The sequence below is a fragment of the Empedobacter sp. UBA3475 genome, assembly GCF_002378465.1.
Classification (GTDB): domain Bacteria; phylum Bacteroidota; class Bacteroidia; order Flavobacteriales; family Weeksellaceae; genus Empedobacter; species Empedobacter falsenii_B.
In genome coordinates this window covers 115,343-173,013 of record NZ_DFRA01000002.1, presented here as the reverse complement: position 1 = coordinate 173,013, position 57,671 = coordinate 115,343, and the positions used below count along the sequence as shown (strand labels likewise).

General features: G+C 31.2%; 64 protein-coding genes, 1 tRNA gene and 1 riboswitch (2 of these 66 running past the window's edge). Of the genes, 43 read left to right on the top strand and 22 right to left on the bottom strand.

The window, feature by feature from the left end; genetic code table 11:
- The 22 genes from nadA to B3I31_RS01115 form a co-directional block, all read left to right on the top strand.
- On the top strand, window positions 1-841 hold the 3' portion of the coding sequence (gene nadA / locus B3I31_RS01220) for a quinolinate synthase NadA (RefSeq protein ID WP_286495703.1). It extends 164 nt beyond the left edge of the window; 841 of the gene's 1,005 nt are visible here — the last part of the coding sequence; its start codon lies beyond the left edge, outside the window; its stop codon occupies window positions 839-841.
- Window positions 841-2,406, top strand: coding sequence for an L-aspartate oxidase (gene nadB / locus B3I31_RS01215; protein WP_291047823.1), 1,566 nt, complete (start codon window positions 841-843; stop codon window positions 2,404-2,406). The genes nadA and nadB overlap by 1 nt, the downstream gene beginning before the upstream one ends.
- Complete coding sequence (locus tag B3I31_RS01210) at window positions 2,406-3,296, top strand: hypothetical protein (protein WP_291053071.1); 891 nt, start codon at window positions 2,406-2,408, stop codon at window positions 3,294-3,296. Before nadB ends, B3I31_RS01210 begins: the two co-directional genes overlap by 1 nt.
- A complete protein-coding gene (nadC, locus tag B3I31_RS01205; protein WP_291047819.1) occupies window positions 3,296-4,159 on the top strand; it encodes a carboxylating nicotinate-nucleotide diphosphorylase in 864 nt (287 codons plus the stop codon). Before B3I31_RS01210 ends, nadC begins: the two co-directional genes overlap by 1 nt.
- A gap of 465 nt (window positions 4,160-4,624) precedes the next feature.
- Window positions 4,625-7,141, top strand: coding sequence for a TonB-dependent receptor (locus B3I31_RS01200; RefSeq protein WP_291047817.1), 2,517 nt, complete (start codon window positions 4,625-4,627; stop codon window positions 7,139-7,141).
- An 81-nt stretch (window positions 7,142-7,222) separates the two neighbouring features.
- Window positions 7,223-8,179, top strand: a complete 957-nt coding sequence (locus B3I31_RS01195; RefSeq protein ID WP_291087375.1) for a S66 peptidase family protein — start codon at window positions 7,223-7,225, stop codon at window positions 8,177-8,179.
- Entirely contained in the window at window positions 8,166-8,801 is a 636-nt protein-coding gene (gene upp / locus B3I31_RS01190; RefSeq protein ID WP_286495694.1) for a uracil phosphoribosyltransferase, read from the top strand. The genes B3I31_RS01195 and upp overlap by 14 nt, the downstream gene beginning before the upstream one ends.
- A 9-nt stretch (window positions 8,802-8,810) precedes the next feature.
- On the top strand, window positions 8,811-9,176 hold the full coding sequence (locus B3I31_RS01185; protein WP_286495693.1) for a YraN family protein: 366 nt from the start codon (window positions 8,811-8,813) through the stop codon (window positions 9,174-9,176).
- A 9-nt stretch (window positions 9,177-9,185) separates the two neighbouring features.
- Window positions 9,186-9,857 carry a DedA family protein gene (locus B3I31_RS01180; protein ID WP_180905395.1) on the top strand — a complete coding sequence of 224 codons (672 nt, stop codon included), beginning with the start codon at window positions 9,186-9,188 and terminating at the stop codon, window positions 9,855-9,857.
- A gap of 50 nt (window positions 9,858-9,907) precedes the next feature.
- Window positions 9,908-10,546, top strand: a complete 639-nt coding sequence (locus B3I31_RS01175; protein WP_286495692.1) for a VTT domain-containing protein — start codon at window positions 9,908-9,910, stop codon at window positions 10,544-10,546.
- Between the two features lie 3 nt (window positions 10,547-10,549).
- Window positions 10,550-11,152, top strand: a complete 603-nt coding sequence (locus B3I31_RS01170; protein ID WP_114998695.1) for a hypothetical protein — start codon at window positions 10,550-10,552, stop codon at window positions 11,150-11,152.
- A gap of 48 nt (window positions 11,153-11,200) precedes the next feature.
- The gene (locus B3I31_RS01165; RefSeq protein ID WP_286495691.1) at window positions 11,201-11,722 is read left to right on the top strand and encodes a DUF4833 domain-containing protein; all 522 of its coding nucleotides are present in this window, start codon (window positions 11,201-11,203) and stop codon (window positions 11,720-11,722) included.
- 46 nt (window positions 11,723-11,768) lie between these two features.
- Window positions 11,769-12,893 (top strand): GNAT family N-acetyltransferase, encoded by a 1,125-nt coding sequence (locus B3I31_RS01160; RefSeq protein ID WP_286495690.1) that lies wholly within the window; start codon window positions 11,769-11,771, stop codon window positions 12,891-12,893.
- Between the two features lie 650 nt (window positions 12,894-13,543).
- Entirely contained in the window at window positions 13,544-14,851 is a 1,308-nt protein-coding gene (locus B3I31_RS01155) for a tyrosine-type recombinase/integrase (protein WP_291071871.1), read from the top strand.
- Window positions 14,852-14,854: 3 nt separating this feature from the next.
- Entirely contained in the window at window positions 14,855-15,676 is an 822-nt protein-coding gene (locus B3I31_RS01150; protein ID WP_291071873.1) for a hypothetical protein, read from the top strand.
- A 77-nt stretch (window positions 15,677-15,753) separates the two neighbouring features.
- Entirely contained in the window at window positions 15,754-16,029 is a 276-nt protein-coding gene (locus B3I31_RS01145) for a helix-turn-helix domain-containing protein (RefSeq protein WP_291071874.1), read from the top strand.
- Between the two features lie 2 nt (window positions 16,030-16,031).
- Complete coding sequence (locus B3I31_RS01140; RefSeq protein ID WP_291071876.1) at window positions 16,032-16,535, top strand: hypothetical protein; 504 nt, start codon at window positions 16,032-16,034, stop codon at window positions 16,533-16,535.
- Window positions 16,528-17,757: a hypothetical protein gene (locus B3I31_RS01135; protein WP_291071878.1), complete on the top strand. Its 1,230-nt coding sequence runs from the start codon at window positions 16,528-16,530 to the stop codon at window positions 17,755-17,757. The genes B3I31_RS01140 and B3I31_RS01135 overlap by 8 nt, the downstream gene beginning before the upstream one ends.
- A 2-nt stretch (window positions 17,758-17,759) precedes the next feature.
- On the top strand, window positions 17,760-18,107 hold the full coding sequence (locus B3I31_RS01130) for a hypothetical protein (RefSeq protein ID WP_291071880.1): 348 nt from the start codon (window positions 17,760-17,762) through the stop codon (window positions 18,105-18,107).
- A gap of 42 nt (window positions 18,108-18,149) precedes the next feature.
- A complete protein-coding gene (locus B3I31_RS01125) occupies window positions 18,150-18,533 on the top strand; it encodes a hypothetical protein (RefSeq protein WP_291071882.1) in 384 nt (127 codons plus the stop codon).
- 142 nt (window positions 18,534-18,675) lie between these two features.
- Window positions 18,676-19,020: a hypothetical protein gene (locus B3I31_RS01120; RefSeq protein ID WP_291071884.1), complete on the top strand. Its 345-nt coding sequence runs from the start codon at window positions 18,676-18,678 to the stop codon at window positions 19,018-19,020.
- Between the two features lie 3 nt (window positions 19,021-19,023).
- Window positions 19,024-19,308 carry a hypothetical protein gene (locus tag B3I31_RS01115; protein ID WP_291071886.1) on the top strand — a complete coding sequence of 95 codons (285 nt, stop codon included), beginning with the start codon at window positions 19,024-19,026 and terminating at the stop codon, window positions 19,306-19,308.
- 479 nt (window positions 19,309-19,787) lie between these two features.
- On the opposite strand, the gene B3I31_RS01110 is transcribed toward B3I31_RS01115, so the two are convergent.
- Window positions 19,788-19,869 (bottom strand) — tRNA-Leu (locus tag B3I31_RS01110).
- Window positions 19,870-19,986: 117 nt separating this feature from the next.
- Here B3I31_RS01110 and B3I31_RS01105 point away from each other — a divergent pair.
- Together B3I31_RS01105 and aat are read left to right on the top strand one after the other, a co-directional pair.
- Window positions 19,987-20,358: a DUF3127 domain-containing protein gene (locus B3I31_RS01105; protein WP_019976879.1), complete on the top strand. Its 372-nt coding sequence runs from the start codon at window positions 19,987-19,989 to the stop codon at window positions 20,356-20,358.
- 82 nt (window positions 20,359-20,440) lie between these two features.
- Entirely contained in the window at window positions 20,441-21,073 is a 633-nt protein-coding gene (gene aat, locus B3I31_RS01100; protein WP_286495163.1) for a leucyl/phenylalanyl-tRNA--protein transferase, read from the top strand.
- Window positions 21,074-21,126: 53 nt separating this feature from the next.
- Here the strand turns inward: aat and B3I31_RS01095 are convergent, their stop codons facing one another.
- The 3 genes from B3I31_RS01095 to B3I31_RS01085 all read right to left on the bottom strand — a co-directional run bounded on the left by B3I31_RS01095 (window position 21,127) and on the right by B3I31_RS01085 (window position 23,413).
- Entirely contained in the window at window positions 21,127-21,897 is a 771-nt protein-coding gene (locus tag B3I31_RS01095) for a DUF3108 domain-containing protein (RefSeq protein ID WP_286495162.1), read from the bottom strand.
- Window positions 21,898-22,006: 109 nt separating this feature from the next.
- On the bottom strand, window positions 22,007-22,297 hold the full coding sequence (locus B3I31_RS01090; RefSeq protein WP_114998704.1) for a NifU family protein: 291 nt from the start codon (window positions 22,295-22,297) through the stop codon (window positions 22,007-22,009).
- A gap of 15 nt (window positions 22,298-22,312) precedes the next feature.
- On the bottom strand, window positions 22,313-23,413 hold the full coding sequence (locus B3I31_RS01085; RefSeq protein WP_114998705.1) for an Mrp/NBP35 family ATP-binding protein: 1,101 nt from the start codon (window positions 23,411-23,413) through the stop codon (window positions 22,313-22,315).
- Window positions 23,414-23,547: 134 nt separating this feature from the next.
- On the opposite strand from B3I31_RS01085, the gene B3I31_RS01080 reads away from it, so the two are divergent.
- Both B3I31_RS01080 and B3I31_RS01075 read left to right on the top strand, forming a co-directional pair.
- Window positions 23,548-24,009, top strand: a complete 462-nt coding sequence (locus B3I31_RS01080; protein WP_038336414.1) for a DinB family protein — start codon at window positions 23,548-23,550, stop codon at window positions 24,007-24,009.
- A gap of 32 nt (window positions 24,010-24,041) precedes the next feature.
- Complete coding sequence (locus tag B3I31_RS01075; RefSeq protein WP_171622578.1) at window positions 24,042-24,539, top strand: GNAT family N-acetyltransferase; 498 nt, start codon at window positions 24,042-24,044, stop codon at window positions 24,537-24,539.
- 50 nt (window positions 24,540-24,589) lie between these two features.
- Here B3I31_RS01075 and B3I31_RS01070 read toward each other — a convergent pair whose 3' ends face one another.
- Together B3I31_RS01070 and B3I31_RS01065 are read right to left on the bottom strand one after the other, a co-directional pair.
- Window positions 24,590-25,411 carry an alpha/beta hydrolase gene (locus B3I31_RS01070; RefSeq protein WP_291060483.1) on the bottom strand — a complete coding sequence of 274 codons (822 nt, stop codon included), beginning with the start codon at window positions 25,409-25,411 and terminating at the stop codon, window positions 24,590-24,592.
- 110 nt (window positions 25,412-25,521) lie between these two features.
- A complete protein-coding gene (locus B3I31_RS01065) occupies window positions 25,522-26,094 on the bottom strand; it encodes a nitroreductase family protein (protein ID WP_219033807.1) in 573 nt (190 codons plus the stop codon).
- Between the two features lie 72 nt (window positions 26,095-26,166).
- On the opposite strand from B3I31_RS01065, the gene B3I31_RS01060 reads away from it, so the two are divergent.
- The 5 genes from B3I31_RS01060 to B3I31_RS01040 all read left to right on the top strand — a co-directional run bounded on the left by B3I31_RS01060 (window position 26,167) and on the right by B3I31_RS01040 (window position 32,446).
- Entirely contained in the window at window positions 26,167-26,928 is a 762-nt protein-coding gene (locus tag B3I31_RS01060) for a hypothetical protein (protein ID WP_291060486.1), read from the top strand.
- A 15-nt stretch (window positions 26,929-26,943) separates the two neighbouring features.
- Window positions 26,944-27,903, top strand: a complete 960-nt coding sequence (locus B3I31_RS01055) for an aminodeoxychorismate synthase component I (RefSeq protein WP_291060488.1) — start codon at window positions 26,944-26,946, stop codon at window positions 27,901-27,903.
- Window positions 27,887-28,486, top strand: a complete 600-nt coding sequence (locus tag B3I31_RS01050; protein ID WP_291071890.1) for an aminotransferase class IV — start codon at window positions 27,887-27,889, stop codon at window positions 28,484-28,486. Before B3I31_RS01055 ends, B3I31_RS01050 begins: the two co-directional genes overlap by 17 nt.
- Before the next feature lie 58 nt (window positions 28,487-28,544).
- A riboswitch (SAM riboswitch) is annotated at window positions 28,545-28,648 on the top strand.
- Between the two features lie 53 nt (window positions 28,649-28,701).
- Window positions 28,702-31,089 carry a TonB-dependent receptor plug domain-containing protein gene (locus B3I31_RS01045; RefSeq protein WP_291060490.1) on the top strand — a complete coding sequence of 796 codons (2,388 nt, stop codon included), beginning with the start codon at window positions 28,702-28,704 and terminating at the stop codon, window positions 31,087-31,089.
- A gap of 70 nt (window positions 31,090-31,159) precedes the next feature.
- Window positions 31,160-32,446, top strand: coding sequence for an APC family permease (locus B3I31_RS01040; RefSeq protein ID WP_291071894.1), 1,287 nt, complete (start codon window positions 31,160-31,162; stop codon window positions 32,444-32,446).
- A 38-nt stretch (window positions 32,447-32,484) separates the two neighbouring features.
- On the opposite strand, the gene B3I31_RS01035 is transcribed toward B3I31_RS01040, so the two are convergent.
- The 3 genes from B3I31_RS01035 to B3I31_RS01025 form a co-directional block, all read right to left on the bottom strand.
- Window positions 32,485-34,491: a flavohemoglobin expression-modulating QEGLA motif protein gene (locus tag B3I31_RS01035; protein WP_221855628.1), complete on the bottom strand. Its 2,007-nt coding sequence runs from the start codon at window positions 34,489-34,491 to the stop codon at window positions 32,485-32,487.
- On the bottom strand, window positions 34,488-35,468 hold the full coding sequence (gshB, locus tag B3I31_RS01030; protein WP_291060495.1) for a glutathione synthase: 981 nt from the start codon (window positions 35,466-35,468) through the stop codon (window positions 34,488-34,490). Before gshB ends, B3I31_RS01035 begins: the two co-directional genes overlap by 4 nt.
- A 184-nt stretch (window positions 35,469-35,652) precedes the next feature.
- A complete protein-coding gene (locus B3I31_RS01025) occupies window positions 35,653-36,168 on the bottom strand; it encodes a TlpA family protein disulfide reductase (RefSeq protein WP_221855624.1) in 516 nt (171 codons plus the stop codon).
- Window positions 36,169-36,280: 112 nt separating this feature from the next.
- Between B3I31_RS01025 and pth the strand changes: the two genes are divergently transcribed.
- The 3 genes from pth to B3I31_RS01010 are packed head-to-tail and all read left to right on the top strand — an operon-like array spanning window position 36,281 to window position 37,480.
- Window positions 36,281-36,847 carry an aminoacyl-tRNA hydrolase gene (gene pth, locus B3I31_RS01020; RefSeq protein ID WP_038336392.1) on the top strand — a complete coding sequence of 189 codons (567 nt, stop codon included), beginning with the start codon at window positions 36,281-36,283 and terminating at the stop codon, window positions 36,845-36,847.
- Window positions 36,837-37,250, top strand: coding sequence for a rhodanese-like domain-containing protein (locus B3I31_RS01015; RefSeq protein WP_291053088.1), 414 nt, complete (start codon window positions 36,837-36,839; stop codon window positions 37,248-37,250). Before pth ends, B3I31_RS01015 begins: the two co-directional genes overlap by 11 nt.
- A complete protein-coding gene (locus B3I31_RS01010; protein ID WP_038336390.1) occupies window positions 37,250-37,480 on the top strand; it encodes a DUF3820 family protein in 231 nt (76 codons plus the stop codon). The genes B3I31_RS01015 and B3I31_RS01010 overlap by 1 nt, the downstream gene beginning before the upstream one ends.
- On the opposite strand, the gene B3I31_RS01005 is transcribed toward B3I31_RS01010, so the two are convergent.
- The 6 genes from B3I31_RS01005 to B3I31_RS00980 form a co-directional block, all read right to left on the bottom strand.
- Window positions 37,477-37,917: a GNAT family N-acetyltransferase gene (locus B3I31_RS01005; RefSeq protein WP_286495147.1), complete on the bottom strand. Its 441-nt coding sequence runs from the start codon at window positions 37,915-37,917 to the stop codon at window positions 37,477-37,479. The genes B3I31_RS01010 and B3I31_RS01005 overlap by 4 nt on opposite strands.
- Window positions 37,892-38,395, bottom strand: coding sequence for a hypothetical protein (locus B3I31_RS01000; RefSeq protein ID WP_291077323.1), 504 nt, complete (start codon window positions 38,393-38,395; stop codon window positions 37,892-37,894). The genes B3I31_RS01005 and B3I31_RS01000 overlap by 26 nt, the downstream gene beginning before the upstream one ends.
- Before the next feature lie 63 nt (window positions 38,396-38,458).
- Window positions 38,459-39,025, bottom strand: a complete 567-nt coding sequence (nadD, locus tag B3I31_RS00995) for a nicotinate (nicotinamide) nucleotide adenylyltransferase (RefSeq protein WP_286495146.1) — start codon at window positions 39,023-39,025, stop codon at window positions 38,459-38,461.
- 75 nt (window positions 39,026-39,100) lie between these two features.
- Window positions 39,101-39,685, bottom strand: a complete 585-nt coding sequence (locus B3I31_RS00990; RefSeq protein WP_038336384.1) for a Maf family nucleotide pyrophosphatase — start codon at window positions 39,683-39,685, stop codon at window positions 39,101-39,103.
- Between the two features lie 11 nt (window positions 39,686-39,696).
- Window positions 39,697-40,221: a KdsC family phosphatase gene (locus B3I31_RS00985; RefSeq protein ID WP_114998734.1), complete on the bottom strand. Its 525-nt coding sequence runs from the start codon at window positions 40,219-40,221 to the stop codon at window positions 39,697-39,699.
- Window positions 40,218-40,982: a Rossmann-like and DUF2520 domain-containing protein gene (locus tag B3I31_RS00980; RefSeq protein WP_114998736.1), complete on the bottom strand. Its 765-nt coding sequence runs from the start codon at window positions 40,980-40,982 to the stop codon at window positions 40,218-40,220. Before B3I31_RS00980 ends, B3I31_RS00985 begins: the two co-directional genes overlap by 4 nt.
- Window positions 40,983-41,282: 300 nt before the next feature.
- Here B3I31_RS00980 and B3I31_RS00975 point away from each other — a divergent pair, with 300 nt between their 5' ends.
- Window positions 41,283-43,691: a TonB-dependent receptor gene (locus tag B3I31_RS00975; protein ID WP_280049370.1), complete on the top strand. Its 2,409-nt coding sequence runs from the start codon at window positions 41,283-41,285 to the stop codon at window positions 43,689-43,691.
- 99 nt (window positions 43,692-43,790) lie between these two features.
- Here B3I31_RS00975 and B3I31_RS00970 read toward each other — a convergent pair whose 3' ends face one another.
- The 4 genes from B3I31_RS00970 to B3I31_RS00955 form a co-directional block, all read right to left on the bottom strand.
- Window positions 43,791-44,960, bottom strand: coding sequence for a dicarboxylate/amino acid:cation symporter (locus B3I31_RS00970; RefSeq protein WP_286495141.1), 1,170 nt, complete (start codon window positions 44,958-44,960; stop codon window positions 43,791-43,793).
- Window positions 44,961-45,075: 115 nt separating this feature from the next.
- Window positions 45,076-46,923, bottom strand: coding sequence for a LysM peptidoglycan-binding domain-containing protein (locus B3I31_RS00965; RefSeq protein ID WP_114998740.1), 1,848 nt, complete (start codon window positions 46,921-46,923; stop codon window positions 45,076-45,078).
- Window positions 46,924-46,965: 42 nt separating this feature from the next.
- Window positions 46,966-48,564 (bottom strand): bacillithiol biosynthesis cysteine-adding enzyme BshC, encoded by a 1,599-nt coding sequence (bshC, locus tag B3I31_RS00960; RefSeq protein WP_114998742.1) that lies wholly within the window; start codon window positions 48,562-48,564, stop codon window positions 46,966-46,968.
- A complete protein-coding gene (locus B3I31_RS00955) occupies window positions 48,565-49,419 on the bottom strand; it encodes a glycerophosphodiester phosphodiesterase family protein (RefSeq protein WP_291060499.1) in 855 nt (284 codons plus the stop codon).
- 132 nt (window positions 49,420-49,551) lie between these two features.
- On the opposite strand from B3I31_RS00955, the gene B3I31_RS00950 reads away from it, so the two are divergent.
- Both B3I31_RS00950 and B3I31_RS00945 read left to right on the top strand, forming a co-directional pair.
- Window positions 49,552-49,986 (top strand): hypothetical protein, encoded by a 435-nt coding sequence (locus tag B3I31_RS00950; protein WP_038336372.1) that lies wholly within the window; start codon window positions 49,552-49,554, stop codon window positions 49,984-49,986.
- Window positions 49,987-50,105: 119 nt separating this feature from the next.
- Window positions 50,106-51,080 carry a hypothetical protein gene (locus B3I31_RS00945; protein WP_280035376.1) on the top strand — a complete coding sequence of 325 codons (975 nt, stop codon included), beginning with the start codon at window positions 50,106-50,108 and terminating at the stop codon, window positions 51,078-51,080.
- 59 nt (window positions 51,081-51,139) lie between these two features.
- On the opposite strand, the gene B3I31_RS00940 is transcribed toward B3I31_RS00945, so the two are convergent.
- A complete protein-coding gene (locus B3I31_RS00940) occupies window positions 51,140-52,234 on the bottom strand; it encodes a mannose-1-phosphate guanylyltransferase (protein WP_286495130.1) in 1,095 nt (364 codons plus the stop codon).
- A 9-nt stretch (window positions 52,235-52,243) separates the two neighbouring features.
- Window positions 52,244-52,834 (bottom strand): SprT-like domain-containing protein, encoded by a 591-nt coding sequence (locus B3I31_RS00935; RefSeq protein ID WP_180905771.1) that lies wholly within the window; start codon window positions 52,832-52,834, stop codon window positions 52,244-52,246.
- A gap of 53 nt (window positions 52,835-52,887) precedes the next feature.
- Between B3I31_RS00935 and B3I31_RS00930 the strand changes: the two genes are divergently transcribed.
- The 6 genes from B3I31_RS00930 (at window position 52,888) to B3I31_RS00905 (ending at window position 57,193) form a co-directional block, all read left to right on the top strand.
- Window positions 52,888-53,634: an MlaE family ABC transporter permease gene (locus B3I31_RS00930; RefSeq protein WP_171622564.1), complete on the top strand. Its 747-nt coding sequence runs from the start codon at window positions 52,888-52,890 to the stop codon at window positions 53,632-53,634.
- The gene (locus B3I31_RS00925; RefSeq protein WP_114998788.1) at window positions 53,634-54,401 is read left to right on the top strand and encodes an ABC transporter ATP-binding protein; all 768 of its coding nucleotides are present in this window, start codon (window positions 53,634-53,636) and stop codon (window positions 54,399-54,401) included. The genes B3I31_RS00930 and B3I31_RS00925 overlap by 1 nt, the downstream gene beginning before the upstream one ends.
- Window positions 54,402-54,425: 24 nt before the next feature.
- Window positions 54,426-55,028: a porin family protein gene (locus tag B3I31_RS00920; protein WP_291060502.1), complete on the top strand. Its 603-nt coding sequence runs from the start codon at window positions 54,426-54,428 to the stop codon at window positions 55,026-55,028.
- Between the two features lie 74 nt (window positions 55,029-55,102).
- Window positions 55,103-55,810 (top strand): tetratricopeptide repeat protein, encoded by a 708-nt coding sequence (locus B3I31_RS00915; protein ID WP_291060505.1) that lies wholly within the window; start codon window positions 55,103-55,105, stop codon window positions 55,808-55,810.
- A gap of 114 nt (window positions 55,811-55,924) precedes the next feature.
- Window positions 55,925-56,422 (top strand): 6,7-dimethyl-8-ribityllumazine synthase, encoded by a 498-nt coding sequence (gene ribH / locus B3I31_RS00910; protein ID WP_125349547.1) that lies wholly within the window; start codon window positions 55,925-55,927, stop codon window positions 56,420-56,422.
- A gap of 30 nt (window positions 56,423-56,452) precedes the next feature.
- Window positions 56,453-57,193, top strand: a complete 741-nt coding sequence (locus B3I31_RS00905) for an acyl-[acyl-carrier-protein] thioesterase (protein ID WP_291060507.1) — start codon at window positions 56,453-56,455, stop codon at window positions 57,191-57,193.
- Window positions 57,194-57,286: 93 nt separating this feature from the next.
- Here the strand turns inward: B3I31_RS00905 and B3I31_RS00900 are convergent, their stop codons facing one another.
- Window positions 57,287-57,671 carry the 3' portion of a copper resistance protein NlpE N-terminal domain-containing protein gene (locus B3I31_RS00900; protein WP_125349545.1) on the bottom strand. 80 nt of this gene lie beyond the right edge of the window, so only the last 385 of its 465 coding nucleotides appear in the window; its start codon lies off the right edge, out of view; the stop codon is at window positions 57,287-57,289.

Below are 57,671 nucleotides of genomic sequence, written 5' to 3'. Positions count from 1 at the left end.
AGCAGATTATTTAGGTGATTCGTTACAATTGGCACGTGCTGCTGCAAAAACTGAAGCTGATATGATTGTTTTTTGTGGTGTTCATTTTATGGCAGAAGCTGCAAAGATTTTGAACCCTTCTAAAAAAGTTGTTTTACCCGATACAAAAGCGGGTTGTTCTTTAGCAGATTCTTGTTCGGCAGAAGGTTTACGTGGTTTGCGTGAGCAACATCCAAATGCGATTGTAGTGAGTTATATCAATTGTGATGCGGGTGTTAAAGCGGAATCAGATATTATTGTTACTTCTTCTAATGCGGAAGCGATTATTAATTCGTTGCCAGAAGAGCAAGAAATTATTTTTGCTCCAGATCGTAATTTAGGTCGATACTTAAATCAAGTTTGTAATCGCAAAATGATTTTGTGGGACGGTGCTTGTATTGTTCATGAAGCTTTTTCTTTGGAAAGAATTGCACAACAAATGGCAGATCATCCAAATGCAAAATTAATTGCGCATCCAGAAGCGCAAGAAGATTTATTGAAATTCGCACATTTTATTGGTTCAACTTCTCGTTTGTTAGATTATGTGGTAGAAAATGATGCACAAGAATTTATTGTGGCAACGGAAGAAGGAATTTTACACGAAATGCAAAAACTTGCGCCGAATAAAACATTAATTCCTGCATTAGTTCAAGATGAATCGTGTAATTGTTCTGAATGTTTTTACATGAAATTATCAACATTAGAAAAATTATATCTGTGCATGAAATATGAATTGCCAGAAATACAAATCGAAGAAGAGTTACGAGTGAAAGCTTTAGCTGCAATTAATAGAATGTTAGATTTATCAGAAAAAATCAAATAATGGCTATTCAAGATGTTTTAGTCATTGGTTCTGGAATTGCTGGACTTTCTTATGCGCTGAAAATTGCGATTCGAAATCCTGATGCAAAAATTACCATTGTAACCAAAGCAAATAAAGACGAAACCAATACCAAATATGCACAAGGTGGAGTCGCTGTTGTGAGCGATTTCGAGAAAGATAGTTTCGAGAAACATATCGAAGATACGCTTCGTGCTGGAGATGGTTTGTGTAAGTTAGAAGCGGTTGAGGTTGTCGTAAAAGAAGCACCAGAACGTATCAATGAAATTATAGATTGGGGCGTTCGTTTTGATAAAAATAACGAAGGAATTTATGACCTTGGTCGTGAAGGTGGACATACCGAAAACAGAATTGTTCATCATAAAGATGTGACAGGTTGGGAGATTGAGCGCGCGATGTTAGAAGCGATCAAAGAATATCCAAATATTCAGGTTTTTACGCATCATTTTGTAGTAGATTTGATTACAGAACATCATTTGAATCGTGATATAGCACAGAAAACAACATGTTTTGGTGCATATATTTTAGATTTGAATACAGATAAAGTTGAACAACATTTAGCCAAAGTAACTTTGTTAGCAACAGGCGGAGTTGGTCATGTTTATAAAAATACGACGAATCCAATTATTGCAACAGGAGATGGAATTGGGTTGGCTCGACGTGCAAAAGCAACCGTTTCGGGAATGCAATTTATTCAGTTTCATCCAACGGCTTTTTACAGCGAATTTGATGGACAGTTATTTCTGATTTCGGAAGCAGTTCGTGGTTTTGGTGCGAAGTTGCGTACGAAAGATGGCCAGTTGTTTATGCACAAATATGATGAACGTGAAGAATTGGCTTCTCGTGATATTGTGGCGCGTGCGATTGATAATGAAATGAAATTGCGCGGAGATGATTATGTTTATATTGATTGTCGACACTTAGAGAAAGAAAAATTCTTGGAACATTTCCCTAATATTTACGAAAAATGTAAATCCGAAGGCTACGATATGTTTACCGAATTGGTTCCGGTTGTTCCTGCTTCGCATTATTTGTGTGGTGGAATTGACGTCGATTTAGAAGGAAAAACATCTATCGAGAATTTGTTTGCGGTTGGCGAATGTTCTAATACGGGTTTACATGGTGCAAATCGTTTGGCTTCGAATTCGTTGTTAGAAGCGATGGTTTTTGGTCATCGTGCAGCGTTAAAAACGGTCGATTTATTAAATGATAATCAATTTTCGATTTATAATTTTGAGTTTCCAGAATGGAACGAAGAAGGCATGAAAGTGCAAGAAGAATTAGTATTGATTTCTTATTTACGCAAACAATTACAAGCGATGATGAGCGAATTGGTCGGAATTGTACGAAGCGATAATCGTTTGCAAATTGCACAAAATCGTATCAATGAAATTGAGATAATGGTCAACGAAATTTATTATTTTACGATTGTTTCACCTAAAATTTTAGAACTTCGAAATTTGGTTGATGTCGCACATTTAATCATTGAGCAAAGTATCAATCAAAAAGAAAATCGAGGAACTTTTTACAACAAAGATTTTAATTAATGAAGAAGTTATATCTGTTCGTTACATGTTTTGCAATGAGTTTTTCTTTTGCTCAAAATTCGAAAGAAAAACAAAACGTAAGTTTGACTTCTGGTAAAGAAGCCAAGAAAGCGGTTGTGTATTTTGGTTGTGAAAATTTAAAAGAAAATAGCGAGCTACAAGCATGTATGAACAAAAATTTGAATCAAGATATTCAAACTCAAATTTCATTCTTTTCTAATATTGCTGATTATCTTCATATCGAAACTGCTCAATCTAAATTAGGTTTTAAAATTAATGAAGATGGTAATTTTGGAGATGTCTCGACTGATGGTTCGAATCCAATTTTTAATAGTGTAGCATTGTCTAGTTTAGTTTTGTTGAATAATAAAATGGAGCGAGCTAATCTAAAAATAACTCCTGCAAAAGGAGTTGATGGAAAAGCAGTTGCAATGAAATATACAATGCCTTTACGTTACGAATCGGCAGAAAAAAATAATGATTTTGAGAAGTTCCCTTCGGAAAATCGTGTATTGTTTACTTTAAAAACTGATGAAGAAACGATTGAAGTAAGAATTGATAAAGAATTTAATTTAACAACTTTTGGTAATAACGGAAGTCGGGAATATTATTTAGGAAAGTTTTCTAATCTTTTCGAAATGGCTTCTATCGATCCTTATGCAACCGCTTTTGATGCGGCTTTCAAATCTGGAGCAATAGATATTACAAAAGGTAAAATTGATGACAAAGAATATAAACTTCAGATCAAAAATTTCTTCGAAAATGATCCTTCAGTACAAGTGTTGATTACGGTTGTGCGCGAAGAAAATGGTACTTGGGCCGAGTATTACGAATACAAAACCAAGAAAGAATTTAATCAATCAAAATTTGCATCCTTAACATATAGATAATGAATTTTCCTCCATATATCACACAAGAAAAATTACAACTTTTTATTCGTCAAGCTTTTTTAGAAGACGTTGGCGATGGCGACCATTCAACGTTAGCGTCGGTTCCGTATGATGCAATTCAAGAAGCGGAACTGAAAGTGAAAGATAACGGAATAATTGCTGGAATTGAATTAGCGAAAATTATTTTTGATACGTTTGATCCATCTTTAAAAATAGAACAATATATAAATGATGGCGATAAAGTACAATTTGGAGATGTTGCTTTCAAAGTAAAAGGATCTTCACAATCAATTTTAACTTGCGAACGATTAGCGTTGAATTGTATGCAGAGAATGTCTGGAATTGCAACTTATGCGCACGAAATGATGGAATTGGTAAGCGGTACAAATGCCAAAATTTTGGATACACGAAAAACAACACCTAATTTCCGAATGATCGAAAAATGGGCAGTTAAAATTGGAGGAGCAGAGAATCATCGTTTTGGTTTATACGATATGGTGATGTTAAAAGATAATCATGTCGATTTTTGTGGAAATATTACAAAAGCGGTTGCGCAAACCAAAGATTATTTGTCAAAACATCATTTACATTTAAAAATAGAAGTGGAAACGCGTAATATGGATGAGGTAAAAGAAGCTTTGGATGCAAATGTAGATTTTATTATGTTGGATAATTTTGATCTTGAAACGATGAAAGAAGCGGTTCAATATATAAATGGGCGAATAAAAACGGAAGCTTCGGGCGGAATTACAAAAGAATCTGTTCGAGCAATTGCCGAAACGGGTGTTGATTTTATTTCTTCTGGTGCGATTATTCATTCCGCTCCCAACTTTGACTTGAGTTTAAAAGCTGTTAAGGCTTGATTTCTTTAACATTTTAATTTTTTTGTTGTAGTAAGAATACTAAATAATAGATTTTAACGTTAGCTATATTGTATTTGAATAATTTATTTTGAAAATTTATTAGTATCAGCTTATAAATAAAAAAGTTATTGGATAATATTTTATTAATACTGATTCTAAATAGTGAAATTTTAATTACTTTTCTCTTTTTAAAATGAAAGATAACAATCTAAAACAAGAAAAAAATGTTAATTTTTAATGTTTTTATTATGTTAAATTTTGATTAAATGTTTAAAAATATTTAAAAATCTTCAATTTTTTTTCATGTAATTTAGTTTATTGTTTGTTTTTAAGGGGGGATTTTATTGATATGATAATTAATATTTAAGTTATTCAAGAAAAGTTTAAAAATTTACCATAATTTAACAATAATCTCATTTAAAGTGTAGAACTTTGCGAAAGTAAACTTTTAAACTATTTCAAAAGATGAGGTTAAACTCAACTAAGCTTTTACTTGTAGGAGCTTTTGCCTTAATGGCATCATTATCTTTCGCCCAAGTTGTTGAACCAACAGATTCTACAAAGGTTGAACAGGACGAAAACGTATCTTTAGGAGAAACATTAATCATTGGTAAAGGAGTTATTGATGTTGCGGAAAATCGTAAAACACCAGTTGCTAATACAATTATCACAAGAGAAGAAATTCAAGATAAAGCAGTTGGTAATGTTGAATTTCCTGAAATCATGAAAAATTCTCCGTCTGTTTATGTGGCTGACCAAGCTTCTGGATTTGGAGATGCTAAAATGTTTTTACGTGGTTTCGATCAGTCAAATACAGCTTACTTATTAAACGGACAGCCAATAAATGGTATGGAAGATGGTAATGTATATTGGTCAAACTGGTCTTCTATGACTGATGTTGCAAACGTTATTGACGTTCAACGTGGTTTGGGTTCTTCTAAATTAGCTATTTCTTCAGTAGGTGGAACAGTTAATATTGTAACAAAAGCAACCGAATTAAGACAAGGAGGATTTGTTCGTTATGTAGCTGGAAATGACTCTTACCAAAAAGCGACTGTAGGGTATAATACAGGAATGAAAGGTAAATGGGGAGCTTCTATTTTATTAGATTATTGGACTGCTCATCGTAAATATGCACGTGGAACAGGAGGAGAAGGACAATCATATTTTGTGTCTGTTGGGTACAAACCAAATGATCGTCACCAATTCAACTGGATGTTATTTGGAGCACCACAAGAGCATGATCAAAATTACTCTAAGCCTTTAACGACAACTTATAATAAAAATGGATCTGTAAACACTCCAGGTTATGATATGACTGGTCGTAAAGGTAATTCTAACTATGGTTTTTACAATGGAGAACCATTATCGTTAAGAACAAATTATTACCACAAACCAGTAACAAATTTAAACTGGGATTGGACAATTAATGAAAATGCATCTTTATCTACAGTTTTATATGCGTCTATGGGACGTGGTGGAGGAACAGGTAATTTAGGTAGAGGATTATTTAGTTTATCTCAAGATGGCTATAATGTATTTACTCAAGACGGGGCTATTAACTGGAATGAGGTTGAAAGATATAATAAAACTATTGCTGGAGGTATTGGTTCAGGAACATCTTCATCATCTTCTAAAGGGATGGTTTTGAGAGCTTCTGTTAATAATCATTTATGGTACGGAGGAGTAACAAACTTCAACTATGATACAAAAACAGGTTGGGCTTTTAACGTAGGAGCAGATGTGCGTTTCTATGAAGGTGATCACTTCCAGCAGGTTGTAAATTATTTAGGATTGAATGGTCGTCAAGAAAATAACAAAAATAGATCAAACAATTTAATAACTAATACATATAAAGCGAAACCATGGGCTTCTTTATTTAATTCAGCTGATAAAGAAGATCGTGTAAATTACGATAACTCGGAAAAAATTAACTATCAAGGTGGTTTTGGACAAGTAGAGTATTCTAATGACATCTTCTCTGCTTTTGTTCAAGGAGCTATTTCTAATCAGTCTTACCAAAAATTTGACCGTTGGAATTATAACGCTGACCACAAAGATGTTGTTAGTGGAGTTGTTTCTTATAAAAATGGAGAGGCAAAATCTAAAGTTCGCAATAAAACTGGATGGAACATTAAAGGAGGTATAGCATTGAATATTACTCAAGAAAACAAAATTTTTGTTAACGCTGGTAAATATTCTCGTCAAGCATTCTTAGATAATGTTTTTATGCAAAATACAGTTAGTTTCATCGATCCAGCAATTGATAACGAAGAGATCTTAGGTTTAGAGGCTGGATATAAATATATGACTCGAAACTTAAATGTTAATATTAATGCTTATTATACTAAGTGGGAAAATCGTGCAGATTCTTATACAGCAAATGGATACTATGTTGGTGAGGATTTTGTTCAACAAGATGTACGTTTCTTATTAACAGGAATTACTCAATTACATAAAGGTATAGAAATAGATTTTAATACAAAAGTTAATAGAGATTGGACTATTAGAGGATATGCTTCATATGGAGATTGGAAATATGATGGTAATGCTAATTATAGAATCCAAGATCAAAATAGTAGCTCAATTGTTATTGACAATAAACCTGTTAATTTAGATGGTGTAAAAGTTGGTAATGCTGCACAATTTACATTTGGTATGGGTACGAAAGTAAATGTAGCTAAAGGATTATCTTTTGATACTGATTTCAACTATTTCGCGAGACTATATGAAAATGTAAATGTAGTTGATATTGTAAAATCAGAACTTAAAGGCAATGATTATTTAAATGTTCCTTTAAGACCATATGCAATTGTTGATTTAGGTGCAACCTATGAATTTAAATTTGGTTCTCAAAAAATTAGATTCAGAGGTAACATTAAAAACTTATTCAATGATCAATACTTATCTCGTAAAGATGGTTATGGTTACTTCTGGGGATTAGGTAGAACTTGGAATGCAGGTGTTACATATAATTTCTAAGATAAATTTTATAAATAATAAAAAGACGAACTTTTATAGTTCGTCTTTTTTTTGTGTTTACCTTTGATGAAAATTTGTAAAATGATTCAGCCTGATTTTTTAAAAGAAGGGGATAAAATAGCAATAGTAGCTCCTGCAAAGCGAATGCTCAAAGGAGAATTAGAAGAAACAATTGAGCTCATAAAATCTTGGAAATTAGTTCCAGTTTTAGGGAAAAATATTTATGCCGAATATGATTTTGGTTATCGATATGCAGGCACAGATGAAATGAGAACAGAAGATTTTCAGTGGGCATTAGATGACCATGAGATAAAAGCGATTTGGTGTGCTAGAGGAGGTTATGGTTCTGTGAAAATTATTGATGAACTTGATTTAACGAAGTTTACTAAAAATCCAAAATGGATCATTGGTTATTCTGATATCACTGTTTTTCACAATCATTTTAATCGATTAGGATATCAAACTTTACACGCGGTTACAGCAAAAAAATTAGCAAATACCGAATATCATCCAACATCCTATCAAAGTATTTATGAAGTACTATTTGGACATGAAATTAATTACGAAATTCAATCACATGCTTACAATAATTTAGGCGAAGCAAATGGAGAATTAATAGGAGGAAATCTTTCGATTGTTTATTCACTTTTAGGGAGCGAATCTGCGATTACAAATCCTACGGATAAGATTTTATTTTTAGAAGATTGGTTTGAGAGTTGGTATGCTGTTGATCGAATGTTGATGAATCTTAAACGAAACGGAATTCTTACTCATGTAAACGCAATTATTTTAGGGAACTTTACGCACATGGATACGGAAGAAGAAAATGCTGAAAACTACAATCATCCATTCGATCCAAAAACGTATGAAGTCATTCATAGTTTTACAAAAAAAATAAATATTCCAATCGCTTTCGGATTTCCTGCAGGACATACAGGACACAATGTTGCGCTAAAAATGGGTGCAAAAGTTCAGTTAAATGTTACCTCAAATAATGTAACTTTGCATCATTATACAAACAAATATGGAACAAGATAATTTAACAGTCATTACTCACCCGTTGGTAAAAGCAAAAATTACGCAAATGCGTGATAAAAACACAACAACGAAAGAATTTGGCGAATTAGTAGACGAAATTTCAGGTTTAATGTGTTACGAAATTACACGTAACATCGAGCTTGAAGAAGTAGAAGTTGAAACGCCAATTACCAAAACAATCGGTTACAAATTAAAAGGAAATGATATGGCTATCGTTCCAATTTTACGTGCTGGATTGGGAATGGTAAAAGGGATTCATCAGTTAATTCCAACAGCGAAAGTTGGTCATATTGGGCTTTACCGCGATCATGACACATTACAACCTGTTGAGTATTTGTGTAAACTTCCAACAGATTTAGATTCTCGCGATGTGATTTTGGTTGATCCAATGTTAGCAACTGGAGGTTCTGCAATCAAAGCAATTGAAATTTTAAAAGAAAAAGGAGCAAAATCTGTTCGTTTGGCTTGTTTAGTTGGTTGTCCGGAAGGAGTGGAAGCGGTACAAAATGTTTATCCAGAAGTTCCAATTTTCTTGGCTGCTTTGGATGAAAAATTGAATGAAAATGGATACATCGTTCCAGGTTTAGGTGATGCTGGAGATCGTTTGTACGGGACAAAATAATTTTTTTGAATGAGTATTAGTTACGATTTCGGAAAAGAAGCAGAAGATTTTGCAGTTAATTATTTAATCCAAAATGGGTACAAAATATTGGCTCGAAATTATTTTTTCAGAAAAGCCGAAATTGATATTATTGCTCAATTTGAAAATGAGATTGTTATTATAGAGGTTAAGAGTCGTACTTCAAATTATGTTGTGGAGCCAGAAAGTTCTGTTAACACAAAGAAGAAGAAATTGTTAATTCTTGCCGCAGATGATTTTATTCAGAAAAATAATTTTATTTCTGAGGTAAGATTTGATATTTTAGCACTTTTAAAAAAACAACAATCTTGGAGCGTAAATCATATCAAAAATGCGTTTAATGCTTCAGAAATTTAATCAACTTTTATGGAAGTATTTATGAGTCTTTTTGACTTTATTATGCATATCGACCAGCATTTAGCAGAGTTTGCAAATGAGTATGGTTTGTGGCTTTATGCAATTTTATTTTTAATCATTTTCGTGGAAACAGGTGTGGTTGTGATGCCATTTTTACCTGGAGATTCACTGTTGTTTGCAGCAGGTATGTTAGCTGCGCAAGAAACAAATGATATGAATGTGTGGATTATGATTGCAATTCTTTTGGTGGCCGCCATTCTCGGTGATACGTTGAATTATACCATCGGGAAAAAAGTTGGTTACAAAGCAACTAAGGTTAAGATTTTTGGTAAAAATTTCATTCAAGAAGAACATATCAATAAAACGCACGAATTCTACGAAAAATATGGTTCTAAAACTATTGTAATTGCACGTTTTGTACCAATTGTAAGAACTTTAGCGCCTTTCGTTGCAGGAATCGGACGAATGGGATATTCTATTTTCATTACATATAACGTAATTGGAGCTGTGTTATGGGTTGTTGGTTTAACACTTATTGGATACTTTTTAGGAAATATCGAATGGGTTCAAAATAATTTTTCTAAAGTAATTTTAGGAATAACAATCGCTTCTGTACTTCCAATTTTAGTGGAAATTATCAAAGAAAAGTTCGGCAAAAAAAAGGTAGCTGAACAAGAATAACTATAAAAAATTAACTCGACTTCGGTCGAGTTTTTTTATACCTTTAAATCATGGAAATTTTAGATTACATACTACATATCGATAAATATTTAGAAGCCATTTTGAATGATTATCAAAACTGGTTTTACTTGATTTTGTTTCTCTTAATCTTTATCGAAACAGGTTTGGTTGTCATGCCTTTTCTACCTGGCGATTCGCTTTTATTTGCGGCAGGAATGTTGGCTGCGGCTTTTCCAGATCAACTTAATATTTATATCGTATTAGGTTTACTTTGGGTTGCGGCGATTGCAGGCGATACGGTCAATTATACGATAGGAAAAACTTTGGGAACGAAATTAGTTACAGCCAAAATTTTCGGTAAACGAATTATTAAAGATTCTGCCATTCAAAAGACCGAAGATTTCTTTATAAAATATGGTTCTAAAACCATTGTAATTGCACGTTTTGTTCCGATTGTAAGAACGCTTGCGCCTTTCGTTGCAGGAATTTCTAAAATGCATTATGGCACATTTATCAAATATAATTTCATCGGTGGAACAATTTGGGTTTTCGGGATTACATTGGCTGGATATTTCCTTGGAACAATTCCATTTATCAAAAACAATTTCGAAATTGTCGTAATGGCAATTATTGTGTTTTCTTTGGTTCCAATTATTGTAGAATTCGTCAAAGAGAAAATAAAAAAATAAAAAATGAGTACAGAAAATTCGATTTTCATCATCTTACTTTTGTTGATAATCTTTTTACCAATTATTTTATTTATCATTGAGTCTCAAAAAGAATATAAACACGAAAATGATGAAGTTATTCGCGTCAAAATTGGTTTTTTAAGCTATATTTCAGTTTTTAATATGATTCTTTTTGCAATTCTTTGTCTTACTTTTTTATTTATAGCTTATCAATTATTGTTTGTGACAGATTTCATTTTAACTAACATAATTATTGGAATGATTTTTTTGATACTATTCTTTGTTTTTACCATTCCAGTTGCCAATACTTACAATCATCTCTTACATGAATCTAAGCGAGAAATTTATTTTTTCAGGAATAAAAAGGTTTTGTTCGTTGTAGAAAAAGAATCAGAAATTACTATTGATTTAGAAGATGAAATGATTGAAATCAATCACGAAGTTTCTAATAAAAGTTCTAAATATCAAACTGGTCATGGTAAATATAATTTTATTCAGAATGATGAAATTATTCCAATTTCAGATTTAATCAAATTTCCGCAAGATTTTCTTGATCAAAATAATATTGAGCAAGTTAAAGTTTCGAAACTTTTTATTTGGATTTAGATAATCATTCAAATAATTCCTATCTTCTATTTTTAAAAATATCAATCAATGAAAAACCTATTAATTATTTGTTCTATCCTTTTTTCTTTTGTTGTAAATGCACAACAAGGTTATCCTGTTCCTCCAAAATCAGAAAATAGATTATTTTACATTCAACACAACGACAATAAAAATACGTTTGTTTACGATGCACTTTTTTCGAGCAAAGGAATTTTAGATGCTAACAATCCAGTTGATATTTATCGCATTCTTTATGCTGAAGATGGTTCAAAAAAGCCCTTGACTTCTATACAAAAGAAATTGGCATATGGTTTAGATATTAAGAAAATTGAAAAGAATGTTTTTCAGTTGACATTGGTTTCTTATCCAACTCAAAAATTAACGCTTAAGCTTGATTCTCAAAAAAATCCAATTGTTCAAACAACTGTTAATAACAAGTTGATAACACTGAATCGTGTTTTCTTAAAACAGAAGAAAGGAACGGCTGGAATCTCCGTAAAGCTTGATTATATTTTATTTTACGGAAAAGATAAAAACGGAAAATCTGTAGAAGAGAAAATTGTTCTCTAAAAAAATCTCCCTAAATTAGAATCTGTAAGACGCAATTTAATAGCATATGATCGAAGTAAGAGAGGTGAATACGCCAAGTGAAATGAAGAAATTTGTCGATTTACCTTTTGAAGTGTATAAAGATAATCCGTATTGGGTGCCTTCTTTAAAGAAAGATGAACTCGCAAGTTTTGATAAAAATAATGCAATTTTTGAGACGGTTGAAGCTAACTATTTTTTAGCTTACAAAGGAAAAGAAGTAGTTGGACGAATTGTTTCGATTATTAATTGGACCGAAGTAAAAGAAATTGGAAAGACTAAAATTCGTTTTGGTTGGTTAGTTTTTAAAGATGATATCAACATTTTAAAAGCTTTATTAACAACTGTTGAAAACATTGCTAAAAATAATAAACTGAGTTATATAGAAGGTCCGATGGGATTTTCGAATATGGATAAAGCTGGATTATTAACAGAAGGATTTGATAAAGTTGCCACTTTGATCGGTTTATATAATTACGAATATTATCCAATATATTTGCAAGAATTAGGTTATCAACCAAAAGCCGAGTGGTTAGAATATTCTATTGATATTGCGAATTTGGGCAAGGTAAAGCAAATGGATAAATTGTGTGAAATGCTCAAAAAACGTTACGAAATAGATACGTATAAATTTGATACAATTAACGAAATGTTACCTTATGTAGACGAAATGTTTGATTTGTTGAATGTGACGTATGCAGAATTGCAAAGTTTTGTTCCGATAGAAAAATTTCAGGTTGAGCATTACAAAAAGAAATATCTAAAATTTCTTCATCCCGATTTTATTTCATGTGTAAAAGATAAAAACAACAAAATGATTGCTTTTGCGATTACGATGCCTTCATTTTCAAAAGCTTTTCAGAAAACGAAAGGAAAATTGTTCCCATTTGGTTGGTGGCATTTGATGCAAGCGCAAAAAAAGAACGATCATGTCGAATTTTATTTGATTGGAATTCATCCTCATTATCAAAATAAAGGTGTTAACGCCTTGATTTTTAAAGAGCTTTATGATCGATTTATAGCGAGAGGAATTAAAACTTTAGAGACCAATCCTTTGCTAGAGGAGAATACAAAAGTGCAACAATTATGGAAAAACTTTGATCCGGTTATCCATAAACGTAGAAAAACATTTTATAAAGATATAGAAGCATAAAAAAATGGTTAGAATCTAAATTCTAACCATTTTCTATATCAATTAAGGTTGTGGCTGATAATTTTTCGCATTATCTTCAGCATCATCATCAAACTAATCTCCAAATTTTTGCTTAACAGATTCTTTGATTTGATTCTATTTTTCTTCTAAATAATTATAAATTAATGTTTAAAAAAATGAAGAATAATTTCCTTAGAAAACTGCGAAGTAAATCAAAATAATGATGATAATCACAACCACTATAAATTCAAAAATGGAAATAGTTCTTCCACCAGATTTCAAATTTCTTTTCGAATACATACCAAACCAACTTATAACCAAATAATGATCTAAATTTATGAAAAATATTATAAATCATTAGAAAACAATAAATCATAAAAAAAGACTTTGAAATATTTTTCAAAGTCTTTGCTGTTGTACGGGCGGGGAGACTCGAACTCCCACGTGTATATATTAATTTCTTACTTTTCTAAAACTCTCTAAAACTTCATAAATGCCTTTATTTTAGAGGGGATAATGTAGTTTTAAATCTATATTGAAATCTATCTAAATTTAAACAAATAGCATAATATTTAAGGTATGTCGGGAAAATGTCGGGAAAAAATCGGATAAATTTTTTACCTTTGAATTGTTCAATAAATCCGCTAATAATGGCTAATGTAAAATTTTTTATTCAAAAAAAATCTGAAAATTCTCAGATTTATGTAAGGTTTTTTATAGGGAAAAAGATAGATTTCACTAAAAAAACTAATCTTTTTATTAATTCCAAAGATTGGAGCGACAAAACAAATCTACCAAAACCCAATACAGAAACTAATAAGGCACTTAAATATAAATTAGAAGTTATATTATCTCCTTTTATAAAAGAACAATATAATAAAGATAGTACGGAGGGGGAGATAATAAATAGTGACTGGTTAACTTCAATTATTGACAAATGTTTTAATAGAGTTGAAGTAACCGATTTAGATATCTTTACAAATTACATTCAAAGAATTATTGATAAAGCACCATTTAAAAAAAATAAAACTGGGGGAATCGGATTATCTGCAAGCACTATTAAGAATTATAAAATGTTCAAAAATATAATTTTGAACTATGAAAAATCTATTAAAAAGGTTCTTAAGTTTAGTGATATAAACCCACAATTTATTGAAGATTTTACAGAATGGTTGTTGGTTAAAAAGTTGTATTCTAAAAATTATGCAGGGCGTCAATTAGAGTTTATTAAAACGACTTGTTTAGATGCAGAAAAAAATGAATTAAATGTAACAAAGTCATCAACAAAATTAGAAACGTTTAGGTTAAGTGATAAAGAAAGGTATATACATACTTTATCGTTTAAGGATTTAGACAAAATTTTCAATACCGAAATGCCTACACCGCATTTAAAAGAGGTAAAAAAATGGATTTTGTTTGGTTCTTATATTGGTCAACGTGGTGGCGATTTATTAAATCTTACAACCGAAAATATCAGATTAAAAGACAATGCAGTTTATATTGATTTAGTTCAGCAAAAAACAGAAAAGTTTGTTACTATTCCAGTACTAAAAGATTATGTAATTGATATTGTATTGAATGAATTTCCCAAGAACGTATCTTTTAAAAAAATTAATCCACATATACAGAAAGTATGCGAATTGTCGGGTATTGATGAGGTTGTGACTGGTTATGCTAAAAATGAAAAGAAAGGAAATCTTGAATTAACTACTTTACCAAAATATAAATTTATTACTTCTCATTCGTTTAGACGTTCTTTTGCTTCAAACTTTTATAAAAAAATACCTACGCCCGTTTTAATGGGTATAACTGGACATAGTGAAGAAAGAATGTTTTTGAAATACATCAATCGGAAAGCAGATAAAGATACAAATGCCGATTCTTTTGCCTTGTATTATGGTCAAATGATGAAGAAAGAAGAACCAGTTTTAAGAGTTTTAAAATCTTCAAAAGGTTAGGTTATGGATTTAGAAAGGATAAATTTAGATAACTATATTCTTTATTTAGAAGATAAATATTTAAAAAGAAAAAAGGAATTCATAAGTCTATCTATAAATGCGTTTATTTTTGAAGAAAAAGAAATTCTAAACAATGATTTAGAGTGGATTAGCGAATATTTAAACGGATTAAAAAGCCCTATATATATAGAATCAGTGTATATGATATTAGAGCAACTTTTAGGAAGAATATGGGTTAGCGAGAGAGACGAAGATGTAGTTTATAGATGTCAAGGGTTAAAGTTGGATTTTGAAGATTTGCAGATAATAGATGATAATTCAGATTTTGAAGATTCGCAACTTACAAATGATACTAAAATAGTAAAAACCTTAAATAAAAATTATAATCCTCGAGAAGAATCAATACTTGTTCTGCAAGAGCCTTATATAAAAAAATTAACCGAAATGAAGCATAAGGTTATTGATTTACTCAATTATTTAGATAAATTAGATATTAGTAAAATCGATTACAAAAAACGATTTAAAAAAGAACTTCATCAGCAAATATTCGTTAATAATGGGTTTCTACTTTTTGAGTATATTTTAAATAATTACGTTTCAGAAAACAAAGGTAGAAAAGCGGATTTAAATTTTTATTACCGCAAACTTTACAAGGCTGGCTATATTATTGAAAGTTGTGAACCTAAATATTTTAGAGACTGGTATGAAATTACTTTTAATGATGATTTTGGACAAATAAAAACTATAAGCGAAGTTTATACAGATAATAGAAATACCTATTATGATACTTCTTTAGAATGGTTTAAACAACAAACTGATATATAGACTCCAAAAAGTCCTATCACTGACCTAATACGGTCTAAATACTAATATTCCTTTGCTAATAATTAAAAACAACAATTATGGACAAAGGAATTTTTTTAATTTCAGACTTACAACTTCAAGAAATTCAAAACGGATTTGAAGCAAAACTACAAGAGTTTGCAAAAAATTTTCAACCGAAAGAACCGAAAGAATATCTTACACGTTCGGAGGTTGCGGAAATGTTAAGTATCAATTTATCAACTTTACACAATTGGTGCAAAAAAGGAAAATTAAAGCCTTTGGGGTGCGGTGCAAGGGTTTACTTCTTACGTTCACAAGTTGAGGAATGTTTAAAACCAATAACAGATTTTTAATTATGACTGGTATTGCGAAAACACCCGATTTTTTTACTCATATCTATAAAGTAAATCACGAGGTTAAAACCTATTCAGTTTACGAACTGGATAAGTCAAGAACCGACAAAAGTTTGTTAACCGATATTTTACGGGTTGAAACTTATAACGGAAAATCAGAAGCAAAAGGAATTGATAAATATTTGAGGTTGAGAACCTCATCTAATTGGACTACTTCTGAAAAAGTAACGGGTTTAAGACCTACTTCGATTAAGAATGTATTTTACGGAAATCGTATAGTAAATGATAAACGCAATCTTTTGATTTTTGTTTTTTCAGACGACTACAAATGGTTGAAGATTGATGTTTATAGGTCGTTTTATCCTAAGACACCTAAAATATTAACGTCAATCATAACAACAAATTATAAGACAAAAAAAAGAGGTACTAATGAAGCACCTCGATTGTTCAATAAAAATACCGCTGGTATTGCAAATATTTTAAACAAAGGTAATGATAATGATTGATTTTCTTCAATTAAATATCATATACCCTCAATTAATCGAATATTTTAGAAATCACAAATTATTAACTTTTAAAGAGTCAAAAGAATGGATATCTAAATATGATGATGAAGTAATTAACACTAAGATTACTAAACATTACAAACAAATATTATTCATTTTTTACGAGAAAAATTTAGTAGTAAAATTTAAACCCCACTATTACAAAAACAATAATTTACACAATGCAGATGCGTTTAGTGTTAATGATTGTATAAACGTAATTAAGGAATTTAAAGAGGTTTTTAGTCTTACAGATGAAGATTTAAAATTGATGTTAATTAATAACATTGAATTTGGTTTGAATGTGAAAAGCCCCATTGATGAAAAGAAGTTTATAGATTATTTAAGTTTTTACAATCAAAAGGAGTTTAGTAATAAATCGGATCTAAAACATTTTAAAGAGTGTTTTTCTTCATTAGAGAATATTATTAAAGCATATTCAAAATATGTTCAATATCCTGAATACTGCGAACCTTTTACGTATAGGTTTGATATAAAGCATAGGAAAGCGAGAGTTATTAACGATAATTATAACATTTATTCAATGTTCGATTTGATGAATTTTGATTGTTATCTATCAATTAGAGATGCAGTAATAAAATTCTTTAATAATATTTTAATTCTGCATTATTCAGTTAATACGAAAGGGAAATTAACAGAAGCAGAAGAAAAGAAACTACTGCGTTTTATCAATCCTTATTCGTGGAAAGAAACGAAAGATTATAATAAAAATACTTTTAGCAGACGAAAGACATCTTACAATAAATTATTAGATAAGACGGGCTTTAATATTCATTCAAAATCATTAGAAATGATAATAGAAAAACTCGATAAACTAATGAATGGAAAAAATAAAAATGTGGACTCCCCACATATAAATATAGGGTGGGAAAGCACACTTAACATAAAACGGATTTGTCCAATTACAGGAATTAGTTTAGAGAATGAAAAAGCAGAAGCAAAATATATTCAAACTAAAACATTAAAGAAATTGAAAGAGGAGGAAGAGGAAGTTTATAATTTGATTAAACATAATCTTCTCCATAATTCAAAACAAAAACCAAAGTTTGAGAGTTCAGAATTTTCTCATTTAGCAAAGCAGATTAGAAATAATTATTACAATCCAAAAAGAACTTTTTTACACTCAATACCAGCAACTATTAATCAACTTAATTTATTTTAAAAATGACATCAACAGAATTAAAAAACCATTTAGAGAAAATGCAAGAGGTAGAAATATTAGATTTTTACAATACTATGGCTTGTTGTTTCGGTTCATCAGATGATATGATTTATTACAATGATGATGAATTTTATAAAACTCAATTTTTGAATAGCTGGGATTCGCAAGTTTCAAAAATAAATCCTGAAAGTAAATTTAATGAGTTTGACAAATTTGTTAAAATGTTGGAGTACAAGAAACTCGAAACAGCAAACTCGATTTTTGATTTAATGAATTTAGATGTTTTGATTGAATTAATTGCTGAAAATTTAGAGGAGGTTAAGGATATGAACGTTTTAAATTTATTGTAACTGCAATATATACGATTTAACAAACTTTAATCTAAAAAGTATATGAATACATTAGAAATCAATAAAAGTTTAAAAAGTGTCGATACGCAACTGTTAAAACGTCAATTTAATGGCAAAGGAGAAGTAAAAGGATTTCGTTTTAATCAACTTGCAAGAAATGATTTTGCGGTTATTTATGAAAAAAGATATTTATCAACCTGCATTATATCTTATGAAGTATTTGAATTGAAAATCAATACAAGATTTAATTCAGAATCTTATCCAACGTCAAAGGCGTTCGGAGTTTGGGCGTGGGAAGTTGCAACACTTGAAAAGGCGTTACAAAGAATGAAAGACATATCAATTAGAGTCAAAGCACGTCAACAAAAAAAAATTAACAGGATAAAGAGGTTCTTTGATTTGAAGTATTATATTTGTTGTTCCTAAAATTTAATAACAATGATATTCAAAAAAATTACTTCAATAATATTGCGGTATGGTGGCAAGTGCCGAAAGGTTTGCAATGGTGTGTTATTACACCATAGGACACCTAAACCGCTCTTTTTTATCCTAAAAAATAATAACAATTATGAGCACATCTTTAATTAAAAATCCTATTCAGGAATCAAACGAACAAGTCAATCAATTAGATGAAGTTTTATATTTCAATCCAAAGAGTGAAGAAAGATTAATTAAAGCATTAAGCAATAACAGAAAGTTTGAGTTTTTAATGTTCAACCTTTGGAGAACCCGAGCGGTATTATTCAATATTCTGCAAGATAATTATGATAAGGAAAGTAAATCTTATCTAAATAATGTTGAAGAAAAATTCGGTAATCAATTTCACGCAATCAATGATTTAATAGGAGTGCTATTAGAGGGAACAGATTTCCACCCAAGCATATTTCCACAAGAACCAACTGAAAGATTTTAAGAAATGAGCAATAATAAAACAGACTTTGAAGTAATAAACGAAATAGGTCAAGAGCAAAAAGATTTATTCATTGATAAAATAATTGGTTTATTTGCTAATAATCATTTGATAGAACACACAAGAGGGGGGGGTGCCGAGTTGTTTAGTGTTTATATTCAAAGTCCAGAATTTAAGAGATTAGATGATGAACGAAAAACAGATTTCTTACAAGTTCAATTCGAGATTTACGATATGTTTAATTTGATAGATAAACTTTCGGGAGATTACGGAATTGGAAAATATAAATGATTAAAAAAAAATGTCCATATTGAGACAACACAAAAATACCTCATTCAAAAGATGAGGTATTTTTATTATAGTGGAATAATTTCCTGAATTTCTTAAGTCCATAAGCGTATCCGCCCGCATATTTTATAGTTCGTTAATTTTGGATTTGGCAATAAGTGGCAAATTTTGGCACTTTTTGTCACTAAATTTATACTACAATATAGTGCAGTAATTTGAATTTTTTGAGTCCATAAAAAAGGAGTGATTTTTTTGAGTTCTCGGAGTCCATAAAAAATAACCTTTTTGAACGTATTTGACACTTGAATGATATAACAAAAAGAAAGATTTTTCCGTTGTCACTACGTGCGTGCGAGAGAAGAAAAAAAGTGAAATTTGTGCTTTTTCTTAGATTGTCGGGAAAATGTCGGGAAAAAAATAAGAAATATAATTAAACAATAAAAGCAACTACTTGTTTGTAAAGTAATTGCCTTTATTTATTGTACGGGCGGGGAGACTCGAACTCCCACACCTTGCGGCACTAGATCCTAAGTCTAGCGTGTCTACCAATTCCACCACGCCCGCTAAAATCTCACCGATTTGGATTGCAAATATACACAAGTTTTCTTTCTAACAAAATTTCGAAATAAAATTTTTTTAATCTTTTTTTACATTCTAAATTTGTACAAAGCTTTTACAAAAATGGAAATTACAGGAAGAATTAAGAAAGTATTTGAAACTCAAAATATTACTGCAAGTTTCAAGAAAAGAGAATTTGTTGTTACAACGCAAGAACAATATCCACAAGATATTTTAATTGAGCTTACACAAGATAAGACTGATGTGTTGAATGCTTACAAACCTGGTGATGAAGTGAAAGTTTCTATCAATATTCGTGGTCGTGAGTGGATTAATCCAGAAGGAGTAGCAAGATATTTTAATACAATCCAAGCGTGGAGAATTGAGAATATGGCGAATGCAGCTGCACAAGCACCTCAAGGTTACGATAATTTTGCACCAGCGCCTCCAGTAGATACTTTTTCTAATGGAGATGATGATGATTTACCATTCTAAGGAAAAAAACATCAATTAATACTAAACGTGTTCTTTATTGGACACGTTTTTTTAATTTTATATAAATTATACACAAAACGATATGTATTGGTTAAGTTCTGATTTAATCTTTCCTGATTACGATGAAGTGAATAGCGAGGGAATTATAGCTGTTGGAGGAGATCTTTCGCCAGAACGCCTAATTTTGGCTTATCAGAAAGGAATTTTTCCTTGGTTTAATGAAGAAGATCCAATTATTTGGTGGTTTCCACAAGATCGATTTGTTTTATTTCCAGAAAATTTACATGTTTCGAAATCGATGAAGAAAGTTTTTCGAGATCAAATATTTACGTATTCAGAAAATAAAGCGTTTCGAGAAGTGATTACAAATTGTTCGCAAGCGTATAGAAAAGATCAGGACGGAACATGGATTACAAATGATATGATTGAAGCATATTGTACGTTACATGAAATGGGAATTGCTAAAAGTATCGAAGTTTGGCAAAACGACGAATTGGTTGGTGGTTTTTATGGAGTTGATATGGGCGATGTTTTTTGTGGAGAAAGTATGTTTGCGAAAGTGAGCAATGCTTCCAAAGCTGGTTTTATACAATTTGTAGCAAAATATCATAAGAAATATAAGTTGATCGATTGTCAAGTTTATACCGAACATTTAGCGAGTCTGGGTGCAATGGAAATTCCGAGTGATGTTTTTTTGGAATATTTAGAGAAATAAAAAAATCCGACAATATTAATTTTGTCGGATTTTTTAATGATTTACTAATCACTTTACTTTGTAAAATTGATTGGATATTTTAAATTTTTATATTCATTTAGATCTGCATTTAACGATCCAACTAATAAACCCGCTTTTATTTTTAGCGGAACTAAGTTATCATCGTCAGAAATCCACATCGTAACCGATTCTGATTCTTTGAAAACGCGACCAGATTGTACGTAAGGACGAATTTTTATTGCTGCAATTTTTCCGAATTTTGTTTTTAAGGTTTCACGTCCCAAAACTTTTAATCGAAACTTTAATGTTTCGTCACCAAGAAAAATATTTTCGTTCAAATAATTTCCTGTTTTAAGAGTGGAATGATTGGCATTACGTAAGCTGTAAAAAGCAGAAAGTAAATCTTGTGCATCGTACGGAATTGTTTCTGTTGTTACTTTTCCATCTCGTTTATTTTCAACTTTTGCTTTTCTATTGGCGTGATCAAAATAATAGATTTGATGACGTTTGTAACTTCCTTCTACAATATTTCGAACAAATTTTGTCGGTTTCAAATCTGTTTTATCAATATACGATTCGTAATTATCATCTACCTTAAAAAAAGCACGTACCGCACCAGTAGAAGTTCCTTTTCCTACGATGTGATAATGGCTTTTTCCGTTCAATGTAGCTTCTCTTACATCAATTGAAGCAAAACCTGCATTCAATCCAGAATAATGAACTCTAAATTTTAGATTTTCGCCAACTTTGTAGTTGTTTTGAGCATTTAAAGGCAATGCAAATGAAAGGACAATAAAAGTAAAAAATAAAATATATTTTTTCATTTTGAATTTTTGGTTTTGAGGTTAAGATTCAAATTGTTTGCCAAAAATAATAAAACGCCTTTATAAATTGATATAAAGGCGTTTTAATTTATGAGAATCTAATGATATTCTAATTTTCTTCTTTTAAGGAAGATATTTGATCTGCTTCAGTTGAAGTTTCAAAATCTGAAACATTGATAACCGAAACTATTTCTGGAACATATTTTTTGATGGTCATTTCAACACCAGACTTTAAGGTCATTTGGTTGACAGAACATGCTATACATGCACCTGTAAGGCGAACTTTTACAATATTATCTTCTACAGATACTAATTCGATATCGCCTCCATCTGAATTTAAGAATGGTCTAATTTCAGTTAAGGCCTTTTCAACTTCTGAATATTTTTCTTCTGGAGTCATGATCTTTTACTTTTTTTAATTTTTTGCCGAACAACCTGCCATCGTTGTAATACGAACGGCTTCTGTTGGAGGCAAAGTATTGTTACGTTCTACTAAACTTTGTACTGCGTTACGTGCAATTTCTTTGTAAACATTAGCTACAACAGTATCTTCTTGCATTGCAGCTGGACGACCAACGTCAGCAGCTTCGCGAATAGATTGTACAATTGGAATTTCGCCTAAGAAAGGAACACCAATTTGTTCTGCTAAGTTCTTTGCACCATTTTGTCCAAAGATATAATATTTGTTGTTAGGTAATTCTTCTGGTGTAAAATACGCCATATTTTCTACAATTCCTAAAACTGGAACATTAATCGCTTCCATTTGGAACATTCCAACTCCTTTTTTTGCATCTGCTAATGCAATATTTTGAGGCGTAGAAACTACAACAGCTCCTGTAATTGGAACTTGTTGAACGATAGATAAATGAATGTCACCTGTTCCTGGAGGTAAGTCGATTAATAAGAAATCTAATTCTCCCCAATGCGCATCACGAATCATTTGATTCAAAGCTTTTGCAGCCATCGGTCCTCTCCAAACAATTGCTTGATCTGTATCAGCAAAGAATCCAATTGATAATAACTTGATTCCGTAAGCTTCTACTGGTTTTATTTTCGTCTTTCCATTAACTTCTACAGAATATGGACGGGCATCTTGACAATCGAACATAATTGGCATAGAAGGTCCGTAGATATCAGCATCTAATAAACCTACCTTGAATCCCATGTTTGCTAAACTTATTGCTAAGTTTGATGAAACAGTAGATTTACCAACACCACCTTTACCTGATGCTACAGCGATAATATTTTTAACACCTGGCAATTCAGAACCTTTGATTTCGTTCGGATTTTTTTCTTCAACTTCAACAGAAATGTTAAGTTTAAGATTTGACTCAGGTAAATTTTCTTTAAATGCATTTTTCAACGCAATTTCCAAACGCTTGCGTTCGTGCATTGCAGGCGAAGGAGAAACAATATCCAATATAATATCATTTCCCATCACTTGAGCGTTACGCATCCAATTGCGAATACCTAATTCTTCTAATACTTGATATATTTGATCTCTTGTGTAAGCCATCTTTTAATTTTAATGAGACAAAATTACGAAGAATCAAAGACTTTAAATAATCTAAAAACGTGATTTTAATTGTTTTGCTTTATAATTTGATAAATAGACTTAATTTGATGTATATTTAAACTTTAAATCTGACTATGGAAGAGCATATTATTTATCTGACGAATATAAGAAAACAGATTATTGATGAGCTTGAACAACACTCTCTGAAACAACTACTTTATATACCTGTTGGCTATAAAAACAATTTGTTTTGGAATGCGGCTCACGTTTTGGCAACACAGCAATTGATCCATTATTATTTAACCGATAATAGGATGTTGGTCGATATTCAGTTTATTCAGAAGTATAAAAAAGGAACAATCGGAAATACGGAAGTAACGGAAGAAGATGTGACAGAATTGAAGGAAATGTTGGAAAGTACACCAATGCAGATGTTCAAGGATTATCGTTCGGAAAAACTATCGTATTATCGATCATATAAAACAAGTTTTGGTATGACGTTAGAATCGATTGAAGATGCAATTTTGTACAACAATATTCACGAAGCAATGCATTTGGGCTATATGATGGCGATGAAAAAGAATATTCCTTTTTAAAATCAAACAGAGAATAAAATTTAAAAATTTAGATGTTAACATACAGAGATGCTAAACGAAGCGATTTAGAAAAAATAACAGAAATTTATAATTCTACAATAGCTTCGCGATTAGTAACTGCCGATACAGAACCAGTTTCAGTTGAAAGTAAAGTAAAATGGTTCGAAGAACATTCACCTGAAAAAAGACCACTTTGGGTTGTAGAAAATGAATCGAAAGACATTGTAGGTTGGGTAAGTTTTCAATCTTTTTATGGAAGACCAGCTTATGATGCAACTGTAGAAATTAGCATTTATTTAGATGCTATGCAACGTGGAAAAGGTTTAGGAAAACAAGTGTTGGAATATAGCATTACGAAAGCACCAGAATTTGGAATCAAAACGATTTTAGGTTTTATTTTTTCGCATAATGAACCGAGCTTGAAATTATTCAAGCATTTTGGTTTCGAAGATTGGGGAAATTATCCCAATATTGCAATTTTAGACGGAATAGAAAGAAGTTTAACTATTTTAGGGAAACGAATCGCATAAAAAACCCTCACTTCATTTGAAGTGAGGGTTTTTTATTTATCAGATAAATTTTATTTACCAATACTCCAAATCAATGCTTTTTCTTTAGTTGCTCTGTAAATTGTAGCATGTTCTTCTTTCGGTTCTGGAGAATAATTCCATTGTAGATTTGGAAGTTTTTCTTGCGTCAAAATATTCTTCAAATCATCTGTATAAGGTAAAATATCACTTGCTCCAGATCCTGCAAACCATAACTTTTTTGGAGTTGAAGGAAATTTAGCTAAATCATTTTTTGAATTCAATAACATTTTGTGATCGTTCCACCAAAGTGAAGGATCAATTGCAATATAATAATCAAACATTTCTGGTTGTTTCAGAAAAGTTTCCATGATAAATAATCCAGCCAAGGATTCGCCAATAATTCCTTTTTGGGATTGAGTGCGATACTTTTTCGTGATTTCAGGAAATAATTCATCCTTGATAAAACTTCTAAATTCATTCGAACCTCCCACAACATCGGCTATTTTTTTATCTTCTTCGTTTTCGGTTGGCGGACTCAAATCTTTGCGACGTTGTATGTTTTCTATTCCAACTAAAATAACCGGTTTTATTTTTTTCGAAGTAATTAAGCTATCCAATGTGTTTGCAATATGTGGAAAATCCTCTTTTGTTCCGCCATCTGGCATATACAAAACGTATAATGAATCTTGAGATTTAGGAACCCAAACATTAATAATTCGCTTTTCATTCAAAATTTTAGAATCAATTGTAAATGTTTCGTGTTTCGGAATTGGATCGTCGTAAACAACGGGATTAGAGTTTTTGCAGGATGTCAAAAAACTAATAGAGATTACAACTAATAAGTAGTTAAAAATCGATTTCATATATTTCATATTAAAGTGTTTTATCAAATATACAAAAATCATAAAGAGTTGATTTTCTATTTAATAAAAAAGACCACTTAAAAATAGTAGTCTTTTTCAAATTATTTTCTAAAGAGTTTTTAATACTCTAAAAATCTCACTTTATCTTCGATTGGTTGACGAACAGCTTCTGGAGAATCTCCTTCAATTTTTCCCATATAGAAAACACCAACACATTTTTCGCCTTCTTCCATAGTTGTAAACTCATCAACATTGGCGATAATGTTTGCTGGAGAAGACCAATATGCACCAATCTTTAGCGCACTTGCCATTAACCACATATTCTGAACAGCCATAGAAGTTGCAGCTAATTCTTCCCATTCAGGATTTTTTTCTGTGTTGATAAAATTGATTAATACAATTTTATTCGACTTATCACATTTCTCAATTAATGCATTTATTTTTCTGTCGCTCAATTGATCTGTTGGCGTTCCTTGCACATAAACACGCTTTACGTATTCGCGGAAACGGTCTTTTGCAGGTCCTTCTAAAACAACAAAACGCCAAGGTTCTGTTTTTTTATGAGATGGCGCCCAATTTGCTGCCTCAAAAATTTGATTCAATTCTTCGCGCGTAATTTCTTCTTGATTGTATTGCGGAGGAAATATAGAGCGTCTATTTTTTATGATTGATAATAAATCGTTTGCATTCATGTTGTAACAATTATTAATTTTATTCTACTAATCAAGCAAATTTACATTAATTTCAATTAAACCAACGTTAAGATGAAAACATTAGATTACAACAAAATTGAGTATTACAAAAACAATAAATTCCAATTTGATATCGGAAAATATTTCAATCAATCATTAGAACTTTTCCAAAATAATTGGCAGCCATTTGTTATTTATGCTCTTGTTGCAGCTATTGTTTATATGTTTACTTCCTTCACTATAATCGGATTGCTTTTTGTGATGTATCCACTTATAATGGGATTTATGATTGGAGCAGAACGTGCCGAAAACAAAATGTCATTAGAACTAGGTGACTTTTTTGGAGGTTTCAAAAATATAGGAAGCTATTTCCTTTTAACACTTATCGTAATGGGAGTTGCAATAGTTGTAATGTTACCATACATTATTTTTTCTTTTTTACCACTTATGTTTAATGATCCCGAAAATGTAAACTCAGCATTAATGATTGGTTCATCGCTTTTTGGTATGTTATACATCTTAGTGGCGACAGTATTTTTATTGTTCTTACAAGCGTGTATTTATCTGGCTCCGTATCTTATTCATTATGGAAATATGAGCGCTATTGACGCAATGAAAACTTCTTATGCAATCGTAAAAAAGAATTTTTGGTGGATGGTTCTAATAGCTATTGTTGTTAGTCTGGTTGCTTCAATAGGAGCTATTGCTTGTTATGTGGGTGTGTTAGCAACTTATCCAATTGGCTATATGATGGTTTATTTTATGTTAAAAGATATGATTTTGACAGATGATGAAAAAACAGAAATTGATCTACTTGGTACAAACCAAGAATAATATTAATTTTATCGAATGTTAGCAAAGCATTCGATTTTTACGAAAATGAATGAATTGGGAGCTGCAAAAGTTCCCTTTTTTTTTATGATCGATTTTTTGAAAGAAAATGGAGAAGTAATTCCGTTAAATGAATTACCTGATGAGATAAAATTTGAAATAGATTCGCCAAAAAAAGAATCTTTTCAGAAAGATTTTAAATTCAATAAATTCCCGATTTCCTTTGACGAATATTTGCCAAAATTCAATTATGTTCACGATAATCTTTTGTTTGGAAATTCATATTTAACGAATTTAACGCTTCCAACAAAAATTGAAACTGATTTGTCTTTGAATGAAATTTTTCAGTTTTCTGAAGCAAAATATAAATTGAAATATAAAGACGAATTTGTTTGTTTTTCTCCCGAACGTTTTGTGAAAATTGAAGATCAAAAAATCTTTTCAAATCCAATGAAAGGAACCATTGATGCTTCGATTCCAAATGCAAAACAACTCATTTTGAATGATGAAAAAGAAGCTGCCGAACATGCTACAATTGTCGATTTAATTAGAAATGATTTGAGTCTTGTTTCAGAAAATGTTGAGGTAACAAATTATCGCTACATGGATGAGGTGAAGACAAATGATGCAACACTTTTGCAAGTAAGTTCTGAGATAAAAGGTGATTTGAATGATGATTATTACCAAAACTTAGGAACGATTTTCGATAAACTTTTACCTGCTGGTTCTATTTGCGGTGCGCCCAAAAAGAAAACCGTTGAAATTATTTTAGAAGCCGAGAAGTATCATCGAAATTTTTATACAGGAGTTTTTGGTGTTTTTGATGGCGAAAATCTTGATAGTGCTGTGATGATTCGTTTCATCGAAAATAATCAAGGTGAATTATTTTTCAAGAGTGGAGGAGGAGTAACAGCAAAAAGTAAGGCAAAAGCAGAGTACGAAGAATTAATACAAAAAGTATATGTTCCAATTTATTGAATCGATTTGTTGTGTAAACAAACAACTTCGAAATTTAGAATTTCATCAAGCGAGATTTGATCGAACAAGAAATGATAATTTTACTGAAATCAATCCGATTTTATTAGACGAAATTATTAAGTTTCCAACAGATTTAACGGTTGAAAAATATAAAGTTAAAATTGTATATGATCGAGAAATTCAATCGGTAGAATTTCAACCGTATCAAATCAAACCAATTGAAAGTATTCAACTTTTTGAAATCGAAAATAAAATTGATTATTCATACAAATATTTAGATCGTTGGTTTTTTGATGAATATTTAAAAGAATCAAAAACAGATGATTTGGTCTTGGTGAAATCAAATTATATTACCGATTGTATTTATTCGAATATTGTTTTTTTTGACGGTTCTCAATGGATCACGCCACGAACTTTTCTATTGAAAGGAACAATGCGAGAAGTTTTGTTACAATCAAGCGAGATCATTCAGAAAAATATAAAAGTTTCAGATTTAGTTAATTTTAAATCATTCAAACGAATCAATGCGATGATGAATTTAGACGAAAGCCAAGAATTGGATATTTCGTTGTTAATTCAATAACTCTATAAAATTGATAGAGTATTAATTGCATTTTCATTTTTTAACATTACCTTTGCATAACTTATCAAGAAAGGTGGAGGGATTGGCCCTGTGAAACCTTAGCAACCAGATGACTTATAATCTAAGGTGCTAAATCCAACCTATTAGAGGGAAAGATGAGTAAAAGTATTTCACTTTAATCTGTTGGTTTCTTGAAAGTTTTATGAAAATTAAAAATGAAAAGAAACAAATTTTTACTTGCTTCATTCGCATTTATTTGCGCAGCTACACTTTTCGCTCAAGAAGTTGAAAAGGAGGAAACAAACCTTAACGAAGTTATTTTAATTGGTGGTCGTACATCAGAAAGAACGGTGGTTAATTCGTCTGTTCCTGTCGATATTATTGATGTTGAGAAATTAAAAACGTCTTCTCCTCAATTGAGTGTGAATGATATTTTGAATGTGGTTATTCCTTCTTTTAATTCTGTTCGTCAATCATCTGCAGATGGAACGGAGCATATCGATCCTGTAACATTGCGTGGAATGGGACCAGATCAGGTTTTGGTTTTGATTAATGGAAAACGTCGTCACACAACTTCCTTAGTGAATTATCAAAATACAGTAGGAAATGGTTCTGTTGGAACAGATTTAGGCGCAATTCCGATTTCTGCAATTGATAAAATTGAAGTTTTACGTGATGGTGCGGCTGCGCAATATGGTTCTGATGCGATTTCGGGAGTTGTAAATATTGTTTTGAAATCTAAACCAGGTGGAGACGCTTCTTTGACGTATGGTCAGACCTCTCGAAATGATGGAGAAACGTATAATTTTAACGGAAGTTATGCAACGAAATTAGGACAATCAGGCTCAATTGTTTTTTCGGCAGTTGTAAGTGAGCGTAAGAAAACAAATCGTTCAAAAGATCATAATTTAGATATTTTTGGAGATAATTTTGCATACGATTTTGCAGATGATCCAGATGCAGCAAGAGCTGCAGATGACGCTAAAATTGCTTCTTTAGGACTTACGAGAAAAGATTTTAGATTTCAAATTGGAGATGCGGCAATCAAAAATCAACAATTTTTTATAAATGCTGAAACGGCGATTAATGATCGATTAGATTTTTATTCATTTGGAGGCGTTTCGTTGCGCCAAGGTAATGGATTTGGTTTTAGAAGATTACCAAGCGAATTGTCGGAAGATGCGTTAAAAATTTATCCAAATGGTTTTCAAGCAACGTTAAAATCTAATATAAATGATTATTCAAATTCGACAGGATTGCGTTATTCATATGATGGATGGAAAGTTGACTTGAGCAATACTTTTGGTTTAAATTCATTCAAATATGATTTAGAAAATTCAATTAATCAATCTTTGGGCTTAAATTCTCCAACCGATTTTTACGCAGGGAAACATCAATTTTTGCAAAATACAGTCAATTTAGATTTTTCAAAACGAATCAACCAAAATGTTAGTTTAGCGTTTGGTGGAGAATATCGTTTTGAACAATATAAAATAGAAGCTGGAGATGAAGCTTCTTACGCAGGTTCTGGATCTGAATCTTTTGTAGGATTTTCTCAATTAAATGCTGTAAAAGGTGATCGTCACTCAGTTGCGGTTTATGTAGATGGAGAATTGAAATTTGGAGATTTTATGGCTGATTTAGCTGGACGATTTGAAAATTACTCAGATTTTGGAAGTACAGTCAACGGAAAATTAGCGATGCGATATGAATACGCAAAAGGATATTCGGTTCGTGGAGCGATTTCGACAGGATTTAGAGCACCTTCTTTACAACAAAAATATTTCAGTAATTCGTATACCGATTTATTCTTGAATGATAATGGAGATCAAGTTTTGGTTACAAAAGGAATTATCCAAAATGAGTCTGAATTGTCGAGAGAAATTGGTTTGGATAAATTGAAAGAAGAAAAATCAATCAATGCAAGTTTAGGTTTAACATTTCGTCCGACTTCAAAATTATTCATCACATTGGATGGATATTTTATAAAAGTTGATGACCGAATTGTCTTAACTTCTGATATCACAGATCCTGCTTTAGAAAAATATAATGTAGCGACAGCGCGTATTTTTACGAATGCAATTGATACAGAAACCAAAGGTTTGGATTTAGTGATTTCCTATGATACACGTTTAGGTCGAGGAAAATTGAATGCAAGTTTATCAGGAAATATCAATGAAACAAAGATTGTCGGTTATCATTTTCCAACAGCTTTAACAATTCCAACGGAAGAATTTTTTGGCCCTGATCAAGTCAATATTATCGAATCATTAAGTCCAAAAACAAAAGCAACTTTAGGATTGAATTATGCAATTTCTGGATTCAATTTTATGGTGCGTAACACGTATTTCGGAAAAGTGACAAAAGATGGATATCCTTGGGGAAGTATCCAAGAACACACGGGAAAAGTGGTGACGGATGCTTCAATTGGTTATGATATTACAAAGAATTTCAACTTTACAATTGGTGCAAATAATTTGTTTGATGTTTTCCCAGACAAGCAAGTTTACGAGAATTCTTATTATGGAGTTTTTCCGTATGCGCCAGTTCAAATGGGGATGACAGGAGCGTATTATTTTGCGCGTGCAAGTTTTAAATTTTAATCAATAATAAAATATTCTAAGTGTCAATTTTAATGTAAATTCAAACATTCAATTGACACTTTTTTTGTGTATGGCACATTCAAAAATTGGTTGGAAAACCGCAACAGCTTTAGTGATTTCGAATATGATCGGAACAGGTGTTTTTACCAGTTTGGGTTATCAAATTTCTGATTTAAAAAATACAACTTCTATCTTATTATTGTGGGCAATAGGAGGATTGTTAGCGTTGATTGGCGCATTTATTTATTCGGAGTTAGCTTCAAAATTTAAACAATCAGGAGGAGATTATATTTACTTATCTCGCACATTTCATCCTGTTTTTGGTTATTTATCAAGTTGGATTTCTTTATTCGTTGGTTTCTCAGCGCCGATTTCTTTAGCGGCCTTGGCAATGGGGAAATACTTGAATGTTTTCGGGTTTGATTTAGGAAAAGAATTTGCAATAGCCATGATTTTGATAGTCGCAGTTTTTCAATCATTCAGTCTAAATTTGAGTAGTAAATTTCAGAATATTTTTACTATTCTAAAAGTTGTATTTATTGTTGTTTTAATTGCTTTAGGTTTTTATTTTGCTTCAGCAATTGAGCCAAATGCGGTAGTTTTTGATACGACTTGGAAAAATGAATTGTTACTTCCAGCATTTGCGACTTCTTTGGTTTATGTCACTTTCGCATATACAGGTTGGAATTCGGCTTCATATATCGTAGAAGAAATTGAACAACTAAAACGAAACTTACCAAAAGCATTATTTATAGGCGTTATTTTTGTAACGATTTCTTATGTTTTGCTAAATTATGTTTTCTTAAAACATGCATCATCAGTAGCTTTGGCTGGACAAGAAAATGTGGCGAATATTTCGTTCGGCAATATACTTGGAAATAATGTGAAATGGGTGAGTTGTTTTATTGCTTTGCAATTGATTGCGACGATTAGCGGTTATTTATGGATTGGTTCTCGCTTGACGCAAGCCACAGCGCGCGAAAATAAATTGTGGAATTTTATGGCGAAAGAGAACAAAAATAGAATTCCGGTTCGTGCAATTTGGGTGCATTCAGCAATTAGTATTTTGCTTATTTTTTCAGGAGATTTTGAAGTAATTTTTACCTATACATCGTTTGTTTTACAAATTTTAGCAACATTAGCAGTTTGTACAGCGTTCTTTATCAAACAAGATCAATTAACCATTATCAAAAGTAAATTCTTTTATGTTTTACCTGCGATATTTTTAGCATTTAGTTTATACATCTGTTATTTCGTTTTGATGCAAAAACCAAAAGAAAGTTTATTTGGTTTAGGTATTATTGCATTAGGAATTGTATTATTCTATTTTGATAAAAGAATTGAGAAAGAGAATTAATCACAAAACCCACTCAAATTTGAGTGGGTTTTTATTTTTTAATCTTTTATTCCGTTAAAAATATATTGTAAAATAGGGTTGATTTCTGGATTTTCAAGATGTTTTTTGAAAATTTTGGTATGATATTTTGGTTTATTAATCATTTTACGCTCAACTAATTCGTCAATTGTATCAATGTATTCAACTGAAGTTTTTCCAATCAATAAATTATCCAAAGAACGTCCTTGATCAACATAATTCAAAATCGTTTTCAAACCTTTCAAGTAAAGTGCATCTTTTGTAAAACCACCACCACGATAAACGCGAGTTGTCAGATAAAATGCATCTTCTGGTTTCATTTTGTATTCTTCCATCAAAACCATAAACGTTTCATTGAACGATTTTCCGCTTGTTAACATATGAACTGCCATAACGCGTAAACCAAGTTCTCTTAGTCGGCTATGATTAATAGAATCAGAATAATATTCACTTAAAATCGCTAAACCTTCTTGCGTTAATGTATTTACAGGTAAACCAATACTAAAGATTTTTAATGGTTGATCCAACGCGTTCATCGTTGTCACCATGTGAACTCCAATTTCGTGCTCAATTAAACCATTTGTAAAACGTTTATCAAACTTAACGCCACGTTTAATCACAACTTTTCTCTTGCTATTGATTACAAGTGCTTTTGATGCGATATCATCCGAAACTTCGATGTCAAATTTGAAACCATAATCATTCGTAGCATTTCTAAAAAGATTAACCACTTCTTCCTCTGTATAATTTCCTTGTTTATCCATTCTAAATTCAGGACAATAAAGGATAAAGTTCGCATTTTCGATATCTTTTTTAGATGGTTCGCCAAAATAACGCAACGAATTGTATAAAAATTTATCCGTACCAAGATTGGCTAATAAATCGACCTTATCAAAATAAGCGTTAATCGTGTTAACATACATATTTTGAATACTAATATCATTGATTTTTTCGACTTTAATATTCGATAATTTTCGTTTAAATTCAAATGGATCAATGTTAAGCGGATTGTACTTAAATTGTGGTTCGTATGTATATTTTGAAGCTAAGAATTTCTTCTTTTCAAATTCTAAATTAATCGGATTGATAACACTTAACAATTCAAAATTCTGAACCAATTGATACAATTGTTTATCAATTTTAACCAAGTCAGATTCTAATTCATTGTGCAAAATATTTACTTGCTTAGAACCTACTTTGTACGTCGTTTCTGTTTTTACAAACTCATAAGCATGGTTAAGAATTGCCGATTTGAAACCTTCTTTTATTTGGTTAATAATCTCCGGAAAAGATTCTCCAGTTAATTCATCACAATAAATTTTCGAAACTTCTGTCGCTAAAACCAACGTATTTTTGAATCGATTTGTAACAAATTCTAACAAATATCCTCGTCCATAAAATACATCGTTAATCGCCGAATAATTGTGAATATTTTCTAACTCAATATTTGCCAATTCATCGCGCCAACTTTCTACATAATTTCCGTAACGTTCGTTATCAACTCGTTCCGCACCAATGTTGAACACAGGAACCGGACGATCCCAGCGTTTCCAATTGTACGAATGAATATCATAAACCAAGCATGACTTAAATTTAGTTTCAAGCTTGTTGATTAAAGCTTCTAAAACTTCATAAAAAGCGTGATGTTTTGCAATACTTTTTTGTTTTTGAGAAACCGACAAAGGCTCTTTCCAAACCTGTTTTCCCCAAGCTTCTTCGTACACAGCAGTTTCTGGACCACGATTTAGATCGTATTCAAATCGAGAATCACAACCTTGAATTAAGATTGGAAAAGTTTCTACAAACTCAGCAGTATGCGGATCTTCCTCGTACCAACGTTCATAATTGCTTAATAAACATTTTTCGCGAATATCTTCGCGCATTTGTCCACCATCATGAATGGCAGCACAAACGTAAGGAATGTATTCGTCGATTTTTATTTTGAATGATTCGTCTTCTGCATAAGCTTCAAATACAATTTCGTTCTCAATATTCTCTAAAATTTGCTGTATACTTATGGATTTCATGCTTTAAATTCTTTATATTTCTCCAATAACATCGACACGATTTGTTTCTGAATTTTGTTGTTATTGTTTACATTATTGTGAGGAACAATTCCTCCAGGACTTACTACATTTAGCTCAACCATTTTTCCGTTAATCAAATCGATACCACAAAAATAAATTCCATCTTCATTTAATTGTTTTCCTATTTTACGGCATAAATCTAACTCATGTTCACTCATATCATGTCTAATCGCAGAACCACCAGCCGAAATATTAGAACGGTGGTCACCTTCTGCAGGAACACGCATAATTGCACCAATCGGTTCACCATTAATCACAATGGCGCGAACATCACCTTTTTCTGCACCTTCTATATAATTTTGACAAATAATAGGCTGAGAATATCCGGTATGATTGATATAAAAATCGCAAATCGAGCTTAAGTTACCAATATTTTTTCGTTCGAAAAGTATAACACCTTTACCACCCATTCCGTCTAAAGGTTTGATGATAAATTTCTCGAAATTATTTTCTTCTACAAACGATTTTATCAAATCAATATCTTTTGTAATAAGTGTTTGAGGAACAATTGTTTCTAGACCATCATCAAAAGATGCGGCGTATATTTTATTATTTGCTTTACGTAATCCCGAAATTTTATTCACGAAGAAAACTTTATCTTCGATTAATTCTAACATATTCAACAAAAGCGGATCAATTGGTGGATCGGCTCTCATAAAAATTATGTCAAATTCGGTCAAATCTTTTATACTACTTTCAAATTTCATGGTGTGATAAAATTCAACACAATCATTTGTTTCTGTAGTTATCATCTTTTTGCAGTTTCCTACAACTTTGCCTTTGGCAATAGAGATATCTTTTTTTGTTAAATAGGATACTTCAAATCCACGATCTACGCATTCTTTAATAATTCGCATAGTGGTGTCTTTTCCTGGTTCAACCTTGTCCCAAGGATACATTACGAAGCATATTTTCATATAAATAAAAAGGGTATTAAAATCAATGCAATAATAACTAAAAGTTTGATACAAAAAATGATCTATAAAAAATTATAGAATATTTATTTTTATTCTATGAAAGATATTGATTTCTAATGATTAATAAAAGAAAATGGTGATTGATTTTTCAATTTCAATCACCATTTGGTTGGTAAACTATAAACTATTTATTTCTTAAACGATCAATTGTTTCTTGAACTTTAGGATCATCAGCTTTCACACTGTAATAATCTGCAATTTTTCCATTTTGATCAAGAACCAAATATCTTGGTATCCAATTTAAATCAATCCCTGTGCCAAAATTGCCTTTCCAGTTGTTTCCTAAGTAAAAGTGTTGACCTTCAATCTGATATTTTTTAATACCATTTTTCCAAGCTTCCTCATTCTTGTCCATTGAAAGGTAAACAAAGGTTACGTCAGGATTTTTTTCGTGCAAAGATTTCAAAGCTGGCATGTTTTTGATACAATCTCCACACCAAGTTGCCCATAAATCCAACAAGACAATTTTTCCTTTATAGTTCGAAAAAACTTTTTCGATGGTTGCCGAATTTCCTTCTAAATCAACTACGCTATCTTGCAAAGCTGTTGCGGGAAATTCAGTTTTCATTACTGACGGAATTTTTTGCGAAAATGCATTAATTCCGACAAATAATATTAAAACGCTAATTATTTTTCTCATGATAATTTTTTATCGATTTCATGTATTTACAAAATCTATACCAATTCAGTAGACTTTAAAGCAAAGGTAAATATTTATTTCTAATCATTGCAAAAAGATGTAATTTTGTTTCATGCAAAAATATCTGATTATTGGGCTTGGTAATATTGGTGCTCAATACGAAAATACTCGTCATAATATTGGTTTCAAGGTTGTTGAAGAAGTTGCTAAAAAAGTTGATGCTAAATTTTCACCATCAAATTTTGGTGAAGTAGCACAGTTTAAATATAAAGCGCGTCCAGTTACGTTGTTAAAACCAAATACATACATGAATTTGAGTGGGGATGCGGTTCGTTTTTGGATGAAAAAAGAAAATATTTCGCTAGAAAATATTTTTGTCATTACAGATGATTTGAACTTGCCTTTCGGAACAATTCGTATGCGTGGAAAAGGTAGCGATGGAGGACACAATGGTTTGAAGGATATTCAGAATAAAGTTGGCGGACAAAATTATGCGCGATTACGCTTTGGTGTAGGAAACGAGTTTTCGGAAGGAAAACAAGTGGATTATGTGTTAGGCGATTGGTCGGCAGAAGAAAATGAAAAAATGAATGAACGATTAAATTTGGCTGCTGATGCAGTTTTGTCGTTTATTTTTCAAGGATTAGGTAATACAATGAATCAATATAATGGTAAATAAAATTTTAGGAGTTGCAATGATTGCAGGAACACTTTTTTTAGGTTCTTGTGCAAGCAATTCGTCAAGTTTAGAAGGAAAAGAAGCGAAAATAGAAGAAATAACTTCGACATTAGATAATGTAAATGAAATTAATTTCAAGAGTAAAAAGAATGTTTTGTTAGACGTTCGTACACCTAAAGAGTTTGCTGAAGGTCATGTTCCTGGAGCGGTAAATATAGACGTGAAAAATCCAAATTTCGAAGAAGAAATTCAGAAATTAGATACAAAAAAGAATTATTTCATTTATTGCAAATCTGGTGTTAGAGCAAAATTAGCAACAGAAAAAATGCAAGAAAAAGGTTTCAAAAATGCGAAGAATTTCAAAGATGGAATGTCAACGTACAAAGGAACTGTAACAAAATAATGGAAGGATTTCGTCCCGAAATATTAAAAGAAATTGTCACAACTAAAATGCCTTTCGGTAAATACGAAGGGCGATTGTTGTGCGATTTACCTGTTTCTTATTTGGAATGGTTTGTTGGTAAAGGTGGTTTTCCGAAAGGGAAATTAGGAATTCTTTTATCCACTGTTTACGAAATAAAACTAAATGGTTTAGAAGATATTATCTACGAATTGAAACGTCAATTTGGTTAAACTTCCCATTCATAAAAATTTGCATCATCACGCAATTGAAATCCAGCACTTGGATATAATGAATTTCCAATATCATTCGTAACACTTGTTTCTAACAACATTGCACAAGCATCTGTTTTGCGACACAGATTTTTTGCTTCTTCTATCAATTCTCTTGAAAAACCTTGTCCGCGAAATTCTGGTGAAACAAATAAATCATTCAAAATCCAGAAACGTTTCATTCGAGTAGATGAAAATGAAGGAAATAATTGTACGAAACCAACTGCTTTTTCGTCTTTATTATAGGCTAAAAAGATAACCGATTCGTCATTTACAATTCTTGCTTCTAGAAATTTTTCCGCTGCTTTTACATCAGATTCCTTATCATAAAATTGACGATACGCATCAAATAAATGAACTAATTCTTCTAAATTATTTATAGTAGCTTGTTTTGTCATGGTGTTGAATTAAATTATTGTTGGAGTCAAAAATTATTGCATTTATTTTGAAGACTTTTTTATTTCCAAAATCAAAAATATAGAAGTAAGATCCCATCTCAGCACTAATAAAAGAATCTTGTAAAGATTGCAAATATTCAATATTCCCATTTAAATAATTTTCTAATATGAAGTCAAATTCTTTGAAATTTGTTAATTCAATATTAGAAGTTTCAAATTTTTTTCGATTATATTTTTCTGTTTTAATGTATGTTTTTTCTTTTGTTGAATAATTATAGGTAAGACTTTTAAATCCATTTACCTTTTTTTTAACTACATTATTATAAAATGAACGAATATAAATTATATTTTGATATTTACTTGATGCGTTTTTTTCAAATGAATTTGTATTGAGTTTATAAAAATTATAATATAATTTATCTTGAGTTTGACAAGATGATAAAAATATGAGTAATAAAATCGAAATGAATTTAGACATATAGTTTTATACCAAATTACTAAAATTAATCCAAATCATAATCTTCAAATTTCCAAATTAAAATCATCCATACAAATTACTTCCATCCAAATATTCCCAAACTTTTGGAGGTAACATAGGTTTTATATTTTTTTCATCTTTTATTGCATTTCGAATAAATGTAGAAGAAATTTCCATCAAAGGCGCTTCAACCATTTCTACATTATCCAAATTTTCTTTTTGCGAATAACCAGGACGCGGATAAACATACAATTGATAATCGCGCATTAAAATCTCAGCGTTTTTCCATTTCGAAATTCCATCCAAATTATCAGAACCCATAATCAACGCAAAGTCATGCTCAGGAAATTTTTCGTTCAGATGAATTAAGGTATCAATCGTGTAAGAAGGTTTCGGTAACGTAAATTCGATGTTAGAAGCACGAAGATTAGGATAATCTTTAATCGCTAATTCTACCATTTCTAATCGATCATATTCATTTGCTAAAGAACTTTTTTTCTTCAATGGATTTTGAGGCGAAACCACAAACCAAACCTGATCTAAATCGGTGAATTGTTGAAAATGATTGGCAATAATTAAATGTCCGACATGAATAGGATTGAATGATCCAAAATATAAACCGACCTTCATAAAATTGATTTTTTAGAAAAACAAAAATACGATAATTGTAGAATAAAAAAATCCAGCCGGAGCTGGATTATATGTTTAGAATTTTACTAATTCTTTATATAGTTTGTGCGTTGGAAGTCCCATTACATTGAAATAACTTCCATTCATATTCTCCACACCAATGTAACCAATCCATTCCTGAACTCCATAAGCGCCCGCTTTATCGAAAGGTTTGTAATTATCAATGTAGAAATAAATTTCTTCATCTGTTAAATCTGCGAAAGTAACTTGCGTTTCGTCTGAAAAAGTAACTTCTTTTTCTAAAGAACGAATTGTAACTGATGTATAAACAGAATGTGTTTTTCCGCTTAATTTTTTAATCATTTCGTACGCTTCTTCTCTATTCGAAGCTTTTTCTAACGAATCATCATCCACCCAAACAGTTGTATCCGACGTAATAATCAAATCATTTGGTTGAATATCTGTATAAGCTTTTGCTTTTTTAGCGGAAAGATATTCGGTGATTTGTTCTTTCTTGAATTCGTTGCGATCAAATGTTTCGTCAATATCCAATGAAATTGTCGAAAATTGCAATCCTAATCCAGCTAAAAGTTCTTTTCTTCTTGGCGATTGTGATGCCAAAATGATATTGGTATCTTTTAGTTTTTCTGTTAATAACATTTCAAATTCTTTTATACAGAAGCAATTTCTTCTGCATTATACCACTTGTTTTGAACTTTCAAAATTTGTTCTAATAAATCGCGAACGCAACCTTTCCCTCCATTTTCTGGCGAAATATATTCTGAAGCTTTGCGTACATCCATACAAGCATCGTTAGGACAAGCTGATAATCCAACTAAATTCATCACAGCTAAATCTGGATAATCATCGCCCATATAAGCAATTTCATCAGGATCTAATCCATAAGAAAAAAGTAAATCTTCGAAAGCTTCTACTTTATCACGTTTGTTTACATAAATATCAGTTAAGCCTAAATATTTTAAACGATTTACAACAGCTTCATCTCTTCCGCCTGTAATCACCGCAATACGAATTCCTTGTTTGATGGCTAATTGCATCGCATAACCATCACGTGTATTCATTGTTCTCACCATTTCGCCAGTTGGTAATAAAATTAAATTTCCATCTGTCAAAACTCCATCTACATCTAAAATAACGGTTTTAATGTTATTTAGTTTTTCTTTATAACTTATCATTTTTCGTAAACTCGTTTGATTGAATCTGTCAATATTTGGTAAATCTGTAATAATCTCGAATCATCTTGTAAGGCCTCTAAATGACGATCAATAATGACTTGATCTCCACGTTTTGCTGGACCAGTTTGCGCATCTTTAGGACTCATTTCGATCACTTTATTTGCTGTTTCTTGTATAAGAGGCAACAAAACATCGAACGGAACATTGTTTTGTTCACAAATATTTCCAGCGATATAATATAAATGATTGACAAAATTATTTGCCCAAACACCTGTCATATGAACTTGCATTCTACTTGCAAAATTTAGTTTGTGAACTTCGTTTGAAATACGATTTCCTAATTCATTCAATTTTTTCAAATCTTCAGGATTTTCTGCTTCGATGAAAAATGGAATATTATCATAACGCATTGTTCTTTCTTTCGAAAAAGTTTGCAATGGATAAAAAACGCCTTTTCGGTAATCGCCTTTCAGAACAGACATAGGAGACGATCCAGAAGTATGAACAACCAAAACATCATCATACGGAATATAATGAGAGAATTCTTCGATTCCAGAATCGGCACTTGCAATAATATAAATGTCTGCTTTTTCTATTTCAGAAATTTTATCAGTATACGAAATTCTATTTGCTTCTCCGATTTCTCTAGCATGTTCTAATGTTCTATTGAAAATTTGTCGAACATTGCAAGTGTTTTCGATTAATGCACGAGTTAAGTGAAACGCAACATTTCCTGCACCTAATATGACAATTGAACTCAATGTTTTAGCAATTTTTTGATTAATATTAATTGAATGATAAATGTAAGTTTTTCAGCCGAGGAAAAAAATTTTAAAAAAAAATTAAAAATTCTTGTAACATTTTTGAAGTTGTTGCGTCTTATTAATAAAATCATCCAACAATTGGGTTTACCTATTATGTAAAACATAGTACTTTAAAATTTAAAAAAAAGTTTAAAAATTTTGTAACAAAACATTTTTTAAAACGTCTAATTAGGAAAAAGTACGGACAACTCTTACTATGTATTATGTAAAACATAGTACTGTTAAAAAATATTAACTATGAAATTAAACAAATTTACTTTAGCTATTCTTTTCTCCGTTTGCTCTATTTACGGATTCTCGCAGGAACAACATCCTGTGAAAGGAAAGATTGAAAATGCAAAAAATGAAGCGGTTGGTATGGCTGCGATTCAGATTTATAAAGCAGATTCAAAAGAATTATTCGATGAAGTGTATGCGAACGCAGACGGAACATTCGAGATTCCAGATTTAGAAGACGGAAGTTATCGTTTGGTGATTACAGAATTTGGTTATCAACAATCTGTAACAACTGCAGAAGTAAAAGGAGGTGAGTTAAATTTAGGTAACATCATTTTAGAAACTGCTAAAACTGAAACTGTAGAATTGAAAGGTGCTTTCGTTCGTGCAGAAGTTTCTCAATATCGTAACGAAATAGACAAACGTGTTGTAGAAGTAGGAAATGATTTAATTTCTTCTGGAGCGGATGCTGCTGCGGTTTTGAATAACATTCCGTCTGTAAATGTTGATCAACAAACAGGAGAATTATCGTTACGTGGAAATGAAAATGTGAAAATTTATATTGATGGAAAGCCTTCATCTTTATCAGCATCGCAAGTATTGAAGCAAATTCCTTCGAATCAAATTCAGCGTGTAGAAATTATTACTAATCCTTCTGCAAAATATGAGGCGGACGGAAAATCTGGAATCATCAATATAGTGATGGTAAAAGGAAAGAAAAAAGGATACAATGTTGCATTGAGTACAGGTTATGAGCAAGGGAAGAAAAGTCGTTTCAATAATTCGTTAACAGCAAATGTAAATACAGGTTCTTTCAATTTTTTCGGAAATTATAGTTACAATAAACGTCCAAGTGAATTTCATGGCTCTTTAAATAATTTTGACACAAATTTCAAAAGTGCAATTGATATTTTAAACAATGACGAAAGCCAAGCAGGTAAAATTGGTTTCGATTGGTTCATCAACGACAAAACAGCTTTGACGATTTATACAAATCAATGGTTTGGAAAAGGAAATGGATTAATTGGATCGGATATGGTGAATACCAAAACACAAGAGTTTTATCCCAATAATTCGAATTTTGATGGAGATTGGAGAAGTCAAGATTATAGTTTGAATTTCAAACGTGATTTTGATAAAGCAGATCACAACATTGTTTTGGACGCATTTTTCTCTAGAGCTAAAAGTGTAGATTTACGAAACATGCATAATTTTTATCCAGATGAAGTAAAATATTATGAAGATCGTGATGATAGAACAAATAACATTCGTGTTAATTTAGATTATACGAATCAAATCAAAGATGGTGGAAAAATAGAGGCTGGATTACAATTTAGAAGAGAAGATAACGATAATATTTTATTAACAGACCGAAGAATAATTGTAAAAGGTGAAACATACAATCCAAGTACAGATTTTAATTTTACACGAGATTTCTTTTCTGCATATGTAAATTATGGTCAAAAATTTGGGAAATTTGGAATGCAGTTAGGCTTACGTGCAGAACAGTTTAGAGACAAAGGAGATTTCGTTGTTAATGTAAATGAAGAAGGAAAAATTGAACAAGATAAATTAGATTTCTTTCCATCAGCTTTCTTAACATATGATGTTACCGAAAAAGGACAAGTGTCATTAAATTATAGCCGTAGAATTGATCGCCCAGGAATTGGGCAATTATCTCCAGTGCCAGAATGGTCGACACCAATGATGTCAAGTATCGGAAATCCAGCATTAAGACCAGAATATACAGATAATTTCGAAGTTGGATATTTACAACGAATTGGTAAAAATTCTATTTCTGCGAATGTGTTTTACAGACATATTAAAGACAATATTTTTAGAAATGTTTTACGAAACGAAGAAGTTTATGGAGCATATATTCAGAATTATCTAAACTATGATAAAGTAGATGCATATGGTTTTGAATTAGCATTTAATCTTGTGCCAACAAAATGGTGGTCATCTAATATCAGTGGAGATTATACACATAACACAATGGTTGTTCAACAAGAGAAAGAAGAAAATGGGGTTAAAGTTCCATACTTTGTCGAGATTGATGCAAATCGTTTAACAGCTCGTATGAATAATACATTCAAAGTTTCGAAAGCTATCAGTTTACAACATTTCTTTATGTATCAAGGGAAATACAAATTTATCCAAGGAGAAATGCGCGATATGTGGCGTATGGATTTAGGAGCGCGTTACACATTTATGGGAGGAAAAGCAAGTTTGAGTGCACGTGTAAGTGATATTTTCAGAACATTTTATGGACGTTTAGAAATGTATAATCCAGATAGAGCAACAGGAAAATTCCGTTGGGAAGCACATACAATGAACATCGGATTTACGTATAATTTCGGTGGAAAAGTACGAAATCGTGCAGAAGCTCAACAAAACAAATCTGAGCAATCAGGAGGAGTTGGTTTCTAATTAATAAAATGTATTCTTCATTTATTTAAATATTCTTAAAACGAAAAAGAGTTCCAATATTTTTTGGAACTCTTTTTTTTTGAATTAATATTTTATTTTTTATTGAACTTCTTTCTTGAATAATTTATTCAACGTTACAGCAATTGCACCGTCTCCAGTTACATTTCCTGCTGTTCCAAAACTATCCATTGCGATATAAAGTGCAATCATCAAAGCTTGATTTTCTGCATTAAATCCTAACATAGAAGCAATAATACCAATTGCTGCCATAATCGCTCCACCAGGAACTCCAGGAGCTGCAACCATTGCAATTCCAAGCATCATGATAAATCCTAAAAATTGAACAAAATCAATTTCCATTCCTTGGATTAACATCAATGCTAAACAACAACAAACGATTTTTAACATCGAACCAGATAAATGAATTGTCGCACACAACGGCACAGCGAAATTAGCAATTTCGTCACGAACACCAATTTTCTTTACTTGCGCAATTGTTATAGGTATTGTTGCAGCAGAAGATTGTGTTCCTAATGCTGTGAAATAAGCTGGTAACATCAATTTCATCATGGTAAATGGATTTTTTTTTGTAATAATTCCAGCAATTGTAAATTGAAGCACTAATAAGAAAACATGAAGCACGAAAATTACACCAATTATTTTAAGGAATACGTTCATAATTGTTACAACTTGTCCTGAATATGACATGTTCAAGAAGATTCCGAAAATGAAAATTGGTAATAATGGAATGATTAAATTTTGAATTAAATACGTAATAATTTCTTCGAAATCATCTGCAAATTTTCCAAAAGTCGAATCTTTTAATCGTGATAATCCAATTCCGAAAAGAAATGAAAATACCAAAGCTGGCATTACATCAAATAACGGAGGAAACTCTATCGAAAAGTATGGTGTAAATTCTTTGGCTTTTTCTGCTAAATTAATTTGCCCAGTTTGATGTTCTAATAATTGTGGAAAAATAGACATACTCGCTGAGTAGCCTAGTAATCCTGAAAAAATGGTTGATCCGTAAGCAATTAAAACGGTTGCTAATAATAATTTTCCGGCTGTTTGTCCTAATCTTCCAATTGATGGAACGATTAATCCAACAATGATTAATGGGATTAAAAAGTTAAGTAATTCGCTAAAAAAATCATTGAAAGTCATAAAAATACGACCAACAGCTTCTGGGATAATTCCACCGAGTACAATTCCGAGTACAATGGCTAGAATAACTTTTACGAGTAAATTGTCTTTAAGTTTGTGCATAGTCAAATTTAGAAAAAATCCGTTCAATTCAAGGTTTTAATTCTAAATGTTGATAAAAAGAAAAAAGCGATACTAAAATTTAGCATCGCTTTTTGGTATATAATTTTTGATAAAATTATTTTTTAGGTAAACGTACAATTCGGCTCGCATCGTTCGTATAAGCTTTACTTCCGCTTATTTTTTTGTAAGCAAATTTTGACGCCAAACGTGTGTTTTCTGTCGTAATATTGTTGGTAACATCACCTTTATTATTCATTCTGTCCACAATATCATACGTTACATCGTAACCTAATTGCTCGTAACGCGTCGGAAATTCACAATAAACTTCTTTGAAATCTTTGATCACACTTTGCACTTCCGTATCTCTTGTATTGATTAAACGCGCAGTACTAAACACAAAACCAAATTCGCGGAATGCATCGATATTTTTTGCATTATCTGCGTTATAAACATCATAAACCGAAACCGATTTTATTCCGTAAGCTTTGATATTGTCTTTGTTAAATGTTTTTAATTTTTCTAAATATTGTTTTCCCAAATTATCATCATCACCAACTAAAACCGTAATAATTGGCGTATAATAATCTTCACCGTTAACTTTATCGTGTGGTTGAACAATTTTTGCAACACTATCTACAATGACAACATTTGCTTTCAACTGTTTTTCTAATTGTTTTTTCGTATAACTTGCTAACTCTTGATCGTCACGATTTGTTAATAAATAAACTTGTTCTCCAGCAAAGTTTTTCCCAATTTCTTCGATGATTTGATCTGCAATTACTTCATCTTTTGGATTAGAAATCAATAAATCATTGAAAGAATTTAACGAATCGTCATTTGCATAAGGCGAAATCACAGCGATACCAGAATTACTGAAGAAGTTGGCAACTTCTGTAATATCAGACGTGTTCAACGGGCCGATAACAGCATCCGTTTTACTAAAATCTGTTGTTGATAAAATATCTTGCAAGTTTCCGTTTTTCGTATCGATCACTTTCACATTTACATTTTTACCTTTTTTCGCCAAATGAGTCAACGCTAATTTAGCTCCAGTAAAAAATTGCATTGCTTGCGAATTTTTTAATTGCGGATTATTTGCAACATCAAAAGGTAGCATAATAGCAACATTAATTTCATTGTCATTAGCACGTTTCAACTTTCCTGCAGTTCCGTATTTGATGATTTTAGCATTTTTTTGCAATGGAATTTTAAGTGTCATTCCAGCTTTTAAACCATTGATTAAATCAGGATTTAAACGCAATAACTCATCTAAATTCGTGTTGTATTTTTCTAAAATTCCGTAAGCCGAATCTCCATTCTGAACAACATAGTTGATCGTGTTTTCTTCGATTACAACAGAACCAGATTTTTTAGGAATCGTTATCACCATTCCTTCTTTTACACCTGTTTGTAAAGCTGGATTTTCTGCATATAAATCGTCAACACTTACATTATACTGTTTTGCTAAAGTGTATAAAGTTTCTCCTTTTTTGATTAAATGCGTTCCTTTTGGAACAGAAAAAACTTTATTTGTCACATCTTTTGGAAGCTTGATTACGTCACCAATTTCTAAACCTCTTTCTTTGATTTGAGGGTTTAATGAGTTCAATGTTTCTTCCGAAATTTTATATTTTTTTGTCAAATTGTAAACCGTTTCTTTCGGCTCAATTGTAATATATTGATAATTATCGTCCGAAATTTTTACGTTTGACGTAGTCGTTTGTGTATTGGTTTCAGTTGGTTTGGTTGTCGTAGTTCCTTTACCTGGAATCACAATCAAATCACCTGGATGAATCCCATTTTTTTCAATTTTAGGATTGGCTTTATACAATTCTTCTTGCGAAACACCATATTGCTTCGAAATTCCGTAAACGGTTTCTTTTGCTTGAACTGTATGCGTTTTTTGTTGAGCATAAAGTGCTGATGCACCAACAAATAACAATAAAGCTAATATTTTTTTCATTTAGATGAATTTTCGTGGTCAAATATACAAATTATGTTTTGTTTAGAGTTCCTCTTTCAATGTATTTATGATGAACTCAAATTCAAAAGGTCGAAGACTATCTTCAATAAAATCAATGAAATACTGAATATTAATGTAATCAAAATCAGCAAAATTTTTCACACGTTCTTGCAAACCATTTTGTTGAGAAAGATCATTTAATAATTGCTCGATTCTCTTCAATAAATCTTCATTTTTTTTCACTTCTGCATGCACCAAACGTTGTTTTATTTTCTCAAAACCTTTCAATTGTTTTGTACGCTGCGCTTGTATCATATCGGCAAAAGAAGATTCTGTTAACGAACTCAAATGTTCCAAACGTTCAAAAATGCTTTTTAATTCTTCTTCCAATTCAGGAAGTTTTGGAGCAATTTCTGATGAATTTATCGAACGTTTTTTTGTGATTGCTAAACTATTCGAAAATAAATCTTCGTTTGATAGATCTAATTTTTGTTGTTTTTCGTATTGTTTTTCAGTTCGGATTAACAATGAATTTCTCAAAACTAAAAGTGGAAAATCAACTTCAAATTGATTGAACATTTCTTTCAGTTGTAACCAATAAGCCATTTCGCCACCGCCGCCAACATAGGCAACATTTGGTAAAATTGTTTCTTGGTACAATGGTCTCAAAATCACATTTGGGCTAAATTTATCTGGATTTTGATGTAAATCGGCAATAATTTCTTCTTTCGAAAATTTGATTGAAGTGTTATTGACAAAATACGTTCCATTTTGTTCAACAATACGTTCGCGCGAATTATTTTGATTGATATAAAACAAATTTATCTCACGAGGATTCACTTGAATAGAATACCCCAATTGTTCTAATTTCTCATTTTGAGGTATTACTTTTTTGAACGATATTGACTGAATTAATTCTTCTTCAAAAGTTGGAATCATCAATTTTTTCAATTCTTTATCATCTCCATCAATCATCAACAATCCAAGATCTTTGAATAATAAATGAACCAATTTTCGTGTTGCGTCTGTCAAATTATCATTCGATAAATAAGATGCTTCAATCAAATTTTGCAATTCAGTTTTCTTTTTTCCATTTGGAATTAATGACAAAAATGAATCAAAAACTTTTTGTAAACCGTTTGTTGATAAACGACCAACTGGTCCACCAAATTCTTTTTCCCAATGAATAATTCGATCTCCAAATTTGAAATGATTAATTTCTTCGAAATCGTGATCTTCTGTCGCCATCCAAAACATCGGAACAAAATTGATTTCACTTTGTTCATTATTCAATTCTTCGCATGCTTTGATAACTTGCAAAATTTTATAAAAAAAGAAAATTGGACCTGTAAATAAATTTAATTGATGTCCAGTCGTAATTGTTACTGTATTCTTTTCTCTTAATTTTTGTAGATTATTTTGTTGCTTTTCCGATAAATCTAAATGACCTAATTGTTTCGAAATTTGTTCAACAAGAATTGCTCTATTTTTATAATGTCCAAGCTTATTTTTCGCTTGTTTTATATAGTTTTCTTTGGTTGGAAATAGGTTGTAGAAGTTTTTCAAATCCTCGTCTTGATTGATATAATTTAGCATCAATTTTGAAAAATAATTTGAATCCTTAAGTGATATTGTTTCCATTTAATTTTTATTAATCGTTTGATGTACATCCATTGCTCTGTCTGTTGCAAAAATGTCGACACCATCTTTTTCTAAATCGCGGTAAAGTTGTCCATTTCTCGCCGAAACACTTTTGTCTAAGTTTCCTAACGTCCCAAAAATGACCAAAATATCCTTGTCATGAATTTTGTTTAAAAATGATTTGTCATTGCGTCGAGTTCCTGTAAAGGCAACCATTTTGTCAGTCGGAATTCCGCTGTTCATCATTTCATTAAATTCGCCTTCGTTTCGCATCGAAACAGACAATAGCATATCTGGCGCAAGTTGATGCAACTTTTTCGCTTGACCAACTGTATACGTCACCAAAACAACCTGTTTTTGCATGTTTACATGTTCTATTGTCTTCACAATATCACGATAATCAACACCTTTTTTGATGTCAACCATAAAATAAATCGGTTTACTTTTCCCCCAATTTAGCGCTTCTGCAAAAGTCGGAATTTTGTATGACGTTTGTTGTCCAAAATCATCTACCAAAAAGTATTCCTTAATGGTTTTTAAGTCAACTTGATTGACATCTTGTCGCCCTGTGCTTGTTCGTTGCAACGAATTATCGTGCATTAAAATAAGTTGATTATCCTTTGTTTCGGCAACATCAATCTCAAAAATTTGTATTCCTTTTTGATAAAGATGTTCAAAAGTTTCGACACAATTTTCGGGAAAACCATGTATTCCACTTCCTCCACGATGCGCGCTGACAAAATTTTTGTTTTTGGTCGAATATTTGAAGGATATTTCTTCGGATGAAGTATTTTGATGTGTTTTGGATTGATTTTTCTTCGGATTACAACTAAAAATAGTCAGTAAACTGAACATTAAAATTCTGAAATAATATCGTTTAAAATAGCTGAAATTCATATTTTTAAATAAAAAATTAAATTAATTCATTCTAAAATTACGAATGAAGCTGTAAATTTAAACTGAAAATAATCAACAAAATAAATTATTATGGGACTTAGAACTTTTTTGAAAAGAATTTTAGGAAAAACGGAAACCGCGATTGATGTTGCGGGAGATAAATTTGACGATGTTTCGGCAACTGTGAAAAAAGCAGGAACATTGATTGCAGATGATGCATCGGATTTTGCGCGTAAAACAATCAATAATATAAAAGATGCTTCTGGTGATCTGAAAGAACAATCGAAAGAAGCCGCTAGAGATTTTAAAGAAAGATCGAAGCAAGATTATAACGAAGTAAAAGATATTGCGGAAAAGCAAATGAAAGAAACAAGTGCTTTTGTGAAAGAGAAAGTTTCGGATTTGAAAGAAACTTTTAAAGAAGAAAAAACAGAATTGGAAGAAAAAGCTGATGAGTTAAAAACAAAAGCCGAAAATAAATTAGACGAAGCTTCTGAAGATATTAAAAAAGAGACAAACGATTAAAAAGTCTTTATTTATCAAGTTTTATTACAATTTATAAATGTTAAATTTAACATTAGTTATTGATTATTATAAAATTGGTTTAATTTTTGATTCAATAATTTTTCCTCGAAATAATTAAAATGACTGAATACAAAGATCTCGAGCCCTCTACAAACCCTAAACATAAAAATGAATTCGTAAAGAATATTATTATTGCTGTTTTAGCAGTATCCTTGTTATTAGCTATTGGGTATATTGTATATTCTAAAGAAGCAAATGCAAAATCTTCGATAGAAATGCAAAGTGATATCAATGATTTGGAACGATCTAGAGAAATTCTGAAACAAGAATTACGTATAATTAGATCAGATTTTGATGATGCTAAAACTCGTGTTGTAAAAAAAGATTCTTCTTTAAGTTATCAAGATCGATTGATTTTGGAGAAACAAAAAGAGATTCAATCAATCTTAAATAAAGAAGGAATTACAAGTGGAGAATTGCAACGTGCTAAACGTTTGATAACCTCTTTACAAGCAGATATTAAAGTTTATAAAGAAGAAATTGTTCGCTTGAAAGACGAAAATAAAAAGCTGACAAACAAGAATACAGAGTTAACTTCGGAAAATTCTCATTTGAATGAGCAGAAAAAAACTGTTGAATCAAATTTGAGTACTGAAAAAGAAAATCATCAGAATTTAATCAAAGAAACAAATTCTACTTTATCGATTTCAAATTATACGATTAAAGGTTTGCGAGTAAAATCAAGCGGAAAAGAAGTGGAAACAACGCGAGCAAGAAGAATTGATAAGGTTAGAGTATCCTTTGATTTGGATAAAAACTTGAATGCGACTTCAGAAACCAAAGAATTGTATGTATCTATTTATAAACCAAGCGGCGAGATAGGAAAATTTAAAGGGGCTGATGCTGGTGAAACAACTTTACGTTCTGGATCTTCTGTAGAATATTCTGATCGTGTAAAAGTTAATTACAATAATATGTCTGGTTCAAGAGTTAATTTTGACTGGGTTGATTATGATTTTCCAAAAGGTGAATATAAAATTGATATTTACCAAAATGGATACAAAGTTGGTCAAAATGTGATTACACTTCGATAAAGATTAAAATTATAAATACATAAAAAAAACTCTTCAAGATTCTTGAAGAGTTTTTTTTATTAACAATATTTTTCTCCGTTTTTCTGTAATTTTAAATCGCTCACATAAGTTTTTATAAACTGTACATTGCTTCGAGGACAAATGAGTAATCCTTTCTCCGAATTAATAACCACATAACTGTCTAATCCATCAATAATAATAGCTTTATCTTGCGTAGAATAAATAAAATTATTTTTGGCGTTGTAACCAGAAAAATGTTTACATAATAATGTATTGTGATTTTCGTCCTGATCTTCACCTGTATATTTATACTTTTCGTTGATTGCAGACCAAGTTCCAATATCACTCCAGCCAAAAGTTGTTGGAATGACATAAACATTATCCGCTTGTTCTAAAATTCCTTTGTTGATAGAAGTTACGTCTAACGTTGTGTAAATAGGTTTTAAAGTTTCTGTATTTTGTAAAGAACGATCAAGATCAAAATATTTTTTTAAAGTTTCTTTCATCGAAGGTAAATGTTGTTGAAAAGCTTTTACAATACTATCTACAGACCAAACAAGGATTCCTGTATTCCAAATAAATTCACCACTCGTTATAAAAGATTCAGCAAATTCTAAATCAGGTTTATCGATATAAGATTTTACTTTTTTTATAGGTGTTGTATTTTCGATGAACTGAATATAACTGTAATTAACATCTGGACGCGTTGGAGCTACTCCCAAAGTAATCAATCGATCGTTGTCAGCATCCTCGAAAGCAAGATTTACTTTTTCTACAAATTCATCTTCATCAAAAATAAAATGATCTGAAGGAGAAATAATCAATTTTGCATTTGGATTAACTTGTTGGATTGTCATTGCGGCCAATAAATTACAAGCTGCGGTATTCATGACTCTTGGTTCGATGATAAAATTTTTATCCTCAAAATCTGGTAATTGTTCTTTTACAATCTCTTTATAATCTTGAATAGTTACAATGAAAATATTTTCTTGCGGAACGATTTTTTTAAGGCGATTATACGTTAATTGAATAAAAGTTTTTCCTATTCCTAATAAATCATGAAATTGTTTTGGTTTCTTAATTGTACTCAAAGGCCATAATCTCACTCCTGTACCACTGGCAAGGATAACAGCGTAGTTATCTTTATTATTCATGATTGTCTTTTAAAGTTTATTTACAGTTGCAGTTGCGTTTATCAAATATTTTTTCTTGGTTTTCAACTCTAAACAAAGATACCTTAATTTTCGTTTAGATTCTTTTTTAAAGATTCTTTTTCCAATCGAAAATATTGTGCCATCCTCCAAATCTTCAAGATAAATTTGAGCAGGATTTTTATCATCTATAATATATTTTGAGATATTAATATCCGCTCCTAAACTTGCCTTTGGATGTTTGGCATGATGAAGAATATACGGTTGCAATTCTTCGGGATAAATGTGAAGAGATTCTAATAATAAATGCCCAAAAATGGTTTTCCATTCTTTTCCATGCGGATTTATTTTACGAGAATCAAACTGAACAAAAGTTTTGAGATGCGCCACTTCATGTGTAAAAACAAAAAAGAAAGCATACTGATTTAAGTCGCCATTCACTGTAATTTGATGACGATTATTTTCGACTAATTTGCGATAATCTCCCAATTTAGTTTCACGTCTTCTTGTAATTTTTAACGTTATAAAATGATTTTCTAACCACTTTTTTACATACAAGTCTGCATTATGAGGGAGATAAGAAGTTAAATGTTCTAAATTCACATTGTGCAAGATAAATAAAAAGCCTTTCCAATAAAAATATTAATTTTGTCGTAATGAAACTAATCGAAAATTTAGGGTCATACTTTATGCTTATGGGTAAAGTATTTAGCAAACCTCAAAAATTGAGCGTTTTCTGGAAATTGACCGTTAGAGAAATATATGATTTAGGTGTCAACTCTTTAGGGATTGTAACCTTTATCTCAACATTTATGGGTGCAGTTGTAGCAATACAAATGGCACAAAACTTTCAAGGAGCTTCTATTCCTGTTCCAGATGCCTACATTGGTTATGCAACCAAAGTGGTTTTGGTATTAGAGTTTGCTCCAACCATTATGTCGCTAATTTTAGTTGGTAAAGTAGGTTCGTACATCGCTTCGAGTATTGGAACCATGCGTGTTACCGAACAAATTGATGCGTTAGATGTTATGGGAATCAATTCTGCAAACTTCTTGATTTTACCAAAAATTATCGCCTGTGTATTTTTCAATCCTTTATTGGTTATGATTTCTATTGGATTTGGATTATTAGGAGGTTACTACATTGGTGTTTTTACAAAACTATGGTCAGCGGCCGATTTTATTACAGGTTTACAAATGAATATGGCAACAAAATTGTTTGTCTATACATTCCTTAAAACAATGGTATTCGCGTTTGTTATCGCAACAATTCCGGCATATTATGGTTATAAAGTAAAAGGAGGTTCGTTAGAAGTTGGTCGTTCTGCAACAACAGCTGTTGTATGGACATCAGTAGCAATTATTGTGATCAATTTAATATTAACACAAACAATTTTGAGCTAATGATTGAAGTAAAAGATATCAGAAAATCATTTGATGCAGTAGAAGTTCTGAAAGGTTTTTCTGTCACTTTCGAGAAAGGAAAAGTTAGTTTGATTATTGGTCAAAGTGGTTCTGGAAAAACAGTTTTCTTGAAAAATTTGATTGGATTATTAACACCAACTTCAGGTCAAATTTTGTACGAAGGAGATAATATGATCGAGTTTGATTACAAAGAAAAACAACGTTTACGTTCAGAAATTGGAGTAGTTTTCCAAGGTTCGGCTTTGTATGATACGATGAATATTGTAGAAAATGTAAAATTTCCATTGCAAATGTTTTCGGATATGTCAAATGCTGATGCCGAAAAACGTGCGCGTGAAGTGTTAGATCGTGTAGAAATAGCTCGTACAGCGCTTAAAAAATATCCGTCAGAAATATCTGGAGGAATGCAAAAACGTGTGGCGATTGCGCGCGCGATTGTAAATAATCCAAAATATTTATTTGCTGATGAACCAAACTCTGGTCTTGACCCGAAAACGGCGTTAGTTATCGACCAATTAATTTATGATATCACAAAAGAATACAACACAACAACCGTTGTAAATACACACGATATGAACTCGGTAATGGAAATTGGAGATCATATTGTTTTCTTAAAAAATGGTTTCTTGGAATGGGAAGGGACAAAAGAGGAGATTTTGGTGGCTGATAATCCAAATGTTATTGATTTTGTATATTCGTCAAATCTTTTCAAGAAACTAAGAGAAGCCTTATTAAAAGAACAATAATAAATCAATAAAAATAAAAATTCTATGAAAAAATTAATTTTAACTGCAATTGTAGGTTTAGCTGCAAATTTTGCAACAGCACAAAATATCAATTTTGGTATCAAAGGAGGAGCTGTTTTCAATACAGATAAAGGAAAAGTTGTTTGGGAAGATGCTGGAAATATTTTCAAGAAAGATGGGAAAGCTTCTGCAGGGTTTCAAGCTGGTGCTTTAGCTCGTGTCTCTTTAGCAGGAATTTACATTCAACCAGAGTTATTGTATACGCAATTCAAAAATGAATATGATGTTGATGGACAAAAACTGAATGTAACTAAAAAACGTATGGATATTCCTGTAAATGTTGGAAAAAGATTTTTAGGAATCGGACATATTCAAGCTGGTCCAGTTTTCTCTTACTATTTTGATGATAAATTATCTGTAAAAGATTTTACAACTGCAAAACAAGACGAATTTAATGTCGGAATGCAAATTGGTGCAGGTGTAGAAGTTTCTAAATTATTATTCGATTTACGTTACGAATTCGGTTTAGGAAAAGTTGGATCTGACATTTTGAACGGATCAAATGGACAATATAGAACAGAAAATCGTCCGCAAATGTTAAACTTATCAGTAGCATATTTATTCTAAAAGGTTGTTTGTAAATAAATTTATTGGATATATTTGTTCCAAATTGTATTTTTGCAACCTCGTAAATTATTAAAATGGCAAAAAATAATAAAAAAGAAGAATTCGCTACAGAGCAATTCGTAGAAAAATTAGATAGAACAGCTTTCAACGTAGAGTTTTTTGTTGAAAAATATGCTAAAGCAATTGGTATTGGTTTAGGAGTAATTATTGTAGCTGTTTTAGGTTATTTTGCTTACTTAAAATTAGTCGTAGAACCTAAATCAGAAGACGCTTTCAAAGAAATGGTTCAAGCAGAACGTCTTTTTGATCAAGATTCTATTAACGTTGCTCTTAATGGTAGCGCAGGAAGTTTCCAAGGTTTACAACAAATTGTTGATGAATATGGAAATACTGATGCTGGTAATTTAGCACGTTTCAAAGCGGCAAGTTCTTATTATAAATTAGGAGATTACGCATCTGCGGTAAAATTATTAGAAGATTTTGACACAGATGACAATGTAATGTTGGCGCAAAAATATGGTATGTTAGGAAATGCATTAGTTGCTTCTAACAAATTAGAAGAAGGTTTACCTTACTATGTAAAAGCTGCTGAAGCGACAGAAGTTGAAACATTACAATCGACTTACTATACAAAAGCGGGTGAAATTGCGATGGAATTAGGTAAAAATGCTGATGCTTTAAACTATTTTCAAGCTTTAGAGGATAAATATCCAAATGCAAATAATGGTGAAACTGCGAAGTTTATTGAGCGTTTAAAATACGCTTCTGAAACTGCGAAATAATTCACTTCAAAAGATAATTACAAGCCGAACAAATTGTTCGGCTTTTTTTATTGATTCAAATCAAAGTTTATCCTAAATCATTTTTGTAATTTTACCATTTAAATTTTAAATAAAATGGCAACAGAAAATAAAAATTTATCTCAATATAATAAAGCAGAATTACCAAATGTAGCGGGCTCTAAGTTTGCAATCATTACATCTGAATGGAATAATCATATCACATTTAATTTGCGTGATGGAGCAAAAGATACATTGATTGATTTGGGCGCAAATCCTGATGATGTTACATTATACGAAGTTCCTGGTAGTTTTGAATTGATTTATGGAGCGGATAAAGTGGCACAAACTCATCCAGATTTGGATGGAATTATCGTTGTTGGATGTGTGATTCGTGGAGCAACAGCGCATTTCGATTATGTTTGTCAAGGTGTAACGCAAGGTGTAAAAGATTTGAATATCAAACACAATATGCCAATTATTTTTTGTGTTTTAACAGACGAAAATGAACAACAATCAATTGATCGTTCCGGAGGAAAACATGGAAATAAAGGAGTGGAAGCTGGTGTAGCTGCGGTTATGATGGCGGATATGAAAAAGAAATTAGGTAAATAATTTCACTATAAAAGATTCAAAATTTTATCGATGCCAATAGCAGAAGATTTTAAATCAATTTATACGAAAAATTGGGAAATTTATTTTTCTCAATGTGATCCGACAGGTAAAATGAAATTGTCTGAAATGGCAAATCTTTTTCAATTAACGGCTTCAGAACACGCAATAAAAGGAGGCTTAGGTTTCTTTGATTTGCAAGAATTTAATCAATCTTGGGTAATGAATCGACTTCGAATAGAAATTGATCAATTACCTTCTTGGACAGATTTTGTAGATGTAAAAACGTGGATTGAAGTGCTGAAAGGAGCAAAATCTATTCGTGATTTTACGATTGAGAAAAATGGAAAAAAATTAATTGGCGCTTCAAGTTTGTGGGCGGTTTTCAATACAGAAAAACGTCGTCCGGATATTCTTCAACTTGATTCATCTCACATTGAACGTTTTCCTGATCTGAAACCAACTGAAATCGAAAATTCGATTTTAAACATCGATTTTGAACCAACAGAAGTTATTCAATACAAAGTTCAGTTTTCTGATTTGGACATCGTAAAACACGCCAATAACACCAAATATTTGGATTGGTGCTTGAATACTATTGATCCTGAAATTATATTGAAACATCGTATCAAAGCAATTGATATGAATTTCTTGAAAGAATTAAGTTTACACGACGAAGTAGAAATCCAGAAATTAGAAACGGAGCATTTAATTCAGTTTAAGATTGTTAATCAAGAAAAAGTAAACTTTGTTTGTAGATTGGAGTTGAGGTAAGGTTATTTTAAGAGATATCAAACTGAATTTATTTCAGCTTATCAAAAAATCTTTATTACAATAAAAAAAGGTTTCATTACGAAACCTTTTTATCTATTTTTCTTTTGTCAAAACAAATTTAGCAGAATCAGCCGATTCTATTTTCTTTTGATTTTTATCTAACTGAATAATTTTTCCTTCTTCAACTAAAAAAGCATTCGGAACATTGGCAATTTCAGGAAAAACAATTGTATTTCCATCTTCTTTAAACTGAAAAGTTCCAGTTGTCATAATAGCCATTTTATCTAACCCCAAACGTTTTGTAGAATAGACATATCCTTTGTTTGGCAATAATTTTATTTCCATTTCAACTTCTTTGCAATCTTTCTCGTAACAAGGCAAAATTCCTTTGTAAGTTCCTTCGTATTGAATAGACTTTTCTGCAGAAACATGCCCGATTTCAATTCCAACTTTATACTCTTTAGAATTTTCTTCGTCT

Coding starts and splice junctions, on each gene's coding strand:
- nadB (WP_291047823.1), top strand. CDS start 841: ATGGCTATTCAAGATGTTTTAGTCATTGGTTCTGGAATTGCTGGACTT.
- B3I31_RS01210 (WP_291053071.1), top strand. CDS start 2,406: ATGAAGAAGTTATATCTGTTCGTTACATGTTTTGCAATGAGTTTTTCT.
- nadC (WP_291047819.1), top strand. CDS start 3,296: ATGAATTTTCCTCCATATATCACACAAGAAAAATTACAACTTTTTATT.
- B3I31_RS01200 (WP_291047817.1), top strand. CDS start 4,625: ATGAGGTTAAACTCAACTAAGCTTTTACTTGTAGGAGCTTTTGCCTTA.
- B3I31_RS01195 (WP_291087375.1), top strand. CDS start 7,223: ATGATTCAGCCTGATTTTTTAAAAGAAGGGGATAAAATAGCAATAGTA.
- upp (WP_286495694.1), top strand. CDS start 8,166: ATGGAACAAGATAATTTAACAGTCATTACTCACCCGTTGGTAAAAGCA.
- B3I31_RS01185 (WP_286495693.1), top strand. CDS start 8,811: ATGAGTATTAGTTACGATTTCGGAAAAGAAGCAGAAGATTTTGCAGTT.
- B3I31_RS01180 (WP_180905395.1), top strand. CDS start 9,186: ATGGAAGTATTTATGAGTCTTTTTGACTTTATTATGCATATCGACCAG.
- B3I31_RS01175 (WP_286495692.1), top strand. CDS start 9,908: ATGGAAATTTTAGATTACATACTACATATCGATAAATATTTAGAAGCC.
- B3I31_RS01170 (WP_114998695.1), top strand. CDS start 10,550: ATGAGTACAGAAAATTCGATTTTCATCATCTTACTTTTGTTGATAATC.
- B3I31_RS01165 (WP_286495691.1), top strand. CDS start 11,201: ATGAAAAACCTATTAATTATTTGTTCTATCCTTTTTTCTTTTGTTGTA.
- B3I31_RS01160 (WP_286495690.1), top strand. CDS start 11,769: ATGATCGAAGTAAGAGAGGTGAATACGCCAAGTGAAATGAAGAAATTT.
- B3I31_RS01155 (WP_291071871.1), top strand. CDS start 13,544: ATGGCTAATGTAAAATTTTTTATTCAAAAAAAATCTGAAAATTCTCAG.
- B3I31_RS01150 (WP_291071873.1), top strand. CDS start 14,855: ATGGATTTAGAAAGGATAAATTTAGATAACTATATTCTTTATTTAGAA.
- B3I31_RS01145 (WP_291071874.1), top strand. CDS start 15,754: ATGGACAAAGGAATTTTTTTAATTTCAGACTTACAACTTCAAGAAATT.
- B3I31_RS01140 (WP_291071876.1), top strand. CDS start 16,032: ATGACTGGTATTGCGAAAACACCCGATTTTTTTACTCATATCTATAAA.
- B3I31_RS01135 (WP_291071878.1), top strand. CDS start 16,528: ATGATTGATTTTCTTCAATTAAATATCATATACCCTCAATTAATCGAA.
- B3I31_RS01130 (WP_291071880.1), top strand. CDS start 17,760: ATGACATCAACAGAATTAAAAAACCATTTAGAGAAAATGCAAGAGGTA.
- B3I31_RS01125 (WP_291071882.1), top strand. CDS start 18,150: ATGAATACATTAGAAATCAATAAAAGTTTAAAAAGTGTCGATACGCAA.
- B3I31_RS01120 (WP_291071884.1), top strand. CDS start 18,676: ATGAGCACATCTTTAATTAAAAATCCTATTCAGGAATCAAACGAACAA.
- B3I31_RS01115 (WP_291071886.1), top strand. CDS start 19,024: ATGAGCAATAATAAAACAGACTTTGAAGTAATAAACGAAATAGGTCAA.
- B3I31_RS01105 (WP_019976879.1), top strand. CDS start 19,987: ATGGAAATTACAGGAAGAATTAAGAAAGTATTTGAAACTCAAAATATT.
- aat (WP_286495163.1), top strand. CDS start 20,441: ATGTATTGGTTAAGTTCTGATTTAATCTTTCCTGATTACGATGAAGTG.
- B3I31_RS01095 (WP_286495162.1), bottom strand. CDS start 21,897: ATGAAAAAATATATTTTATTTTTTACTTTTATTGTCCTTTCATTTGCA.
- B3I31_RS01090 (WP_114998704.1), bottom strand. CDS start 22,297: ATGACTCCAGAAGAAAAATATTCAGAAGTTGAAAAGGCCTTAACTGAA.
- B3I31_RS01085 (WP_114998705.1), bottom strand. CDS start 23,413: ATGGCTTACACAAGAGATCAAATATATCAAGTATTAGAAGAATTAGGT.
- B3I31_RS01080 (WP_038336414.1), top strand. CDS start 23,548: ATGGAAGAGCATATTATTTATCTGACGAATATAAGAAAACAGATTATT.
- B3I31_RS01075 (WP_171622578.1), top strand. CDS start 24,042: ATGTTAACATACAGAGATGCTAAACGAAGCGATTTAGAAAAAATAACA.
- B3I31_RS01070 (WP_291060483.1), bottom strand. CDS start 25,411: ATGAAATATATGAAATCGATTTTTAACTACTTATTAGTTGTAATCTCT.
- B3I31_RS01065 (WP_219033807.1), bottom strand. CDS start 26,094: ATGAATGCAAACGATTTATTATCAATCATAAAAAATAGACGCTCTATA.
- B3I31_RS01060 (WP_291060486.1), top strand. CDS start 26,167: ATGAAAACATTAGATTACAACAAAATTGAGTATTACAAAAACAATAAA.
- B3I31_RS01055 (WP_291060488.1), top strand. CDS start 26,944: ATGTTAGCAAAGCATTCGATTTTTACGAAAATGAATGAATTGGGAGCT.
- B3I31_RS01050 (WP_291071890.1), top strand. CDS start 27,887: ATGTTCCAATTTATTGAATCGATTTGTTGTGTAAACAAACAACTTCGA.
- B3I31_RS01045 (WP_291060490.1), top strand. CDS start 28,702: ATGAAAAGAAACAAATTTTTACTTGCTTCATTCGCATTTATTTGCGCA.
- B3I31_RS01040 (WP_291071894.1), top strand. CDS start 31,160: ATGGCACATTCAAAAATTGGTTGGAAAACCGCAACAGCTTTAGTGATT.
- B3I31_RS01035 (WP_221855628.1), bottom strand. CDS start 34,491: ATGAAATCCATAAGTATACAGCAAATTTTAGAGAATATTGAGAACGAA.
- gshB (WP_291060495.1), bottom strand. CDS start 35,468: ATGAAAATATGCTTCGTAATGTATCCTTGGGACAAGGTTGAACCAGGA.
- B3I31_RS01025 (WP_221855624.1), bottom strand. CDS start 36,168: ATGAGAAAAATAATTAGCGTTTTAATATTATTTGTCGGAATTAATGCA.
- pth (WP_038336392.1), top strand. CDS start 36,281: ATGCAAAAATATCTGATTATTGGGCTTGGTAATATTGGTGCTCAATAC.
- B3I31_RS01015 (WP_291053088.1), top strand. CDS start 36,837: ATGGTAAATAAAATTTTAGGAGTTGCAATGATTGCAGGAACACTTTTT.
- B3I31_RS01010 (WP_038336390.1), top strand. CDS start 37,250: ATGGAAGGATTTCGTCCCGAAATATTAAAAGAAATTGTCACAACTAAA.
- B3I31_RS01005 (WP_286495147.1), bottom strand. CDS start 37,917: ATGACAAAACAAGCTACTATAAATAATTTAGAAGAATTAGTTCATTTA.
- B3I31_RS01000 (WP_291077323.1), bottom strand. CDS start 38,395: ATGTCTAAATTCATTTCGATTTTATTACTCATATTTTTATCATCTTGT.
- nadD (WP_286495146.1), bottom strand. CDS start 39,025: ATGAAGGTCGGTTTATATTTTGGATCATTCAATCCTATTCATGTCGGA.
- B3I31_RS00990 (WP_038336384.1), bottom strand. CDS start 39,685: ATGTTATTAACAGAAAAACTAAAAGATACCAATATCATTTTGGCATCA.
- B3I31_RS00985 (WP_114998734.1), bottom strand. CDS start 40,221: ATGATAAGTTATAAAGAAAAACTAAATAACATTAAAACCGTTATTTTA.
- B3I31_RS00975 (WP_280049370.1), top strand. CDS start 41,283: ATGAAATTAAACAAATTTACTTTAGCTATTCTTTTCTCCGTTTGCTCT.
- B3I31_RS00970 (WP_286495141.1), bottom strand. CDS start 44,960: ATGCACAAACTTAAAGACAATTTACTCGTAAAAGTTATTCTAGCCATT.
- B3I31_RS00965 (WP_114998740.1), bottom strand. CDS start 46,923: ATGAAAAAAATATTAGCTTTATTGTTATTTGTTGGTGCATCAGCACTT.
- bshC (WP_114998742.1), bottom strand. CDS start 48,564: ATGGAAACAATATCACTTAAGGATTCAAATTATTTTTCAAAATTGATG.
- B3I31_RS00955 (WP_291060499.1), bottom strand. CDS start 49,419: ATGTTCAGTTTACTGACTATTTTTAGTTGTAATCCGAAGAAAAATCAA.
- B3I31_RS00950 (WP_038336372.1), top strand. CDS start 49,552: ATGGGACTTAGAACTTTTTTGAAAAGAATTTTAGGAAAAACGGAAACC.
- B3I31_RS00945 (WP_280035376.1), top strand. CDS start 50,106: ATGACTGAATACAAAGATCTCGAGCCCTCTACAAACCCTAAACATAAA.
- B3I31_RS00940 (WP_286495130.1), bottom strand. CDS start 52,234: ATGAATAATAAAGATAACTACGCTGTTATCCTTGCCAGTGGTACAGGA.
- B3I31_RS00930 (WP_171622564.1), top strand. CDS start 52,888: ATGAAACTAATCGAAAATTTAGGGTCATACTTTATGCTTATGGGTAAA.
- B3I31_RS00925 (WP_114998788.1), top strand. CDS start 53,634: ATGATTGAAGTAAAAGATATCAGAAAATCATTTGATGCAGTAGAAGTT.
- B3I31_RS00920 (WP_291060502.1), top strand. CDS start 54,426: ATGAAAAAATTAATTTTAACTGCAATTGTAGGTTTAGCTGCAAATTTT.
- B3I31_RS00915 (WP_291060505.1), top strand. CDS start 55,103: ATGGCAAAAAATAATAAAAAAGAAGAATTCGCTACAGAGCAATTCGTA.
- ribH (WP_125349547.1), top strand. CDS start 55,925: ATGGCAACAGAAAATAAAAATTTATCTCAATATAATAAAGCAGAATTA.
- B3I31_RS00905 (WP_291060507.1), top strand. CDS start 56,453: ATGCCAATAGCAGAAGATTTTAAATCAATTTATACGAAAAATTGGGAA.